This is a genomic window from Streptomyces sp. NPDC049879, from assembly GCF_044461265.1.
Lineage (GTDB): Bacteria > Actinomycetota > Actinomycetes > Streptomycetales > Streptomycetaceae > Streptomyces.
The window spans coordinates 107166-162621 of sequence record NZ_JBITKT010000010.1; the positions used below are offsets into that span (position 1 = coordinate 107166).

54 protein-coding genes (2 of these 54 only partly in view) are annotated in these 55456 nt (G+C 73.2%); 36 read left to right on the top strand and 18 right to left on the bottom strand.

Annotated features, from left to right (window positions below):
* The 5 genes from ACIBPC_RS28405 to sdhC all read right to left on the bottom strand — a co-directional run.
* Positions 1 to 411: the 5' portion of a hypothetical protein gene (locus ACIBPC_RS28405; protein ID WP_398848576.1), read on the bottom strand. The gene continues 21 nt to the left of window position 1, outside the view; only the first 411 of its 432 coding nucleotides appear in the window; it begins with the start codon at positions 409 to 411; its stop codon lies beyond the left edge, outside the window.
* Between the two features lie 353 nt (positions 412 to 764).
* Positions 765 to 1544 (bottom strand): succinate dehydrogenase iron-sulfur subunit, encoded by a 780-nt coding sequence (locus ACIBPC_RS28410; protein ID WP_362964145.1) that lies wholly within the window; start codon positions 1542 to 1544, stop codon positions 765 to 767.
* A complete protein-coding gene (gene sdhA, locus ACIBPC_RS28415; protein ID WP_362964143.1) occupies positions 1544 to 3298 on the bottom strand; it encodes a succinate dehydrogenase flavoprotein subunit in 1755 nt (584 codons plus the stop codon). The genes ACIBPC_RS28410 and sdhA overlap by 1 nt, the downstream gene beginning before the upstream one ends.
* Before the next feature lie 39 nt (positions 3299 to 3337).
* Positions 3338 to 3799 (bottom strand): succinate dehydrogenase hydrophobic membrane anchor subunit, encoded by a 462-nt coding sequence (locus ACIBPC_RS28420; RefSeq protein ID WP_362964141.1) that lies wholly within the window; start codon positions 3797 to 3799, stop codon positions 3338 to 3340.
* Positions 3800 to 3805: 6 nt separating this feature from the next.
* A complete protein-coding gene (gene sdhC, locus ACIBPC_RS28425) occupies positions 3806 to 4186 on the bottom strand; it encodes a succinate dehydrogenase, cytochrome b556 subunit (protein ID WP_362964139.1) in 381 nt (126 codons plus the stop codon).
* 210 nt (positions 4187 to 4396) lie between these two features.
* Here sdhC and ACIBPC_RS28430 point away from each other — a divergent pair, with 210 nt between their 5' ends.
* Both ACIBPC_RS28430 and ACIBPC_RS28435 read left to right on the top strand, forming a co-directional pair.
* Positions 4397 to 6010 (top strand): glycoside hydrolase family 20 protein, encoded by a 1614-nt coding sequence (locus tag ACIBPC_RS28430; protein ID WP_398848579.1) that lies wholly within the window; start codon positions 4397 to 4399, stop codon positions 6008 to 6010.
* Positions 6011 to 6181: 171 nt separating this feature from the next.
* The gene (locus tag ACIBPC_RS28435) at positions 6182 to 6652 is read left to right on the top strand and encodes a hypothetical protein (protein WP_398848580.1); all 471 of its coding nucleotides are present in this window, start codon (positions 6182 to 6184) and stop codon (positions 6650 to 6652) included.
* Between the two features lie 52 nt (positions 6653 to 6704).
* On the opposite strand, the gene ACIBPC_RS28440 is transcribed toward ACIBPC_RS28435, so the two are convergent.
* Positions 6705 to 7307 carry a TetR/AcrR family transcriptional regulator gene (locus tag ACIBPC_RS28440; protein ID WP_362964133.1) on the bottom strand — a complete coding sequence of 201 codons (603 nt, stop codon included), beginning with the start codon at positions 7305 to 7307 and terminating at the stop codon, positions 6705 to 6707.
* A gap of 50 nt (positions 7308 to 7357) precedes the next feature.
* On the opposite strand from ACIBPC_RS28440, the gene ACIBPC_RS28445 reads away from it, so the two are divergent.
* The 4 genes from ACIBPC_RS28445 (at position 7358) to ACIBPC_RS28460 (ending at position 10800) form a co-directional block, all read left to right on the top strand.
* Entirely contained in the window at positions 7358 to 8314 is a 957-nt protein-coding gene (locus ACIBPC_RS28445; RefSeq protein WP_398848582.1) for a quinone oxidoreductase family protein, read from the top strand.
* 78 nt (positions 8315 to 8392) lie between these two features.
* On the top strand, positions 8393 to 9100 hold the full coding sequence (locus ACIBPC_RS28450; RefSeq protein WP_398848584.1) for a TetR/AcrR family transcriptional regulator: 708 nt from the start codon (positions 8393 to 8395) through the stop codon (positions 9098 to 9100).
* A 1-nt stretch (position 9101) separates the two neighbouring features.
* Entirely contained in the window at positions 9102 to 9842 is a 741-nt protein-coding gene (locus ACIBPC_RS28455) for an SDR family oxidoreductase (protein ID WP_398848586.1), read from the top strand.
* A 73-nt stretch (positions 9843 to 9915) separates the two neighbouring features.
* Entirely contained in the window at positions 9916 to 10800 is an 885-nt protein-coding gene (locus ACIBPC_RS28460; RefSeq protein ID WP_398848588.1) for an SDR family oxidoreductase, read from the top strand.
* 39 nt (positions 10801 to 10839) lie between these two features.
* Here the strand turns inward: ACIBPC_RS28460 and ACIBPC_RS28465 are convergent, their stop codons facing one another.
* A complete protein-coding gene (locus ACIBPC_RS28465) occupies positions 10840 to 11100 on the bottom strand; it encodes a type II toxin-antitoxin system Phd/YefM family antitoxin (RefSeq protein WP_398848590.1) in 261 nt (86 codons plus the stop codon).
* Positions 11101 to 11199: 99 nt separating this feature from the next.
* Here ACIBPC_RS28465 and ACIBPC_RS28470 point away from each other — a divergent pair, with 99 nt between their 5' ends.
* The 7 genes from ACIBPC_RS28470 to ACIBPC_RS28500 all read left to right on the top strand — a co-directional run bounded on the left by ACIBPC_RS28470 (position 11200) and on the right by ACIBPC_RS28500 (position 18887).
* Entirely contained in the window at positions 11200 to 11781 is a 582-nt protein-coding gene (locus ACIBPC_RS28470) for a TetR/AcrR family transcriptional regulator (RefSeq protein ID WP_398848592.1), read from the top strand.
* Positions 11782 to 11861: 80 nt separating this feature from the next.
* Positions 11862 to 12830 carry an SDR family NAD(P)-dependent oxidoreductase gene (locus ACIBPC_RS28475; RefSeq protein WP_398848594.1) on the top strand — a complete coding sequence of 323 codons (969 nt, stop codon included), beginning with the start codon at positions 11862 to 11864 and terminating at the stop codon, positions 12828 to 12830.
* A 281-nt stretch (positions 12831 to 13111) separates the two neighbouring features.
* Entirely contained in the window at positions 13112 to 13696 is a 585-nt protein-coding gene (locus tag ACIBPC_RS28480; protein WP_362968350.1) for an RNA polymerase sigma factor, read from the top strand.
* Between the two features lie 514 nt (positions 13697 to 14210).
* On the top strand, positions 14211 to 15566 hold the full coding sequence (locus ACIBPC_RS28485; RefSeq protein ID WP_398848596.1) for a DUF6716 putative glycosyltransferase: 1356 nt from the start codon (positions 14211 to 14213) through the stop codon (positions 15564 to 15566).
* A 64-nt stretch (positions 15567 to 15630) separates the two neighbouring features.
* Positions 15631 to 16845: a cytidylyltransferase domain-containing protein gene (locus ACIBPC_RS28490; RefSeq protein WP_398848598.1), complete on the top strand. Its 1215-nt coding sequence runs from the start codon at positions 15631 to 15633 to the stop codon at positions 16843 to 16845.
* A complete protein-coding gene (locus tag ACIBPC_RS28495) occupies positions 16842 to 17771 on the top strand; it encodes an N-acetylneuraminate synthase family protein (protein ID WP_362968353.1) in 930 nt (309 codons plus the stop codon). Before ACIBPC_RS28490 ends, ACIBPC_RS28495 begins: the two co-directional genes overlap by 4 nt.
* 63 nt (positions 17772 to 17834) lie before the next feature.
* Complete coding sequence (locus tag ACIBPC_RS28500) at positions 17835 to 18887, top strand: hypothetical protein (protein ID WP_398848600.1); 1053 nt, start codon at positions 17835 to 17837, stop codon at positions 18885 to 18887.
* Positions 18888 to 18900: 13 nt separating this feature from the next.
* Here the strand turns inward: ACIBPC_RS28500 and ACIBPC_RS28505 are convergent, their stop codons facing one another.
* Both ACIBPC_RS28505 and ACIBPC_RS28510 read right to left on the bottom strand, forming a co-directional pair.
* On the bottom strand, positions 18901 to 19857 hold the full coding sequence (locus ACIBPC_RS28505; RefSeq protein ID WP_398848602.1) for a zinc-binding alcohol dehydrogenase family protein: 957 nt from the start codon (positions 19855 to 19857) through the stop codon (positions 18901 to 18903).
* The gene (locus ACIBPC_RS28510; RefSeq protein ID WP_398848603.1) at positions 19854 to 20687 is read right to left on the bottom strand and encodes an SDR family NAD(P)-dependent oxidoreductase; all 834 of its coding nucleotides are present in this window, start codon (positions 20685 to 20687) and stop codon (positions 19854 to 19856) included. Before ACIBPC_RS28510 ends, ACIBPC_RS28505 begins: the two co-directional genes overlap by 4 nt.
* 117 nt (positions 20688 to 20804) lie before the next feature.
* Here ACIBPC_RS28510 and ACIBPC_RS28515 point away from each other — a divergent pair, with 117 nt between their 5' ends.
* From ACIBPC_RS28515 to ACIBPC_RS28565, 11 genes are all read left to right on the top strand, one after another.
* Positions 20805 to 21491: a TetR/AcrR family transcriptional regulator gene (locus ACIBPC_RS28515; RefSeq protein ID WP_398848605.1), complete on the top strand. Its 687-nt coding sequence runs from the start codon at positions 20805 to 20807 to the stop codon at positions 21489 to 21491.
* Between the two features lie 118 nt (positions 21492 to 21609).
* Positions 21610 to 22386 carry an SDR family NAD(P)-dependent oxidoreductase gene (locus ACIBPC_RS28520; protein WP_398848607.1) on the top strand — a complete coding sequence of 259 codons (777 nt, stop codon included), beginning with the start codon at positions 21610 to 21612 and terminating at the stop codon, positions 22384 to 22386.
* Positions 22387 to 22541: 155 nt separating this feature from the next.
* Positions 22542 to 23753, top strand: coding sequence for an amidohydrolase (locus ACIBPC_RS28525; RefSeq protein ID WP_398848609.1), 1212 nt, complete (start codon positions 22542 to 22544; stop codon positions 23751 to 23753).
* Positions 23754 to 23901: 148 nt separating this feature from the next.
* Complete coding sequence (locus ACIBPC_RS28530) at positions 23902 to 24954, top strand: BMP family ABC transporter substrate-binding protein (protein ID WP_362968360.1); 1053 nt, start codon at positions 23902 to 23904, stop codon at positions 24952 to 24954.
* Between the two features lie 191 nt (positions 24955 to 25145).
* A complete protein-coding gene (locus tag ACIBPC_RS28535; RefSeq protein WP_398848737.1) occupies positions 25146 to 26783 on the top strand; it encodes an ABC transporter ATP-binding protein in 1638 nt (545 codons plus the stop codon).
* Complete coding sequence (locus ACIBPC_RS28540) at positions 26780 to 27925, top strand: ABC transporter permease (RefSeq protein WP_362968361.1); 1146 nt, start codon at positions 26780 to 26782, stop codon at positions 27923 to 27925. The genes ACIBPC_RS28535 and ACIBPC_RS28540 overlap by 4 nt, the downstream gene beginning before the upstream one ends.
* Positions 27922 to 29211, top strand: a complete 1290-nt coding sequence (locus tag ACIBPC_RS28545; protein WP_362968362.1) for an ABC transporter permease — start codon at positions 27922 to 27924, stop codon at positions 29209 to 29211. Before ACIBPC_RS28540 ends, ACIBPC_RS28545 begins: the two co-directional genes overlap by 4 nt.
* Positions 29208 to 29615, top strand: coding sequence for a cytidine deaminase (locus tag ACIBPC_RS28550; protein ID WP_398848610.1), 408 nt, complete (start codon positions 29208 to 29210; stop codon positions 29613 to 29615). The genes ACIBPC_RS28545 and ACIBPC_RS28550 overlap by 4 nt, the downstream gene beginning before the upstream one ends.
* Before the next feature lie 58 nt (positions 29616 to 29673).
* Positions 29674 to 30957: a thymidine phosphorylase gene (locus tag ACIBPC_RS28555; RefSeq protein WP_362968364.1), complete on the top strand. Its 1284-nt coding sequence runs from the start codon at positions 29674 to 29676 to the stop codon at positions 30955 to 30957.
* 329 nt (positions 30958 to 31286) lie between these two features.
* Positions 31287 to 32612, top strand: a complete 1326-nt coding sequence (gene mgtE, locus ACIBPC_RS28560) for a magnesium transporter (protein ID WP_362968365.1) — start codon at positions 31287 to 31289, stop codon at positions 32610 to 32612.
* A 49-nt stretch (positions 32613 to 32661) separates the two neighbouring features.
* A complete protein-coding gene (locus tag ACIBPC_RS28565) occupies positions 32662 to 33831 on the top strand; it encodes a UDP-N-acetylglucosamine--N-acetylmuramyl-(pentapeptide) pyrophosphoryl-undecaprenol N-acetylglucosamine transferase (RefSeq protein ID WP_398848612.1) in 1170 nt (389 codons plus the stop codon).
* A gap of 27 nt (positions 33832 to 33858) precedes the next feature.
* Here the strand turns inward: ACIBPC_RS28565 and alaS are convergent, their stop codons facing one another.
* From alaS to ACIBPC_RS28585, 4 genes are all read right to left on the bottom strand, one after another.
* A complete protein-coding gene (gene alaS, locus ACIBPC_RS28570) occupies positions 33859 to 36513 on the bottom strand; it encodes an alanine--tRNA ligase (protein ID WP_398848613.1) in 2655 nt (884 codons plus the stop codon).
* 237 nt (positions 36514 to 36750) lie between these two features.
* The gene (locus ACIBPC_RS28575; RefSeq protein WP_398848614.1) at positions 36751 to 37401 is read right to left on the bottom strand and encodes an HAD family hydrolase; all 651 of its coding nucleotides are present in this window, start codon (positions 37399 to 37401) and stop codon (positions 36751 to 36753) included.
* Positions 37398 to 37940 carry an orotate phosphoribosyltransferase gene (locus ACIBPC_RS28580; protein ID WP_398848616.1) on the bottom strand — a complete coding sequence of 181 codons (543 nt, stop codon included), beginning with the start codon at positions 37938 to 37940 and terminating at the stop codon, positions 37398 to 37400. The genes ACIBPC_RS28575 and ACIBPC_RS28580 overlap by 4 nt, the downstream gene beginning before the upstream one ends.
* Positions 37937 to 38365, bottom strand: coding sequence for an LOG family protein (locus ACIBPC_RS28585; protein ID WP_398848618.1), 429 nt, complete (start codon positions 38363 to 38365; stop codon positions 37937 to 37939). Before ACIBPC_RS28585 ends, ACIBPC_RS28580 begins: the two co-directional genes overlap by 4 nt.
* 93 nt (positions 38366 to 38458) lie before the next feature.
* On the opposite strand from ACIBPC_RS28585, the gene ACIBPC_RS28590 reads away from it, so the two are divergent.
* On the top strand, positions 38459 to 39526 hold the full coding sequence (locus ACIBPC_RS28590) for an NAD-dependent epimerase/dehydratase family protein (RefSeq protein ID WP_398848620.1): 1068 nt from the start codon (positions 38459 to 38461) through the stop codon (positions 39524 to 39526).
* Here the strand turns inward: ACIBPC_RS28590 and ACIBPC_RS28595 are convergent.
* Positions 39482 to 40801, bottom strand: coding sequence for a hypothetical protein (locus ACIBPC_RS28595; protein ID WP_398848622.1), 1320 nt, complete (start codon positions 40799 to 40801; stop codon positions 39482 to 39484). The genes ACIBPC_RS28590 and ACIBPC_RS28595 overlap by 45 nt on opposite strands.
* Before the next feature lie 227 nt (positions 40802 to 41028).
* Between ACIBPC_RS28595 and ACIBPC_RS28600 the strand changes: the two genes are divergently transcribed.
* Entirely contained in the window at positions 41029 to 41232 is a 204-nt protein-coding gene (locus ACIBPC_RS28600) for a hypothetical protein (RefSeq protein WP_362967789.1), read from the top strand.
* A 134-nt stretch (positions 41233 to 41366) separates the two neighbouring features.
* Positions 41367 to 41624, top strand: a complete 258-nt coding sequence (locus tag ACIBPC_RS28605; protein ID WP_398848625.1) for a hypothetical protein — start codon at positions 41367 to 41369, stop codon at positions 41622 to 41624.
* Positions 41625 to 42082: 458 nt separating this feature from the next.
* Here the strand turns inward: ACIBPC_RS28605 and ACIBPC_RS28610 are convergent, their stop codons facing one another.
* Positions 42083 to 43774, bottom strand: coding sequence for a hypothetical protein (locus ACIBPC_RS28610; protein ID WP_398848627.1), 1692 nt, complete (start codon positions 43772 to 43774; stop codon positions 42083 to 42085).
* A gap of 203 nt (positions 43775 to 43977) precedes the next feature.
* Here ACIBPC_RS28610 and ACIBPC_RS28615 point away from each other — a divergent pair, with 203 nt between their 5' ends.
* From ACIBPC_RS28615 to ACIBPC_RS28625, 3 genes are all read left to right on the top strand, one after another.
* Positions 43978 to 44394 (top strand): nitroreductase family deazaflavin-dependent oxidoreductase, encoded by a 417-nt coding sequence (locus ACIBPC_RS28615; protein ID WP_362967792.1) that lies wholly within the window; start codon positions 43978 to 43980, stop codon positions 44392 to 44394.
* A 43-nt stretch (positions 44395 to 44437) separates the two neighbouring features.
* Positions 44438 to 45607: an amidohydrolase family protein gene (locus tag ACIBPC_RS28620; protein WP_398848629.1), complete on the top strand. Its 1170-nt coding sequence runs from the start codon at positions 44438 to 44440 to the stop codon at positions 45605 to 45607.
* Between the two features lie 78 nt (positions 45608 to 45685).
* Positions 45686 to 46390, top strand: coding sequence for a hypothetical protein (locus ACIBPC_RS28625; RefSeq protein ID WP_398848631.1), 705 nt, complete (start codon positions 45686 to 45688; stop codon positions 46388 to 46390).
* Between the two features lie 12 nt (positions 46391 to 46402).
* On the opposite strand, the gene ACIBPC_RS28630 is transcribed toward ACIBPC_RS28625, so the two are convergent.
* Together ACIBPC_RS28630 and ACIBPC_RS28635 are read right to left on the bottom strand one after the other, a co-directional pair.
* Positions 46403 to 46894: a hypothetical protein gene (locus ACIBPC_RS28630; protein WP_362967795.1), complete on the bottom strand. Its 492-nt coding sequence runs from the start codon at positions 46892 to 46894 to the stop codon at positions 46403 to 46405.
* Between the two features lie 139 nt (positions 46895 to 47033).
* A complete protein-coding gene (locus ACIBPC_RS28635) occupies positions 47034 to 48293 on the bottom strand; it encodes an MFS transporter (protein ID WP_362967796.1) in 1260 nt (419 codons plus the stop codon).
* Between the two features lie 92 nt (positions 48294 to 48385).
* On the opposite strand from ACIBPC_RS28635, the gene ACIBPC_RS28640 reads away from it, so the two are divergent.
* The 6 genes from ACIBPC_RS28640 to ACIBPC_RS28665 all read left to right on the top strand — a co-directional run bounded on the left by ACIBPC_RS28640 (position 48386) and on the right by ACIBPC_RS28665 (position 55136).
* Entirely contained in the window at positions 48386 to 49390 is a 1005-nt protein-coding gene (locus ACIBPC_RS28640) for a LysR family transcriptional regulator (protein ID WP_362967797.1), read from the top strand.
* A gap of 7 nt (positions 49391 to 49397) precedes the next feature.
* On the top strand, positions 49398 to 50027 hold the full coding sequence (locus ACIBPC_RS28645) for a helix-turn-helix domain-containing protein (RefSeq protein WP_398848632.1): 630 nt from the start codon (positions 49398 to 49400) through the stop codon (positions 50025 to 50027).
* On the top strand, positions 50020 to 51432 hold the full coding sequence (locus ACIBPC_RS28650; protein WP_398848634.1) for a pyridoxal phosphate-dependent decarboxylase family protein: 1413 nt from the start codon (positions 50020 to 50022) through the stop codon (positions 51430 to 51432). Before ACIBPC_RS28645 ends, ACIBPC_RS28650 begins: the two co-directional genes overlap by 8 nt.
* A complete protein-coding gene (locus ACIBPC_RS28655; RefSeq protein ID WP_398848636.1) occupies positions 51429 to 52031 on the top strand; it encodes an HAD-IA family hydrolase in 603 nt (200 codons plus the stop codon). Before ACIBPC_RS28650 ends, ACIBPC_RS28655 begins: the two co-directional genes overlap by 4 nt.
* 71 nt (positions 52032 to 52102) lie before the next feature.
* A complete protein-coding gene (locus tag ACIBPC_RS28660) occupies positions 52103 to 53320 on the top strand; it encodes an erythromycin esterase family protein (protein WP_398848638.1) in 1218 nt (405 codons plus the stop codon).
* A 160-nt stretch (positions 53321 to 53480) separates the two neighbouring features.
* Positions 53481 to 55136 carry a xylosidase gene (locus ACIBPC_RS28665; protein WP_398848639.1) on the top strand — a complete coding sequence of 552 codons (1656 nt, stop codon included), beginning with the start codon at positions 53481 to 53483 and terminating at the stop codon, positions 55134 to 55136.
* 58 nt (positions 55137 to 55194) lie between these two features.
* Here ACIBPC_RS28665 and ACIBPC_RS28670 read toward each other — a convergent pair whose 3' ends face one another.
* Positions 55195 to 55456: the 3' portion of a winged helix-turn-helix transcriptional regulator gene (locus ACIBPC_RS28670; protein ID WP_398848641.1), read on the bottom strand. Its footprint extends 194 nt past the window's final position; 262 of the gene's 456 nt are visible here — the last part of the coding sequence; the start codon falls outside the window, past its right edge; the stop codon is at positions 55195 to 55197.

Consider the following 55456-nt stretch of genomic DNA (forward strand, 5'->3'; position numbering starts at 1 on the left):
GTAATTGCTGCATGTCCAGCTCAGAATGACCCCGTTGCTGTGTTGGCCGAGGCAGACCTCGTAATTGATCCAGCCGTTTTCGGGGATATCCATGTTGTGGTCGATGCGGGTGCCCGCGCCGTGGTAATTCCACGCGAGGCCGGCCAGGCCGGAGACGTCCGAGCGGTAGTAGCGCGCGACGGCCGACCATCCGTCGGCGACGTTGTCCCAGACGTACAGGTGGTCGCCGTTCTTCACGAAGGAGGCCGAGCCGTGGCAGGGGTCGAGGCTCACGCCGGTTGTGCAAAGGTCTCCCACGTGGAAACCGCTGTTCTGCCATTTGTCGGCGGCCTGGGCCGGATTGCCCATCGTGAGTGTCACAAGGGTCGCAGACGCGACGGCGGCGGCCCGGAGAATCGTTCTCGACTTCATCTCTTGTTCTCTTTCCACGAAGGCGAAGTGGTTCGTCGGAGGGAACAGTGGCGAGCGGAAGATGTGCCTCGGGAGAGCAGTCGAACGTGAACAGCAAAGCGGAAGGCCCTCGATCAGTTGGGCCTGGCGTGTGAAAGATTCCCACAGGTGTGACGGTCCGGCAATGAACTTGACCGGGATTTGGTAAAGCAAAGTCCGGTGCATATTCGATAACCGAAGTTATCTGTTTTGCTCGTTGTTTAAGCTGAGAAATATTGATTGATCCCTTGAAGTCCCGGGCGAGACCGGCGGAATACGCACCGAAGGCCCCCGTGCGTCACGGGGGCCTTCGGAAAGGAACACAGCGGATCGGCTCAGAAGCGGCGCGTGATCAGCGCGCGCTTGACCTCCTGGATCGCCTTCGTCACCTCGATGCCGCGCGGGCAGGCGTCCGTGCAGTTGAACGTCGTGCGGCAACGCCACACGCCGTCACGGTCGTTGAGGATCTCCAGGCGCTGCTCGCCGCCCTCGTCGCGCGAGTCGAAGATGAAGCGGTGCGCGTTGACGATCGCGGCCGGGCCGAAGTACTGCCCGTCGTTCCAGAACACCGGGCACGACGACGTGCACGCCGCGCACAGGATGCACTTGGTCGTGTCGTCGAACCGCTCGCGGTCCGCCGCCGACTGGAGCCGCTCGCGCGTCGGCTCGTTCCCCTTGGTGATGAGGAACGGCATCACGTCGCGGTACGCCTGGAAGAACGGGTCCATGTCCACGACCAGGTCCTTCAGGACGGTCAGGCCCTTTATGGCCTCGACCACGACCGGCTTGGCCGCGACGCCGTCCTTCAGGGTGGTGATGTCCTTGATCAGCGTCTTGCAGGCCAGCCGGTTCTTGCCGTTGATCCGCATCGCGTCCGACCCGCAGATCCCGTGCGCGCAGGAACGGCGGAACGTGAGGCTGCCGTCCTGCTCCCACTTGATCTGGTGCAGCGCGTCGAGCACACGCTCCTTCGGATCGATGCGCAGCTCGAAGTCCTCCCAGTACGCGTCCGCCGCCAGCTCCGGGTTGAACCGGCGGATGCGGAAGGTCACCGTGACGAGGTGGCCCGCGTCCGCCGGGGCGGACTCCGTCTTCTCCAGGGTCGGGGTAGCCATCAGTACGTACGCTCCATCGGCTGGTAGCGGGTCTGGACGACGGGCTTGTAGTCCAGCCGGATCGTCTGGTTGCCGTCGGCGTCCACCTCGCGGTAGGCCATGGTGTGGCGCATGAAGTTGACGTCGTCGCGGTTCGGGTAGTCCTCGCGGTAGTGGCCGCCGCGCGACTCCTTGCGGGCGAGCGCGGAGACGACCAGCACCTCGGCCAGCTCCAGCAGGTTGCCCAGCTCCAGGGCCTCCAGCAGGTCCGTGTTGAACCGCCTGCCCTTGTCCTGCACCGACACGTTGCGGTAGCGGCGGCGCAGTTCGGCGATCTCCTCCTGCGCCTCCTTCAGCGTCTGCTCGGTGCGGAACACCATGGCGTTCTTGTCCATCGTGTCCTGCAGCTCCCGGCGGATCACCGGCACGCGCTCGCTGCCCTCGGCGTCGCGCATGCGCTCCACCTCGTCGGCGACGAACTTCTCCGGCGCGTCCGGCAGCGGCACGAAGTCGGCGGTCGCGGCGTACTCGGCGGCGGCGATGCCCGCGCGGCGGCCGAACACGTTGATGTCCAGCAGGGAGTTGGTGCCCAGGCGGTTCGCGCCGTGCACGGACACGCAGGCGACCTCGCCGGCCGCGTACAGGCCGGGGATGACGTCGGTGTTGTTGGCCAGCACCTCGCCCATCACGTTGGTCGGGATGCCGCCCATCGCGTAGTGCGCCGTCGGCTGGATCGGGATCGGGTCGGTGTACGGCTCGATGCCCAGGTACGTGCGCGCGAACTCGGTGATGTCCGGCAGCTTCGCGTCCAGCTGCTCCGGCGGCAGGTGCGTCAGGTCCAGGTAGACGTGGTCGCCCTCGGGGCCGCAGCCGCGGCCCTCGCGGATCTCGGTGTAGATCGAGCGGGAGACGACGTCGCGCGAGGCGAGGTCCTTCATGACGGGCGCGTACTTCTCCATGAAGCGCTCGCCGTCCTTGTTGCGGAGGATGCCGCCCTCACCGCGGGCGCCCTCCGTCAGCAGGATGCCCATCTTCCAGATGCCGGTCGGGTGGAACTGGAAGAACTCCATGTCCTCCAGCGGCAGTCCGCGCCGCCACGCCGCCGCCTGGCCGTCGCCGGTCAGGGTATGCGCGTTGGAGGTGACGCGGTAGAACTTGCCGTTGCCGCCCGAGGCGAAGACGACGGCCTTCGCCTGGAAGACGTGCAGCTCGCCGGTGGCCAGCTCGTACGCGACGACGCCCGCCGTCTTCTTGACGCCGTCCACCTCGGTGAGGAGGAGGTCGAGGACGTAGAACTCGTTGAAGAACTCCACGCCCTCCTTGACGCAGTTCTGGTACAGCGTCTGGAGGATCATGTGGCCGGTGCGGTCGGCCGCGTAGCAGGAGCGGCGCACGGGCGCCTCGCCGTGGTTGCGGCTGTGGCCGCCGAAGCGGCGCTGGTCGATGCGGCCCTCGGGCGTCCGGTTGAACGGCAGGCCCATCTTCTCCAGGTCGAGGACCGAGTCGATGGCCTCCTTCGCCAGGATCTCGGCGGCGTCCTGGTCGACCAGGTAGTCACCGCCCTTGATCGTGTCGAAGGTGTGCCACTCCCAGTTGTCCTCCTCGACGTTCGCGAGGGCCGCGGCCATGCCGCCCTGCGCCGCGCCGGTGTGGGAACGCGTCGGGTACAGCTTGGTCAGCACGGCGGTGCGGCTGCGCTTCGTGGCCTCGATGGCCGCGCGCATCCCGGCCCCGCCCGCACCGACGATGACGGTGTCGTACTTGTGGATCTGCATGCTTGGTCTGCCTGCCTCGTGCCTGCTCGGCGCCGTGCGTCAGCGGATGTTCGGGTCGAAGGTGAAGATCACCAGCGTGCCCAGCAGCACGGTGAACACCGTGGCCGTGTACAGCAGCATCTTCAGCCAGAAGCGCGTGGTGTCCCGCTCGGCGTAGTCGTTGATGATCGTGCGCAGTCCGTTCGCGCCGTGGAGCATCGCGAGCCAGAGCATGATCAGGTCCCACGCCTGCCAGAACGGGGACGCCCAGCGGCCGGCGACGAACGCGAAGCTGACCTTCGAGACGCCGCCTTCGAGGACGAGCTGGATCAGCAGGTGCCCCAGCACCAGGACGACCAGCACGATGCCGGACAGCCGCATGAACAGCCAGCCGTACAGCTCGAAGTTCGTCCGCGTCGCGCGGGGCGTGCGGGCGGTCCGCGCGCGCGGGGGCTCGATGACCGGCGCGGGGTTGACCGCGTAGTCGGTGCCGTCCGTGACCTGGGAGATTTCGGTGGACATCGGTCATCAGCTCCCGAACAGCTCGTGGAAGGCGTGCGACAGGACCGGGTAGGCGGCCCCCGCCATGAGGACCACCCAGACGCCGACGACGGTCCACAGCATCTGGCGCTGGTAGCGGGCGCCCTTGTTCCAGAAGTCCACGGCGACGACGCGCAGACCGTTCAGCGCGTGGAACAGGACGGCGGCCACGAGGCCGTACTCCATCAGTCCCACGATCGGGGTCTTGTAGACGGCGATGGTGTCGTCGTACGCCTCGGGGGAGACGCGGACGAGAGCGGTGTCCAGCACATGGACGAACAGGAAGAAGAAGATGAGGACACCGGTGACACGGTGTGCCACCCATGACCACATGCCTTCCCGGCCGCGGTACAACGTTCCTGCCGGCACGGAAAAACCCTCCGGGAGCGGTCGCAAGAGCCTCGCCGGCAGCTCTGGGGACGTCGGTCGGGCCCGGCCGGGTACGGTCCACCGGCCGCCGCCATGGTATCGGCGGGGCGGGGCGTCCTCCGCCCCGGGGGTCATCGGCCGTGCCGCGCGCCCCCGCCGGGGCCCGTCCGCTGGGATTGCCGACCTCTGGCCAACGCTTACCGTCGAAGTATGCGAGAAGCGCCCTGGCGAATAATCGCCCTGGTCGCGGCGGCCCTCGTCATCGCGGCCGCCTCGACCATGGTGATCGCGGAACAGGCCGGTGACGGCACGGCGACGCAGCGCGCGACGCCCGCCGCCGGCACTCCCGCCCAGTCACCCCCACAGTCCCCCACCGATCTCCCGGACGGACCGGACGGCGCCCCCCGTACCGTCCCGGCCGTCCGGAACTTCGACGCCGCCGACGGCCCAGGATGGGCCCCGGCCGAGGGCGTCACCCGTGTGGTCGCCGCCGAGGACGGCCCGCTCGACGACGAGGCCGACCGGCTCGCCGAGGAGCTGGACGCCGACCGCGCCGGGAACGGCGCCCGCGACGGCGATGTCCTCCTGCGGCTCGACAAGGGCGCCGGCACCGGCGCCGAGGGCTACCGGATCGAGACCGAGGACCACCGCGTCACGGTCACGGCCCGCACGCAGGCCGGCGTGTTCTACGGCACGCGCACCGTCGTCCAGTCCGTGCGCGGCGCGGGCGGCCTGCCGCAGGGCACGATCGAGGACCGCCCCGACCGCCCCCAGCGCGGCCTGTCCCTGGACACGGCGCGCAAGCCGTTCACGGTCGACTGGATCAAGGACCGGCTGCGCGAGATGGCCGACCTCAAGCTCAACCAGTTCCAGTGGCACTTCAGCGACGACCAGGGCTTCCGCATCGAGAGCGAGAGCCACCCCGAGGTCGCCTCGCCCGACGCCCTGACGAAGGACGAGGTCGAGGAGATCATCGACCTGGCCCGTGAGCTGCACATCGAGGTCATCCCGGAGATCGACTCGCCCGGCCACCTCGGGGCCGTGCTGGCGGCCTACCCGCAGTTCCAGCTGCGGAGCGCGAGCGGCGAGGAGCCGCGGGGCGCGGTGGACATCGCCGACAAGGACGCGGGCAAGCTGATCGACGACCTGCTGCGCGAGTACGCCGACCTCTTCCCCGGCGACTACGTGCACGTCGGCGGCGACGAGTACGTGGCCGTGACCGTGGACGACCCGGAGGGCACCTACCCGGACCTGGCGCGGGCCGCCCGCGACCGCTTCGGCGACGGCGCGTCCGTCCGCGACCTGGCCACCGCCTGGATCAACGACCGCGCCGAGACCGTCCGCGACGCCGACAAGACCCCGCAGGTCTGGAACGACGGCATGCACGCGGGCGGCGAGGTCCGTCCCGACCACGACCGGGAGGTCACGTACTGGACCGGCCGCGAGATCGGCGCCCGCCCGCCGGTGGAGTACCTGGAGGACGACTGGAAGCTGCTGAACCTCAGCTCCGAGTACCTCTACTACGTCCTCGGCGAGCCGAACGACTTCACGTATCCGACGGGTGAGCGGATCTACGAGGAGTGGACGCCCGCCGTCCTGCGCGGCACGGAGCCGGTGCCCGAGGAGTTCAGGGGCGCGGACCACATCCCGGGCGCGCGGTTCGCCGTGTGGTGCGACCTGGCGGACGCGCAGACGCAGGAGCAGGTCGCGGAGGGCATCAGGCTGCCGCTGGCGGCGCTGGCCCAGAAGGTCTGGGACCCGGGGCAGCCGGAGCTGAGCTGGTCGCAGTTCACCGAGCTGACCGGCCGGGTCGCCGCCCGGTAGTCACCCGTCCGGAGCAGCCGGGGGAACGGACACCCGCCGCCGTCGCGCAGGGAGCGCGGCGGCGGCGCTCGCGTTCCCGCCACGCCGCGGCTTCACCCGAAAGGGGCAACGGCCGGGGCCGCCGGGCGCCCGTCCATACTGATCACCCCGCCGGACGGGATGAGGGGGGCCATGGGGGTTTCAGCGCTGGGGGTCGTGCTGGTCTGGATACCGACCACGGTCGTGTGCGTGGCCGTCGTGCTGCTGGTGCGCGGCCGGCAGCGGAAGAAGGGCCTCTGGCAGCCCTCCTCACTGGCCGTCGTGGGCTTCGTCACACTCCTCAACACCGCGACCCTGTGGTTTGTCGCGGTCGCGGCCGGCGGCCTGGACCTTGCGGAGGCCTGCGAGTACGGGCACGGCGTCCGGTTCGACGACGAGTGGAACAGCGCGCACTACCGCGAGTCCGGACGGCTGTTCCCGGTGCACGCGAGGTGCAGCGCTGACGTGGACCTCGTGCCGTCCTGGGTGAACCCCGCACTCGTCGCCCTCGCGCTCCTCTCCCTGGCCTGCCTCGGCGCGGCCGTCGCCCTCGGCGTGCGCAACGCCGCCCGGCGGCTGAGGAGGACGCGGCCCGACGGCGCGGCGGCTACGCGTTCCGTGTGATCCAGGCGGCGACGTCCACGTCACGCGGCGGCACGGGAGGGGCGGAGCGGGCTCACCCGCGGGCGGCGGCCGGTGGCACGAGCAGGTGGTCCAGGCACAGGTTCAGCGCGGCCTCCAGGTGTTCCGCCGAGCCGGTGGAGAGCAGGACGGTGACGCCGCCCTGCACGGCCGCGACCACCGCCGCCGCCGTACGGTCGGGGTCGAGCGCCGGGTCCGCCTCGCCGGCCGCCTGCGTGGCCTCGACACCGGCGCGCACGCACTCCTGCCACCGCCGCACCAGCTGCGCCGACACCGCCTGGGCGGCCGGGCTGTAGCGGCCCACGTCGGAGATCAGCACGCCGAGCGGGCAGTGCTGCCCCTGGTCGCGGTAGAGGCCGACCACCAGGTCGCGCCACGCCTCCCAGGCCGCGCGCGACGTGAGTTCGCCCAGGTACGGCTGCTGGTCCTCGAAGACGCGCCTGGCCTCCGACTCGGCCACGGCGAGCAGCAGTTGCTCACGGCCTTCCGGGAAGTAGTGGAACAGCTGCCCCTTGCCGGTGCCGCTGCGGCGGCAGATGTCGTCCAACGTCGTGGCGGTCGTGCCGCGTTCACGGATCTCGGCCGCGGCGGCCTCGACGATGCGCAGGCGGGTCTCGGCGCCTTTCCTGGTGGCCATGCGACGGATTGTACTTGCGGGTCCATTTTCCGCTGCCTAGCTTCGGCGCCATGAGAGCGATCGAGATCGAACGACCGGGCGGACCCGAGGTGTTGCGGCTGCGTGAGCGGCCGGTGCCGCGTCCTGGCCCGGGGGAGGTGCTGGTGGACGTCCGCGCGGCGGGGGTGAACTTCTTCGACACCGCCGTACGGGCCGGGGCGCTGGCCGGGGTCCCGGGCGCGGAAGGCGCCGGAGTGGTGGCGGAGACGGGCGAGGGGGTGCGCGGCCTCGCGCCGGGGGACCGCGTCGCGTGGCTGACGATCGACACCCATGGCGGCTACGCCGAGCGGATCGTGCTCCCCGTGGGCAAGGTCGTCCCCGTGCCCGACGCCGTGGACGACGAGACGGCCGCGGCCGTGCTGCTCCAGGGCCTGACCGCGCGGCACTTCGCCACCGTGTCCCACCCGGTGCGGCCGGGGGAGACGGCACTCGTGCACGCCGCCGCCGGGGGAGTGGGCATGCTGCTCACGCAGCTCGCCAAAGCGCGCGGGGCTACGGTCATCGGCCTGGTGTCGCGGCCGGAGAAGGCCGCGTCCGCCGCGGAGGCCGGTGCCGACCACGTCCTGGTGTCCACGGGCGGTGCGTTCGCCGGGCGGGTGCGCGAACTGACGGGCGGCGAGGGCGTGCACGTGGTGTTCGACGGGGCGGGCGCGTCGACGTTCGCCGCGTCGCTCGACGTGCTGCGCACGCACGGCACGCTGGTGTTCTACGGGCCGCTGATCGGCGAGGTGCCGACCCTCGCGATGAACGAGATCCCGCGCAGCACCCGCCTCACGTACGGCGTCACCGAGGACTACATCCGCACCCCCGGGGAGTTCGCGGCGCGCGCGGCAGAGTTGTTCGCGCTCGTCGCGGGCGGCGGGCTGACCGTCCGCGTCGGCGGCCGGTACCCGCTGGCGGAGGCGGCGAGGGCGCACGCGGACATCGCGTCGCGCGCCACCACCGGGAAGCTCCTGCTGATCCCCTGACCTGCGGGTACGTCATCCGTATCACTGATTCACTGTAGCTGTTTGCATCGATACGGTCTCGCTGTTACCGTTGCTTACGTGGATACGAGAGCAGTGATTCTGGACCGGGCGGCCGAGCTGCTCGCCGCCTCGCCGTCAGGGGACGTGTCGACGCGGGCGGTGTGCGAGGCCGCGGGCGTGGGACAGCCGGTGCTGTACCGGCTGTTCGGCGACAAGGACGGGCTGCTGGCCGCCGTGGTCGACAAGGTCTGGGCGGAGTACCTGGACATGAAGCGCGCCGCGACGCCGTCGCCCGACCCGCTGGACGACCTGCGGCGGGGCTGGGACAGCCACACCGCGTTCGCGCTGTCCCATCCCCACGCCTACCGGCTGCTGTTCGGCAGCTCCCTGACCGCGACCCCCGCGGCCGCCGCGGAGGCGATGGGACTGCTGACCGGGATCATGGACCGCCTCGCCGCCCAGGGGCGGCTGCGCGTCCCCCCGGCGGACGCGGCCCGTTTCGTGATGGCCGCCAACAGCGGTCTCGCGCTCGGCCTGATCCTGCGCCCGCAGTCGTACCCGGACCCGTCCGCCTCCACGGCCGCCCGTGACGCGGCCCTGCGCGCGGTGCTCGTGGATGCCGAGGGCCCCGCCCCGGAGGAGGCGGCGGGCGTGGCGGCGACCACGCTGCGGGCCCACCTGGGCACGTCGGACGCGTTCACGCCCGGCGAGGCCGCGCTGCTGGACGAATGGCTCGAACGGGTCCAGCGGCGCCGACCGACCACCCGACCAAGCGAAGGAGCATGAGATGACCACGCAGAACAACACCCGCGTCGCCCTCGTCACCGGCGGCTCCGGCGGCATAGGCAAGGCCGCCGTGCGGCGCCTCGCGGCCGACGGGTACGCCGTCGCGGTCCACTATTCCGGCAACAAGGCCGCGGCCGACGCCCTCGTCGCCGAGATCGCCGAACGGGGCGGCCGGGCGATCGCCGTCGGCGCCGACGTGGCCGACGAGACCGCCGTCGAAGCCCTCTTCGACGAGACCGAGCGGGCCTTCGGCGGCCTCGACGTGGTCGTGAACACCGCCGGGATCATGGCACTCGGGCCGATCGCGGAGTACGGCCTCGACCAGTTCGACCGCATCGTGCGGACCAACCTGCGCGGCACGTTCGTCGTGTCCCGGGCGGCCGCCCGCCGGGTCCGCGAGGGCGGGGCGGTCATCAACTTCTCCACCTCCGTCACCCGCACCCAACTCCCCGGCTACGGCCCGTACGTGGCGACCAAGGCCGCCGTCGAGGCGCTCACCCTCGTCCTCGCCCGCGAACTGCGCGGCCGGGACATCACCGTCAACACCGTCGCCCCGGGCCCCACCGCGACGCCGCTCTTCCTCGACGGCAAGGACGAGCGGACCGTCGAGACCCTCGCCAAGGCCGCGCCCCTCGAACGCCTCGGCCGCCCCGAGGACATCGCCGAGACCGTCGCGTTCCTCGCCGGACCCGCCCGCTGGGTCAACGGCCAGACGCTCTTCACCAACGGCGGCCTCGCCTGACGGCCACCGCGCCCCGCACGACACTTCCGCTGCCCAGGGAACACCGGCACGACCCAGGAGAGGAAGAAGGACCATGTCCACCGTGCTCATCACCGGTGCCGCGACCGGCATCGGACGCCTGACCGCCCTCGCGCTCGCCCGCGCGGGCCACACCGTCCACGCGACGATGCGCGACCCGGACGGCCGCAACGCCGCCCGCGCCGAGGACCTGCGCGCCCAGACCGCCGGACACGACCTGCACGTCCTCGAACTCGACGTCCAGTCCCAGGAGTCCGCCGACGCGGCGGTGCGGACCGTGCTCGACCGGTCCGGCGCGCTCGACGCCGTCGTGCACAACGCGGCGCATCTGCTGGTCGGTTACACCGAGGCGTTCACCCCCGAGGACATCGCGCACCTCTTCGACGTCAACGTGCTCGGCGCCCAGCGCGTCAACCGCGCCGTCCTGCCGCACATGCGCGCCCGCCGCACCGGCACCCTCCTCTACATCGGCAGCACCACCACCGTCGTCGTCCCGCCCTTCCTCGGGCCCTACGTGGCCTCCAAGTCCGCCTTCGACGCGCTGGCGCAGGTCACGGCGTACGAGGCCCACCACTTCGGCATCGAGACCGTGATCGTGATGCCGGGCCCCTTCACCCAGGGCACCGAGCACTTCCCGAACGCGGGACGCGCCGGGGACGACGCCGTGACCGGGCAGTACGCCGGGCTGGACGGCCTGGTCGCGCGCAACGAGGCCGCCACCGAGGGCCTGTTCGACCCGGGGGACGACGCGGACCCGGCGGCCGTCGCCGAGGAGGTCGCCCGCGTCCTGGCACTCCCCGCCGGACGCAAGCCGGCGCGCAGCGTCGTGGACTTCTCGCGGGCGGGCGTCGAGCACGTCAACGACGTGATGCGGGAGGCACAGCGCGAGTTCGTCACCCGCCTGGGCTTCGGCGACCTGCTCACCGTCCACCAGGAGTAGCCCCCACCGGCCAGAACGCGAACGCGGTCCCGCGGGGTCTCACGCGGCGCCGGGGTCGATCGGCTCCCGCCCGGTGGGGTCCCGGCGGGACAGCGCGTGCGCGTACGCCGCGAGCAGGCGGCGCGCGTTCGCCGGGGAACGGAACAGGTACGCGCCCTCGCGCAGGGCGGCGTGGTCGTCCGCCGACATCAGGACGGCGTTCCCGTGCCGCGAGACGATCTCCACCGTCTCGCGGTCCTCGTTGACCCTCCTGATCAGGGAGAGCAGATCCTTGCGCGCCTCGCGGGAGGTGACGGGCATCCCTGCCCCTTTCCATGCGTGGGAGACCAGCCAACGTACCGCGCGGCCGGGGGGAGGCTTTCTGGATTGAACGGTCTGGTTCCTTGTTACGCTCGGGGCGTGGCCAGGACCAAGGAATTCGACCCCGACGTGGTGCTCCAGCGCGCGATGGACCTGTTCTGGGAGCGGGGGTACGAGGCGACGTCGATGGCCGATCTGGTCGAGCACCTCGGGATCGCCCGCGCCAGCCTCTACGCCACGTTCGGCAGCAAGCACGACCTCTACCTGGCCGCGATGCGCCGGTACCTGCGGGGCAGCGAGGCGGGCTTCGTCACCGCGCTCGCGCAGCCGGGGCCCGCCCTGCCCGCCGTGCGCGCCTTCGTGGAGAGCTGGGTCACCGAGGCCATGACCGACCCGGCCCGCCGCGGCTGCCTCGTGGTGAACGCGGCGGTCGAGCTGTCCCCGCGCGACCCCGAGGTGGCCCGCCAGGTCGAGGTGGGCTGGAGCGTCGTGGAGACGGCGCTCGTCTCCTCCCTGCTGCGCGCCCAGGCGCAGGGCGAGCTGCCCGCCGGCAAGGACCCGCACGAGATCGCACGGTTCCTGCTCGTGGTGATGCAGGGCGTACGCGTCATCGCGCGCGCCGCCCCGGACGCCGGGCGCCTGCGGGCCGCCGCGAAGCTCGCCCTCGCCGCACTGGACTGACCGGTCCGGTATCCGTACGTCTCCCGGGGCCGCGAGTCCGGCTTGCTCTAGACCGCGGTCGAAGTTCTAGCGTCTCCGCCATGACAACACCCCAGCACGCGATCGGTTCCGGCTTCGGTGCCCGGAGCACCGCGGACGACGTCCTGAGCGGCATCGACCTGTCCGGCCGCACCGCGCTCGTCACCGGCGGCTACTCGGGCCTCGGCCTGGAGACGACCCGCGCCCTGGCCGCCGCCGGGGCCCGCGTCGTCGTCCCCGCCCGGCGCCCCGCGGCCGCCCGGGACGCGCTCGACGGCATCCCGGGCGTCGAGACCGACGCGCTCGACCTGGCCGACCTCGCGAGCGTCCGCTCCTTCGCCGAACGGTTCCTGCGCGCTCACCCCACGGTCGACATCGTGATCAACAACGCCGGGATCATGGCCTGCCCCGAGACCCGCGTCGGCCCGGGCTGGGAGGCGCAGTTCGCCACCAACCACCTCGGCCACCACGCGCTGGTCAACCACCTGTGGCCCGCCATCGCCCGCGGCGGCGCGCGCGTGGTCTCCGTCTCCTCCGGCGCCCACGGCATCACCGGCATGCGCTGGGACGACGTGCACTTCGAGCGCGGCTACGACAGGTGGCAGGCGTACGGGCAGGCGAAGACGGCGAACGTGCTGTTCGCCGTGCACCTCGACGCGCTCGGCCGCGACGCCGGGGTCAGGGCGTTCGCGCTGCACCCGGGCGCCATCCTCACCCCGCTCCAGCGCCACCTCGCGAAGGCCGACATGGTCGCGGCGGGCTGGATCGACGAGGCGGGCGACCTGGCGGACCCCAGCTTCAAGACGCCGGAGCAGGGCGCGGCGACGCAGGTGTGGGCGGCGACGTCCCCGCGGCTGGCGGGCATGGGCGGCGTGTACTGCGAGGACTGCGACATCGCCGGGCCGGCCGGCGAGGGCGCGGAAGGCGGCGTGCACGCGCACGCGACCGACCCCGCCGAGGCCGCGCGCCTGTGGGCGCTGTCGGCACGCCTCACGGGCGTGGACGCCTTCGCGGCGGCGGCGGCGTCCTAGCAGAAGGGACCCCCGGCCACCCCGTCGCGCCACGCGGAGGCGCGGAACAGCCGGGGCCGCCACCCCCCACAGGAGAGACCCCGGCTGTCACCGGGCGCGAACGGTCGAGGTCCGGGCCCGTACCTCTCTCAGCGCCGCGCGGCCCGTAACTGTTACCGAGCGGATACGGCCGGATGCGCCATGGACTCAGGGCGCCGCGCCGCGTAGCGTTCAGGCACGGGAGACACACTGTCACCAGACCGAGGCGGTATGCGGTGTGAGGGCCGCGGAGGGGGCCGGGAGTGCGCGGCGAGAACAGCGAGTTGACCGCGGCGGTGCACGCTGCCAAGGCGGGGGACGAGGAGGCGTTCCGCGCCGTCTACCGGGCCGTGCATCCGCGTCTGCTCGGCTATGTGCGGACGATCGTGGCCGAGCCGGACGCCGAGGACGTCACGGCCGAGGCCTGGCTCCAGATATCGCGCGACCTCGGGCGGTTCAGCGGCGACGCCGACCGCTTCCGCGGCTGGACGGCCCGCATCGCCCGCAACCGGGCGCTCGACCACTTACGGGCGCGCGGCAGGCGGCCGCAGGAGACGCGGGCGGACGAGGACGACCTCGCCCACCTGCCGTCGTCCGCCGACACCGCCGAGGAGGCCATCGCCGCCCTGGGCACCAGCCGGGTCCTCCGGCTCGTCGCCGAACTGCCGCAGGAGCAGGCGGGCGCGGTGATGCTGCGCACGATGATCGGGATGGACGCCAACCGGGCCGCCGCGCTGCTCGGTTCGCGGCCCGGCGCCGTGCGCACCGCCAACCACCGGGGGCTGCGCAGGCTCGCGCAGCACCTGGAGCGCTTCGGCCCCGACAGCGGCGTCACGGCCGCCGTGTAGGCGGCGCGGGCGCGCGACCGGCACGGTGTAACGATTTCGGAAGCTACGGCGCAGTAAGGAACGAGCCGACTGGTCATCGGCTCGGCGGGCGCACTCCGAGGTCCCCCCCGTACCTCAGAGGGCCCCACGCGCGGGCGGGGCGGGAAACCGCGCCGCCCGCGCACCCTTTTCCCTTCCTTCCCCCGCCTTCTCCGCCACGCCCGCGCGCGGCGTCCGATGAACGGCGGGGTGAACGGCCCGGCGAAAGTGAACGCGGAATTGCCGCCGGGTGATCCACCCCACTTCCGGGCGGCCGGGAAACCTTCTCCCGCTTTCCCGTTCACTTTTTCCGCAGCCTTTTCCCCCGATAGGTGAACGCCCCGTTTCCGGTGGGCTTCCCCGCGGTGAACCAGGGGTGGTGAGCAGGGGAAATCCAATTCCGGGCGGTCGAGTTGGCCACCAGGTGTCGCGCTGTTAACTCGTTGTTGTGACTGAGTTGGCCCGACACTAGGACACGGCGCCTACGGTTCCATCCGTGCCCGATTCATCCCCCACGCCACTCCGCGTGGCCGTGCTGGCGGATTCCGACACCAGGTGGAAATGGGGCGCGCTCACGGCGCGCCGGATAGCCCCCGAGTCATCCGTCACCGGCTACGTGCTGCGCGGCCGGGCGACGCCCACGGAACGGCAGCTGGCGGAGACCGGTACCGATCTGGACGCGCCGGCCGAGATCACCGCCGCCGCGTTCCTCTCCGAGCTGGCCCGCCGCCGCACGCCCGAGGACCCGCCGTACGACGCCCTCGTCCTCGCCTGCGTCGGCAACACGGTGCAGGCCATGCTGCACGGCCTCGCCCGCACGTGGCACGGGAGCGTGCGCCGCACCGCCGTCGTCACCGGCTACGTGGGCGTGGTCTACGAGAACCTGGCCAGCGGACTGCTCGCGCGCCACGGCGCCGATCTGATCCTCGCCAACAGCCCGTACGACGCGCGCCGCTTCCGCGACCTCTTCCGGGGCGTGGGCGCCGACGGGTCGGCCGTCACCGAGTGCGCGCTGCCGTTCCTCGACGGCGCCCCGTACGACCCGGAGGCGGTGGCGCGCGGCGACCGCCCCCACCGCGTCGTCTTCGCCGTCCAGCCGTCCGTGCCGTCGAGCCGCGCGGACCGCGCCTACCTGCTGGAACGCGCGATGGAGCACGCCCGCCGCCACCCGGCGCGCGAGGTCGTCCTCAAGCTGCGCAGCAGGCCGGGCGAGCACACGACGCACCTGGAGGAGCTGCCCTACCAGCGGCTCGCGGAGCGGACCAGGGGCGAGCAGCCCCCCAACTTCTCGCTCGCCTACGGCAACATGGGCGAGGTCCTGGACGGCACCGACCTGCTGGTGACGGTCAGTTCGACCGCCGCGCTCGAATCGCTGCACCGCGGGATCCCGACCGCCGTCCTCACCGACCTCGGCATCCGCGAGCAGCTCGGCAACCACTACTTCATCGGCTCCGGCTGCTTCGCGTCCTGGGACGAGCTGGACGGCGGCGCCGTCCCCGTGCCCGACCGCGACTGGCTGGCCGGCCAGGGCCTGGGCGTCCCGACCGGGAACGCCTTCGCCGGCGCCCGCGCACGCCTCACCGGGCTGCTGGGCCAGGCCGCCGAGGAGACCGGACTCGCGCCGCTCGACCCGTACTACACGGTCCGCACGGCCCCCGGCTACCTCCCCGGCGCCCTCGCCCGGCACGGCCTCGACATCAAGGGCGAGCCGCAGGGCGGCCACCAGGCGGCGGCGCAGACCACCGGCGTACGCGCCGCGTCCCGGCGCCTCCTGCGCCGCACCGCGCGCGGCGCCTACCGCGCGGGCGCCCAGCGCGTGGCCCCGATGATCCGGCGCTGGGGGCAGCTGTGACCGCGCCCCGCCGCCACCCCGTCACCAGCCCCCGCACCACACACCGACCGCAAAGGCATCGCGTATGAGCACCGTGCTGGCAGTGATCCCCGCACGCGGGGGTTCCAAGGGCGTGCCGGGCAAGAACCTGGCACCGGTCGGCGACGCCCCCCTCGTCGTCCGCGCGGTACGGGCCTGCCGCGCCGCGCGCCTGGTGACGTCCGTCGTCGTCTCCACCGACGACCCGGACATAGCCGCGGCGGCGCAGGCCGCCGGAGCCGAGCTGATCGAACGCCCGCCCGCCATCGCCGGTGACACCGCCACGAGCGAGGCCGCCGTCCTGCACGCCATGGACGTGTACGAGGAACGGCACGGCGCCGCCCTGGACGCGGTCCTCCTCGTCCAGTGCACCAGCCCCTTCGTCACCCACGGCGAACTGGACGGCGTGGCCGCCGCCGTGCTCGGCGGCGCCGACAGCGCGCTGACGGCCGCCCCGTTCCACGGCTTCGTCTGGCGCGACGGCGAGCGCGGCGAGAACGGCGGCGCCCACGGCGTCAACCACGACAAGGCCGTACGCCCCCGCCGCCAGGACCGCCCGCAGGACCTGCTGGAGACCGGCGCCGCCTACGCGATGCGCGCCGACGGCTTCCGCGCCGCGCGCCACCGCTTCTTCGGCCGCACCGAACTCGTGCGCACCGACCCGGCCCGCGTGCTGGAGATCGACGACCCGCACGACCTCGCCCGCGCCCGCGCGCTCGTCCCCCTCCTCGACGGCGGCGCCCCCGAGCTGCCCGCCGGGCCGTTCCCCGGCTACCTGCCGACCCGCGCCGACATCGACGCGGTCGTCCTCGACTTCGACGGCACCCAGACCGACGACCGGGTGCTGGTCGACTCCGAAGGACGCGAACTCGTCTCCGTGCACCGCGGCGACGGCCTCGGCATCGCGGCCCTGCGCCGCGCCGGCCTGCCGCTGCTGATCCTGTCCACGGAGCAGAACCCGGTCGTGGCCGCGCGGGCGCGCAAGCTGCGCATCCCCGTCCTGCACGGCATCGACCGCAAGGACCTCGCCCTCAAGCAGTGGTGCGAGGAGCAGGGCATCGCCCCGGAACGCGTGCTCTACGCCGGCAACGACGTGAACGACCTGCCGTGCTTCGGCCTCGTCGGCTGGCCGGTCGCCGTCGCCAGCGCCCACGACGTGGTACGCGGAGCCGCCCGCGCGGTGACCTCCGCGGCCGGTGGCGCCGGCGCGATCCGCGAGATCGCCTCGTGGATTCTCGGAAAGGAACTGACCTCATCATGACCTCAGGCAACGACCGCCTGCGCAGCTTCGGCGACCGCGTCGTGGGTCCCGGCCGCCCCGTCTACGTCACGGGCGAGATCGGCATCAACCACAACGGGGACCTGGAGAACGCCTTCGCGCTCATCGACGCCGCCGTCGAGGCGGGCTGCGACGCCGTGAAGTTCCAGAAGCGCACGCCGGAGATCTGCACCCCGCGCGACCAGTGGGACATCGAACGCGACACCCCCTGGGGCCGGATGACGTACATCGACTACCGGCACCGCGTCGAGTTCGGCGAGGACGACTACCGCGCGATCGACGCGTACTGCGCCAAGCGCGGCATCCACTGGTTCGCGTCGCCGTGGGACACCGAGGCCGTCGCGTTCCTTGAGCAGTTCGACGTGCCCGCCCACAAGGTGGCCTCCGCCTCCCTGACCGACGACGAGCTGCTGCGCGCCCTGCGCGCCACCGGCCGCGCCGTCATCCTCTCCACGGGCATGTCCACGCCGAAGCAGATCCGGCACGCCGTCGAGGTCCTCGGCAGCGAGAACATCCTGCTCTGCCACGCGACCAGCACCTACCCGGCCAAGGCCGAGGAGCTGAACCTCCGCGTCATCCACACGCTCCAGGCCGAGTACCCGAACGTCCCGATCGGCTACTCCGGCCACGAGACGGGCCTCCAGACGACGCTGGCCGCCGTCGCGCTCGGCGCCGTCTTCGTCGAGCGGCACATCACCCTCGACCGCGCCATGTGGGGCTCCGACCAGGCCGCGTCCGTCGAGCCGCAGGGCCTCCAGCGGCTGGTGCGCGACATCCGGATCATCCAGGAGTCGCTGGGCGACGGCGTCAAGAAGGTCTACGACAGCGAGCTGGGCCCGATGAAGAAGCTGCGCCGCGTCCAGGGCGTCGTCGCCGACCAGGCGGAGCGCGAACCGGCGAACGCCTGAGCCGCACCGGACAAGCCGGGGAGACCCGGGGAGACCTGGGGAGAAGGGGACGGGAGAGACCGCATGAGTGACCAGCCCGAGCAGACCCTGGCGTTCGCCGAGAGCCCGGTGCAACTGCTCAACACGGTGGAGTGGGCACACGCCTCGCTGCCCCCCGGCAGCGGCGTCACGATCGCGATCCTCCCGCCCCACGACCCCACGACCCGGGGCCAGCTGCGCCGCATGGCGCAGCTGGCAGGGGACGCGGGGCACCGCGTGCTGTGGCGGGAGGCGCGGGGCGGGGCCGTCGCGCCGTCGAAGACGCTCGCCACCCTGGCGGGCCCGCTGCGCAGGGCGCGGCGGCTCGTCGTCGGCGACCCGTTCTCCCGTTACCTGCAGCTGCTGCTGTCGATGGCGGGGGACAGCGACATCGTCGTCGTGGACGACGGCACGGCCACCATGGAGTTCACCGCCCAGCTGGCCAGGGGCGAACGGCTGGTGCGCTGGCACCGGCCGCGCGCGCAGGGGGCGGCGGCGCTGCTGTTCTCGCCGGTGGCGCGGCGCGCCGTGCGGCGGCTGCGGCCGGTGCCGGGGCGGCGGGTCGAGGTGTTCACCGCCATGACGGTGCCGCCGCTGGAGGGCGCCACCGTCACGGACAACACGTTCGCCTGGACGCGGTCGGCCTTCGGACCGCCCCGGCTGACCGGCGGCGCGGACCTGGTCGGCACCTCGCTGGTCGAGACGGGCGTCCTGGACGAGGACCGCTATGTCGCGGCCGTCGCCGGGCTCGCCGCCGGGCAGGGCGTGACCCGTTACTTCGCGCACCGCAAGGAGAGCCGCGACAAGCTGGCGCGGCTCACCGCCGAGGCGGGCGTCGAGATCGTCCGCCCCGACCTGCCGCTCGAACTGGTCGCCAGGCGCGGCCCGATCGGCAGCCGCGTCCTCAGCTTCCCCTCCACCGTCGTGCACACCCTGCCGCGCGTGCTGGCGGGGACGGGCAGCGAGGTCGTCGTCTGCGGCATAGACCCCCGCTGGTACACGGACGGCGTGACGGACCGCGCCTCCGGCTTCCTGGCCGACGTGACGAACACCGCCCTGGGCACCCACGGCCTGACATCCCTCCCCGCCTGCCCCTGACCCCCGCGGCCCGTCACCCGAGGTCCACGACGAACCGCCCCCTGACCCCGCCGGCCTCCACGGCGGCGTGGGCACGGGCCAGGTCGGCGGGGCCGATCACCTCGGCGACGCGCGGGGTGAGGCGCCCGGCCTCGACGGCGTCGGCCAGCGCGCGGAGGCCGCCGGGCACGTCCGGGGTCTCGTGGAAGGCGACGTGCCGGTACGCGATGCCGCGCGGCGCGGGCCGGGGCATCGGCGCCGTGCCGCGCTCGCCGGGGGCGCGCAGGGCGGCGTAGGCGCCGTCGTCGGCGATCGCGTCCAGCGCCGCCGGGCCGAGCAGGGCGCCGTCGGCCAGCGCCCCGACACCGCCGGGCACCAGGTCGCGCACGCCGGCCGCCCACCCCGGGCCGCGCCGGGCGACCAGCTCGGCTCCCAGACCGCGCACCAGCGCCTCGTCCGCCTCGCCCGCGTCCGCGACGACGCGGGCCCCGGCCGCCAGGCCGAGCTGGAGGAAGAAGCCGCCGAACGCGCCCGCCGAGCCGGTGACCGCGACGGCCGATCCCGCGCCCACCTCCAGCACGCGCAGGGCCCGCAGGGCGGTGAGGCCGTTCATCGGCACGGTCGCCGCCTCGAACGGGCCCACGTTCCGCGGGGCCCTGGTCACCTGACCGGCCGGGACGACGACGTACTGCGCGTACCCGCCGTTGTGGGGCCGGTCGGGGACGACGACGGCCATCACGGCGTCGCCCACCGCGAAGCCGCTTCCGCCGCCCGCCTGATCGACGACTCCGGCGACGTCCATGCCGGGGACGTACGGCCCGGGCATGGCGCTGAGGTCCACGTCGCCCGCGCGGACGAGCGTGTCGGCAGGATTGACGGCCGCGGCGTCGACCCGGACGCGTACCTCGCCCGGTCCTGCCTGCGGCGTGGGGAGGTCCAGCACGGTGAGGACGCCGGGTCCTCCGGGGGTGTGGAATCCGATCGCCTTCACGCGGCCCGCCCCGCCTTCTCCGCCTGCCCCGCCTGCCCCGCCGTCCGTGTCTTCCGTGCGCCCAGGCGCGGCTTCGGCACGCGCAGGAGGCGGGCGATCAGCAGCAGGGTCAGCCCCCAGCCCGAGCGGCCTGGCATGACGAGGGCCTCCGGGGCCTTGCGCCGCCGCGTGAGGCGCAGACCGGCGTCCGCGACCTGCTCCGGGTCGAGCAGGTAGGCGGGGTCGGCCCCGCCCGCCGAGGCCATCGCCGCGTGGATGTCGCTGCCCTCGATCAGGCCGCCGACGAGCAGCACCCCGGCGTAGATCCCGTCCGGGGCGAGCGCGGCGTTGAGCGTCACGGCGTAGGTGCGCGCGGCGGCCGCGGGGACCGTCATCGCGCCGAGCGCCGGGACGGGCACGACGGCGCTGACGGCGCTCGTGAACAGGAACGCGCCCCGTCCGCGCTCCCGCATCCCGGGCAGCACCTTCGCCACCACATCGGCGGCCGGGCCGACCAGCGTGAGCGCGGCCTCCACATCGGACCCGGTGACCTGGTCGAGCGGCGCCTGCGCCTCGCCCACACCGTGCGGCGACGGGCCGTAGTAGACGAAGTCGACGGCGCCGAGTTCCCGCACCACCTCGTCCAGCGCCCGGTCCAGGGCGGCCGGGTCCCGCACGTCGGCCGCGAACGCGGCGGCATCGACATCCGGTCCCTCCGCCGCGCGCAGGGCGTCGAGGTGGCGCCCCGGCTGCCGGGAGAGCAGGGCGACCCGGTACCCCGCCCGTACGAGGCGGCGGGCCATCGCGAGGCCGAGGCCCGGCCCGGCTCCGATGACGACTGCGGTGGGCATGGCTGTTCTCCTTCTTTCCTGGGAGTGGTGCGCGGACACGGCCTTCCGTTATCACCCGGAATGTGCCGATGGAGTGGATATGGCTATCGTAGGCGGCAAACGGAAAGGGCTGTCCGGATGGACGAGAAGTGGGAAGAAGAGGCGGCGGAGGGCTCCCGGATCTCCCCGCCGCTGCGCGCCGACGCCCGGGAGAACCGGCGGCGGATTCTCGGCGCGGCCCGGCGGCTGCTGGCGGCGCGCGGCATCGACGTGCCCATGGCGGCGATCGCGCGCGAGGCCGGGGTCGGCATGGCCACGCTCTACCGGCGCTTCCCCACCCGGCAGGAGCTGATCGCCGAGGTGTTCGCCGAGCAGTTCGCCCAGTGCGCGGCCCTCGTCGAGAGCGCCCTGGAGGACCCCGACCCCTGGCATGGGCTGTGCACCGCGGTGGAGGGACTCGCCGCCATGCAGGCGGCGGACCACGGTTTCAGCGCCGCCTTCGTCGGACAGCTCCCCGAGGGACCCGCCGTCGGGGACAAGCTGCGGCAGGGCATGGAGGGCTTCGCGCGGCTCGTCCACCGCGCGAAGGCGTCGGGGCGGCTGCGCGCCGACTTCGCGTTCGACGACCTGGCCCTCGTCCTGATGGCCAACGGCGGTGTGGTCGCCCACGTGCCGGGCGGAACGGGCGCGGCGGGCGCCGCGTCGAAGCGGCTCGTCGGCTACCTGCTCGACGCGTTCCGGGCGGACGCCGTCCCGCGCCGCGCGCTGCCGCCGCCCGTCCCCGCCGACATCGCCCGCGTCGCCTTCCCGCCCGCCTCCGGGTGACCGCCCGCCGGCCGTCCGCTGGCCGACGGCCGGGGAAGTGCACATGCTGGACGGGTGAAGGACCGGACGCGCGTCCCCCGCCCGCCCGCCGGAACGGTGCTCCCGGAAGGACCCCCGCATGAGCAAGCTCGCCCTCGTCACCGGCGCCACCTCGGGGATCGGCAGGGCGTTCGCGGAACGCCTCGCCCGCGACGGCTACGACCTGATCGTCGTGGGCCGCCGCCAGGAGCGCCTCGCCGCGTTCGCCGCCGAGCACCCCGGGACCGACGTCCGCCCCGTCACCGCCGACCTGTCCACCGGCGACGGCATCGACACCCTCGCGGGGATCTGCGCCCGCGAACCGCTGGACATGCTGGTCAACAACGCCGGTGTCGCCCACTACATGCCGCTGGCCGACCTGCCCGCCGACAAGGCCCGTGAACTCGTCGACGTGAAGGTCCTCGCGCCCACACAGCTCATGCGCGCCGCCATCGGCCCCATGCTGCGGCGCGGCCGCGGCACCATCCTCAATGTCGCCGGGATGATCGCCTTCTCCGGCCCCGCCGACAAGAGCGTGATGCCCCGCCGCGCCGTCTACGCGGGCACGCTCGCCTACCTCGTCGCCATGACCCAGGCCCTGGCCGCCGAGGTCGAGGGCTCCGGCGTCAGGGTCGGCGTCGTCTGCCCCGGCGTGGTGGCGACCGAGTTCCACTCCGTGCAGGGCATGGACCTGAGCGCGGTCCCGCGCATGAGCGCCGACGACCTCGTCACCGGCGCCCTGCGCGGGCTCGAACTCGGCGAGACCGTGAGCGCCCCCGGCGTCGAGGACTACGGGCTCCTCCTGGACGTGTTCGCCGCCGACCTCGCCGCCTTCGGCGGCCAGAGCCCCCGGCTCGCCACCCGCTACACCGGGTGAATCTGCCCGCCCGGCGCGGCGCGAGCGCGAAGTACACAAAAAAAGCAGTCATACCCAGTCGTTCTCGGCCTTATGCGGCCGGGCACTAAGTCCGTCGTATGAACTTTCCATGATCACCGGGTACTTGCGGGCCGATCGGCGTTAATCTCGATCACGTGAGTGATCTGCTGTCCCCGGAGTCCGCACCGATCCCGCCCCTGGACGACCGCCTGCGTGCCGAGCTGATCGCGTTCCGCCGCGACCTGCACATGCACCCGGAGCTGGGCAACCAGGAGGTCCGCACCACCGCCGCCGTCGCGGCGCGCCTCACACGCGCGGGCCTCGCCCCGCGCGTGCTCGACGGCGGGACCGGGCTGATCTGCGACGTACGGGCCCCCGGGCAGGACGGACCGCTCCTCGCGCTGCGCGCCGACCTCGACGCGCTGCCCATCCCCGACACCAAGACCGTCCCGTGGCGCTCCACCGTGCCCGACCGCGCCCACGCCTGCGGCCACGACGTGCACACCACCGTCGTCCTCGGCGCCGGTCTCGTGCTGGCCGAGGCAGCGGCGGCGGGGCGCCTGACGCGTCCGGTGCGGCTGCTCTTCCAGCCCGCCGAGGAGGTCCTGCCGGGCGGCGCGCAGGACGCCATCGAGGCCGGCGTGCTCGACGGCGTCGAGCGCATCCTCGCGCTGCACTGCGACCCCAAGGTGGACGCGGGGCGCCTCGGCGTGCGCGTCGGCGCGATCACGTCCGCCTGCGACCGCATCGAGGTCACCCTCGCCGGGCCCGGCGGCCACACCGCCCGCCCCCACCTGACGACCGACCTCGTCACCGCCGCCGCCAAGGTCGCCACCGAGGTCCCCGCGCTGCTCGCCCGCCGCGTGGACACCCGCGCCGGGATGGCCGTCACCTGGGGACGGCTGACCACCGGCCACGCGCCCAACGTCATCCCGCAGACCGCCCACCTGTCCGGCACCATGCGCTGCCTCGACCTGGCCGCCTGGCGCGCGGCGCCCGACCTGGTGCACGCCGCCGTGGACGAGGTGGCGGCGCTGTACCGCGCCAAGTCGGAGATCCAGTACATCCGCGGCGTCCCGCCGGTCGTCAACGACGCCGCGTCCACCGCCCTGCTCGCCGAGGCGATGACGGTCCGCTTCGGCGCGGAGACCGTCGAGGAGACCGAACAGAGCCTCGGCGGCGAGGACTTCTCCTGGTACCTCGAACACGTCCCGGGCGCCATGGCGCGCCTCGGCGTCCGCCCCCCGGCGGTCCCCGGGCTCCCGCGTCCGGCCGCCAAGGACATTCACCAAGGCGATTTCGACGTGGACGAGGACGCCATCGCGGTCGGCGTGGACCTCCTCGCGACGGCGGCGCTCCTGGGCTGATGTACGCCGGAGCGCCATGTTGCGGACGTATTTCGTCAGCACCGATCTGATAACGGGAGGAGCTCTCCTCTTCCCCCTGGATCTACGCGCGTTACGATCTGGCGCAACGGCGCCGTAGGAGGCGCTTTCGACCGAAGGGAACGTCCTCTTGCGCCGCGTATCAAGGCTTTCGGCCACGATCGCCGTCACCGCCGTCCTCGCCCTCGCCGCCACCGCCTGCGGTGAGAGCTCCACCGACTCCAACAGCAACGATGGCGAGAGCAACGGCACCGAACAGGGCACCGTCGGCATCGCCTTCGACGTCGGCGGCCGTGACGACCACTCGTTCAACGAGGCGGCGGCCCGCGCGGGCGACCAGGCCGAGGAAGAGCTGGGCCTCCAGGTCGAGTACCAGACGGCCGGGAACGACGACACCCACGACGACCGCGTGCAGCGCCTGACCGCCATGGCGCAGGCCGGCTACAACCCGGTCATCGGCGTCGGCTACCTCTACGCCCCGGCCCTCGAAGAGGTCGCCGCGGAGTTCCCCGACACCACCTTCGGCATCGTGGACGCCGCCCCCGAGGCCGAGAACGCGTACGGCATGACGTTCGCCGAGCACGAGGGCTCGTACCTCGCCGGTGTCGCCGCCGCCCTCAAGTCCGAGAGCGGCCAGATCGGCTTCATCGGCGCCATGCCGAACCCGTTGATCCAGAAGTTCGAGGCCGGGTTCGTCCAGGGCGCCGAGGCGACCAACCCCGACATCGACGTGGACGTCCGCTACCTCTACGACGACGACGACCGTGGCTACAACGACCCGGCGCGCGCCGCCGAGAACGCCAGCGCGATGCTCGCCGACGGCGTGGACGTCATCTACACCGCCGCCGGCGGCTCCGGTGTCGGCTCGATCGAGACCGTGGCCGGCGTGGACGGCGCCTGGGCGATCGGCGTGGACTCGGACGCCTACGTGCAGCCGGGCCTGGCGGACTACCAGGACCACATCCTCACCTCGATGGTGAAGAGCGTGGACGTCGCGGTCTACGACCTCATCGAGTCGGTGAACGAGGGCGAGGCCCCCTCGGGCACGCACGCGTACACCCTCGCCGAGGGCGGCGTCTCGCTGTCCACCTCGGGCGGCTTCATCGACGACATCGCCGAGGAGATCCAGGCCGCGACCGACGGCATCGTCAACGGCGACATCGTGGTGAGCGAGACCCCGTAACCGACGCCCGCGGCCCCGCCGCCGGATTCCCCGCCCCTGCGCCCCGCGCACGGGAGGCGGGGGACCGGCGGCACCGCTACGCGGGTAGAGCGTGAACGGGCCCCCGACCCGGTACCACCGGACCCCCGACGCGGTACGGTCCCACACGAGCAGGACCGGCCGACGACGTCCCCGTCCGAGGAGAGTGCGACATCCCAGCCCCCAGCAGCAGCGCGGTCGAACTGCGCGGCATCACGAAACGCTTCCCCGGCGTCGTCGCGAACCATGACATCGACATCACCGTCACGCGCGGCACCGTGCACGCCCTGGTCGGCGAGAACGGCGCCGGCAAGTCCACGCTGATGAAGATCCTCTACGGGCTGCAGCGGCCGGACGAGGGGACCATCACCATCGACGGCGAGCAGGTCTCCTTCCGCTCCCCGGCGGACGCGATAGCCCGGGGCATCGGCATGGTGCACCAGCACTTCATGCTCGCCGACAACCTCACGGTGCTGGAGAACGTCGTCCTCGGCGCGGAGAAGGCGTACGGCATCGGCGCGCGCGCCCGCGCGCGCATCAACGAGCTGTCCGACACGTACGGCCTCCAGGTCCGCCCGGACGTGCTGGTCGAGGACATCGGCGTCGCCGACCGCCAGCGCGTCGAGATCCTCAAGGTCCTCTACCGCGGCGCCCGCACGCTGATCCTCGACGAGCCGACCGCCGTCCTCGTGCCGCAGGAGGTGGACGCGCTCTTCGGCAACCTGCGCGAGCTGACCGCCGAGGGCCTCACCGTCCTGTTCATCTCGCACAAGCTCGGCGAGGTCCTCTCCGTCGCCGACGACATCACCGTCATCCGGCGCGGCACGACGGTCGCGACCGTCAAGCCCGCGGACACCGACCCCCGGGCGCTCGCCGAACTCATGGTCGGCAGCCAGCTCCCGACCCCCGAGACGCGCGAGTCGACCGTCACGGACGAGCCGGTGCTGACCGTCGAGGGCCTGCGCCTGACCGGCACCGACGCGGACGGCACCGCGCGCGACCTGCTGACGGACGTCGCGTTCACCATCCACCGCGGCGAGGTCCTGGGCATCGCCGGTGTGGAGGGCAACGGGCAGGCGGAGCTGGTCGAGGCGGTCATGGGCATCCGCGACCCCGACGCGGGCCGGATCGCGCTCGACGGCGACGACATCTCGCACGCCCCCACCCGCCGCCGCCGCGTCGCCGGGATCGGCTACATCCCCGAGGACCGCCACCGCCACGGCCTGCTGCTCGACGCGCCGCTGTGGGAGAACCGCATGCTGGGGCACGTCACCGAGCGGCCGAACAGCAAGGGCGCCTGGCTGACGGCCTCGGACGCCCGCGCCGACACGCGCCGGATCGTCGAGGAGTACGACGTCCGCACGCCCGGCATTGAGGTGACGGCCGGTTCGCTGTCCGGCGGCAACCAGCAGAAGCTGATCGTCGGCCGCGAGATGAGCCACCACCCCAAGGTCCTGATCGCCGCGCACCCGACGCGCGGCGTGGACGTCGGCGCGCAGGCGCAGATCTGGGACGAGATCCGCCGCGCGCGCCGCGAGGGCCTGGCCGTCCTGCTGATCTCCGCCGACCTGGACGAGCTGATCGGCCTGTCCGACACCCTCCGCGTGATGTACCGGGGACGGCTCGTCGCCGACGCCGACCCGGCCACGATCACCCCCGAGGAACTGGGCACGGCCATGACCGGCGCCGCGTCCGGCCACCTGGAGCACGGCGTCCCCGCGCAGCCGGGCGCGCCCGCGCCGGAGCGTACGGACCCGGAGCGTACGGACGGGCGCACGGCCCCCGAGACCCCGAAGGAGGGCGACCGGTGAACACCCTTCTGCGGCGCGGCGGCACGGAACGCCGGGAGAAGCTGGTCCTCGGCCTCGCCGCCCCGGTGCTGGCGCTGGTGACCGCCCTGGTCATCACGACGCTGGTGCTGCTGGCGACGGGCGACGACCCGTTCCGCGCCTACCAGGTGATGGCGGACTTCGGCAGCAAGAGCGACAGCCAGGTCTGGATCATCAACAAGGCGATCCCGTACTACCTGGCGGCCGTCGCCGTCGCGGTCGGCTTCCGGATGAACCTGTTCAACATCGGTGTGGACGGCCAGTACCGCGTCGCCGCGTTCTTCGCGGCCGTGGTCGGCGGCGCGCTGACGCTGCCCGGCATCGTGCAGATCCCGCTGATCATCCTCGTCGCGATGGTGTGCGGCGGGGTGTGGGCGGGCATCGCGGGCTGGCTGAAGGCGACGCGCGGTGTCAGCGAGGTCATCACGACCATCATGCTGAACTTCATCGGCGGCTCGCTGATCAGCTACTTCTTCAAGGAGGGCCGGCTCGCCGAGCGCAACGGCAACCTCCTGAACACCCCGGAGATCCCGGAGTCCAGCTACTTCTTCGAGATCAGCACGAGCGTCCAGCCCATCAACGGCACCTTCGTGCTGGCGATCGCGGCGGGCGTCGCGTACTGGCTGGTGCTCGGCAGGACCCGCTTCGGCTTCGACCTGCGGGCCGTCGGCCGCTCCGAGTCCGCCGCCGAGGCGAGCGGCGTGAGCGTACGGCGCACGGTCGTCACGGCCATGCTGCTGTCCGGCGCCATCGCGGGCCTGGTCGGCATGCCGACGCTGCTCGGCCAGTCCGGCAGCTACGGCAGCGACTTCCCCGAGGGCCTGGGCTTCACCGGCATCGCGATCGCCCTGCTCGGGCGGAACAACGCGGTCGGCATGGGCCTGGCCGCCCTCCTGTGGTGCTTCCTCGAACGCACCGGCACCCAGCTGGAGTTCGAGGGCTACGCGCAGGAGATCGTCGGCGTGATGCAGGGCGTCATCGTCCTGTCCGTGGTGATCGCCTACGAGCTGGTGCGCCGCTGGGGCGTCAGAAGGCAGCAGCGCATGGTCGGCGAGGAGCTGGCCGCCCGCGCGCGCGGTACCCGTAAGGACAAGGACCAGGACCCGGCGGAGGTGTCCGCGTGACCACCGAACTCGACACCGGCCCGGCGCCCGCCGCCGCACGGGACGCCGCCGCGCCGCCGAAAGCGCGCCGCGGCCTGCGCTATCCGCAGGTGCTGCTGCTGCTCGCGGGCGCGCTCGTGCTGCTGTCCCTGGTCCGCGTCGTGACGGACGAGAACAGCCTGACGGCCACCGCGCAGTGGACGGCCGCCATGACGTTCGCCGTGCCCATCGGCCTCGCCGGTCTCGCCGGGCTGTGGGCCGAGCGCGCCGGTGTGATCAACATCGGGCTCGAAGGCATGATGATGCTCGGCCTGCTGATGGCGGGCTGGGCGGGCTGGCACTGGGGCCCGTGGGTCGCGGTCCTCGCCGGGATCGTCGGCGGCGCGCTCGGCGGCCTGGTGCACGCGGTCGCGACCGTGACGTTCGGCGTGGACCACATCGTCTCCGGTGTGGCGATGAACATCCTGGCGCTCGGCGTCGTGCAGTTCCTCGCGAAGGAGATGTTCAACACCGCCGAGGCGGCGGCGGACGGCGGCAACGACAAGCAGTCCCCGCAGATGGAGCGCCTCGAACCGTTCTCCGTGCCCGGCGTCTCCGACTGGCTCGGCGACCTGGCGGACAAGCACTGGTTCCTGGTGTCGGACGCGGCGGGCATCCTCGGCGCGGCGGTGCACAACGTGCCGTGGCTGACGCTGCTGGCGGTCGCGCTGTTCGTGGCCACGTGGTTCGTGCTGTGGCGCTCCTCGTTCGGCCTGCGGCTGCGGTCCTGCGGCGAGAACCCCGAGGCCACCGAGTCGCTGGGCGTCAACGTCTACGCGTACAAGTACGCCGCCGTGATCATCTCCGGCGGTCTCGCGGGCCTCGGCGGCGCGTACCTCGCCGTCCTCATCCGCATGTACCAGGAGGGGCAGACCGGCGGCCGCGGCTACCTGGGCCTCGCCACCATGATCTTCGGCAACTGGCGCCCCGGCGGCATCGCGACGGGCGCGGGCCTGTTCGGCTTCATGGACGCGCTCCAGACGCGCGGCGGCGGCGCGGTGGTGCACGCGACGCTGCTGCTGTTCGCGCTGGCCCTGGTCGCGCTCGCGGTCTGGTGGTGGACGCGCGGCAAGCGCCTCCAGGCGGCGGTCGGCGCGGGCGTGGCCGTGCTGCTGGTGCTCTGGTACGCGGTGACCGACGAGATGCCGCTCGAACTGGTCAGCGCCAGCCCGTACCTCACGACGCTGCTGGTCCTGACGCTCTTCGCGCAACGCTTGCGGACACCCCGCGCGGTCGGCCGCTCGTACCGGCGGGGGCAGGGCGGATGACGGAGAATCGGCCCGTGAAAGACACCGGCACCGACTGGGAAGCCCTGCGCGCCGCCGCCCGGGACGCGATGTCCCGCGCGTACGCCCCGTACTCCTCCTACCCGGTGGGCGCCGCCGCCCTGGTGGACGACGGCAGGACCGTCACCGGCTGCAACGTCGAGAACGCCTCCTACGGCCTCGGCCTGTGCGCCGAGTGCGGCCTCGTCTCCGCCCTGCACGCCACGGGCGGCGGACGCCTGACGCACTTCACCTGCTGCAACGGCGCGGGCGACCGCATCACGCCCTGCGGTCGCTGCCGCCAGCTCCTCATGGAGCACGGCGGCCCCGGCCTCCTGGTGGACACGGCGGACGGTGTCCGCCCCCTGTCCGCGCTGCTGCCCGACGCGTGGCACCTCGCGCAGTAGGCCCGCCCGTCTCCTCCCGCCCCGGTCAAGGCCCCTCCTTATTAAGGAACTACTGCGCATGCACACGCACGACGCCATCTCCGTCATCCGCGCCAAGCGCGACGGCCACGCCCTGACCCCCGGGCAGATCGACTGGGTGATCGACGCGTACGTCCGCGGCGAGGTCGCCGACGAGCAGATGTCCGCGCTCGCCATGGCGATCCTGCTCAACGGCATGGACCGCGCCGAGATCGCCCGCTGGACCGCCGCGATGATCGCCTCGGGCGAGCGGATGGACTTCGGCGCCCTGCCGCTGCCGACGACCGACAAGCACTCCACGGGCGGCGTCGGCGACAAGATCACGCTGCCGCTCGCCCCGCTCGTCGCCGCCTGCGGCGCGGCCGTCCCCCAGCTGTCCGGGCGCGGCCTCGGCCACACCGGCGGCACGCTGGACAAGCTGGAGGCCATCCCCGGCTGGCGGGCGCGGCTGTCGGGCGACGAGATGATGACCGTGCTGCGCGACACCGGCGCCGTCATCTGCGCGGCGGGCGAGGGCCTGGCCCCGGCGGACCGCAAGCTGTACGCGCTGCGCGACGTCACCGGCACCGTCGAGTCGATCCCGCTGATCGCGTCCTCGATCATGTCGAAGAAGATCGCCGAGGGCACCGGCGCGCTCGTCCTCGACGTCAAGGTCGGCTCGGGCGCGTTCATGAAGACGTTCGAGGACGCGCGCGAACTCGCCGCGACCATGGTCGAGCTGGGCACCGACAGCGGCGTCCGCACGGTCGCGCTGCTCACCGACATGTCCACCCCGCTGGGCCTGACGGCGGGCAACGGCCTGGAGGTCCGCGAGTCCGTCGAGGTCCTCGCGGGCGGCGGCCCCGCCGACGTCGTGGAGCTGACCCTCGCGCTCGCCCGCGAGATGCTCGACGCGGCCGGGCTCACCGACGCCGACCCGGAGCGCGCCCTCAAGGACGGCTCGGCCATGGACCGCTGGCGCCGCATGATCGCCGCGCAGGGCGGCGACCCGGACGCGCCGCTGCCGGTGGCCAGGGAGACCCACACCGTCACCGCGCCCGCGAGCGGCGTGCTGACGCGGCTGGACGCGTACGCCGTCGGGCTCGCCGCCTGGCGGCTCGGCGCGGGCCGGGCGCGCAAGGAGGACCCGGTGCAGGCGGCGGCCGGTGTCGAGATGCACGCCAAGCCGGGGGACCGGGTGACGGCGGGCGCCCCGCTGCTGACGCTGCACACCGACACCCCGGAGCGCTTCGACGCGGCGCTGGCCGCCCTCGAAGGGGACGTCATCGCGGTCGGGCAGGAGTCGCCTGGGCCGCGCAGGACGGTGCTCGACCGGCTGGCCTGACGCCCCGGCGCGGGCGCCGGGCGCGCGCTACCGGGCGTTCACTCCCGCCTACGGGACGTTCATGGTGACGAGCGGCACCTCGTGGCCCGTGATGTCCGGTATGTGGCATCCGGCCTGCCATGATCGTGCCCGATGCCTAGTACCCTGAAGAACGGTTTCGGCGGAACGACACGGCGGGAGGTGATGCTGCGATGCGCAGTGAACCTCCCAGTCATCCCCCGCGCCACGCCTCCTCGCCCGGGTGAGATCCGTACCACCCGGGCCGGCAGGCGTGTGCGCGTACCTCGGATGTCCGTGCCCGTCTTCCGATCCCCGGGGGTTCCCTCGTCATGACGCACCTGCCCGCGCTGCTGGAGGAGCACGACCTCGCCGGCGCGCTCGAATGGCTGGAGACCCAGCCGCCGTACGCCATCGCCGACGAGATCGCGCGCATGGACGCCGTCGAGTCCGTCATCACCTTCCGGCTGCTCGACAAGGACCGCGCCCTCGAAGTCTTCGAGGAACTCGACCCGGTCGACCAGCAGCAGATCCTCGAAGGGCTGCGCGACCAGGCGTTCCGCGACCTCGTCGAGGGCATGGACCCGGACGACCGCGCCCGGATGCTCAAGGAGGCCCCGGCCAAGGTCGCCCAGCGCGTCCTGGCCGGACTGAGCGCGCACGAACGGCAGATGACCGCCGCGCTCCTCGGCTACCCCGAGGGCTCGGTCGGCCGCTACATGACGCCCGAGACGGTCGCGCTCCAGCAGGACCTGACGGTCGGCCAGGCCCTGGAGGTCGTACGGCTGCGGGGCGCGCGCGCCGAGACGATCTACACCCTCCCCGTCGTGGACCGGGGCCGCCGCCTCACCGGCATCGTGGAGCTGCGCGAACTCGTCCTCAGCGAGCCGGACGCCATGGTCTCCGCCCTCGTCGTCACCGAGCCGCCCATGGCCCAGGCCACCGAACCGGCCGAGACGGCGGCCCGCCTGATGCGCGAGACGAACGTGCTCGACCTGCCCGTCGTGGACAGCGAACAGCGCCTCGTCGGCCTGCTCACCAGCGACGACGCGTTCGAGGTCATCGAGGCGGCGGACAGCGAGGACGTCGCGCGCCAGGCGGGCTCCGAGCCGCTGGAGCGGCACTACATGTCGGCCAGCGTCTTCCAGCTGTCGCGCACGCGCATGCTGTGGCTGATGCTGCTGCTGGTCGCGGCGACGATGACCGTCTCCGTCAACCAGCTGTACGAGGGCGAACTGGAGGCCGTCACCCAGCTCGCCCTCTTCGTCCCGCTGCTGATCGGCACCGGCGGCAACACCGGCGCCCAGGCCGCCACCGCCGCCGTCCGCGCCCTGGCGGTCGGCGAGGTGCGGACCTCCGACCTGCTGAAGGTCATCTGGCGCGAATGCCGCACGGGCCTGCTCCTGGGCGCGATGCTGGCGGCACTCGGCTTCGTCGTCGGCTCACTCTTCGTGGACGTGGACGTGGCCGCCGTGGTGGCGATCACTCTCGTCGTCATCTGCGCATGGGCCTCGACAGTGGGCGGGACGATGCCCCTGCTGGCCAAGAAACTCCGCATCGACCCCGCAGTGGTGTCGGCCCCCATGGTCACCACCCTGGTGGACGCGACGGGCCTGGTCATCTACTTCACGACAGCCAAACTGATCCTCGGCATCTGACCCGGGCCTGAACACCCGTCAGCCTGTGGGAGGCTCGGCGTCTCGGTCGATGGAGGAGTGTGCGGTGGCTGTGTTCCGGTTGATGGTGACGGGTGGCGGGACGGGTGGTCACACGTATCCGGCGCTGACGGCGGTGCGCTGCCTGCGGGAGCGTCTCGCGGCGGAGGGCCGGGCGCTGGAAGTGCTGTGGGTGGGGACCGCCGGTGGGCTGGAGTCCCGGGTGGCGTCCGCGGAGGGGATCGCGTTCGCGTCGGTGGCGACGGGGAAGATCCGCCGGGCGAGGAATCCGCTGAAGATGCTGTCCCCCGCCAATGTGCGGGACATGGCGCGGGTTCCGCTGGGGATCGCGCAGGCGCGGTCGTTGATCTCCCGGTTCCGGCCGGACGTGGTGCTGGCCACCGGCGGGTACGTCGCCGTTCCGGTGGGGGTGGCCGCGACGCGGCTGTGCGGCAGGCCGCTGGTCGTGCACGAGCAGACGGTGCGTCTCGGCCTGGCGAACCGCACGCTGGCCGGGCGGGCGACCCGGATCGCGGTCTCGTCGCCCTCGACCGTGCCCCTGCTGCCGGAAGCCGCCCGCGCCAGGGCGGTGGTGACGGGCAACCCCGTCCGCCCCGAAGTCCTGACCGGACGGCCGGAGAAGGCCGTCGAGGCACTGGGCCTGCGCGGTTTCGACGGGCGGCTGCCGACCGTCTACGTGACCGGCGGGGCGCAGGGATCGCAGCAGATCAACGGCCTGGTGGCGGACGTACTGCCCTGGCTCCTCGGCCACGCGAACGTGATCCACCAGTGCGGACCCGACAACGCCGAGGCCCTGCGCGCCCGGACGGCCGCCCTGCCGCCGCACCTGGCCGGGCGCTACCACCTGACCGGCTTCGTCGGCCCGGAACTGCCCGACGTCCTGGCCCTCGCGGACCTCGTGATCGCCCGCAGCGGCGCCGGGACGATCGCCGAACTCACCGCCCTGGGACGGCCCGCCGTCTTCATCCCCCTGGCGACCTCGGCAGGCGACGAACAGGCACACAACGCGCGCTGGCTCGAAGAACAGGGCGCCGCACTGGCCCTGACAGGCGACATCACAGCCACGACACTCCAGGAAGCGCTGAACCCCCTCCTCACCGACCCCACCCGCCGCACACAGATGGCCGGAACCGCCCGCACACTGGGCCGCCCCGACGCAGCCGACCGCCTCGTGAACCTCGTTCTCTCCGCCGCGTCCTGAGCCGGAGTCGGCGAACGTCTCTGCCGCTCAGCTTCCTCCGAGGAACCGGTGGGCCGCCTGGGTGGCGGTCGTGAGGGCTGCGCTCTGGCCTTCGAGGCGGCGGCCTCCCGCGCCGGCGACCGGGCCGTGGCCGCCCGTTCCGCCGCCGACGAGGCGGGCGGCGTCGGTCAGCAACTGGCTGGCCTGGACACCGTCGTGGTGCAGGCCGGGGGTGACGGCGGCGGCGAGGAGTGCCTTGCCGTCCCGTTCGGTGCTGAGGACGACGGCGGCGGGCTCGTCGAGACGGGCGGCCGTCTCCTGGGCGAGCGTGCGCAGTTCGTCCGGCGTGGTGCCGGTGACCGTCCGGGCGACGACTCGTCCGGCCCCGGACGGCCGGGCGGTGGCCGCGAGGCGTGTGGCCTGCTCGCGCAGTTCGGCGGTCCTCGCCCGGGTGAGTGCGTCCTGGGCGGTGGCGAGGGCTTCCAGGCGTTCGCGCAGGACGGTGGGGGCGTCGGCGGGCCGGGTGCCGAGCAGGGCGGTGAGTTCGGCGATCAGGCGCCGTTCGGTGTCCATGTGGGTCAGGGCGCCGTGGCCGGTGAGGGCTTCGACGCGACGCAGGCCTGCCCCGATGGAGGATTCACCGAGCAGGCGGAAGGTGCCGATCTGGGAGCCGTGGGCGACGTGGGTGCCGCCGCAGAGTTCCCGCGAGAAGTCGCCGATGTCGACGATGCGGACGGTGTCGCCGTACTTCTCGCCGAACAGGGCGACGGCTCCGGCGGCCTCGGCTTCGGCGCGGTCGGCGTGCCAGGCCCGCACGTCCGGGTCGTCGAGCACGTGGCCGTTGACGGCGTTCTCGATCCGGTCGAGCTGGTCGGGGGTGAGCGCCGCGAAGTGCGCGAAGTCGAAACGCAGCCGGTCGGGCTCGACGAGGGAGCCCCGCTGGCGGGCGTGGTCGCCGAGGGTCGCCATGACGACGGCGTGCAGGATGTGGGTGGCCGAGTGTGAACGCATCAGGCCCGCCCGCCGGTCGGCGTCCACGACCGCCTCGCCGACCGAGCCGGTGCGGAGTCCGCCTTCGACGACGCGGGCTGTGTGGACGCGGAAGCCGTCCAGACCGTAGCGGGTGTCGGTGATGTGCAGGCGGGAGCCGTCGCGCAGGGTCAGCGTGCCGGTGTCGCCGATCTGACCACCGGCTTCGGCGTAGAACGGTGAACGGTCCAGCACCACTTCGGCGTCGCCGCCCTCGCCGACGCTGTCGGTGACCGCACCGCCGGAGACGATGCCGGTGACGGTGGCCTCGGCGCTCAGCGTCCGGTAGCCGACGAACTCGGTGCGCGGCAGGCGTGCGGCGAGTTCGCGGTAGGTGTCCATCGCCCGAAGTGCCTCGGCGGTCCTGGCCTTGCCGCCTGACCTCGCGCGCCTCTTCTGCTCGTCCAGCAGCGCGGCGAAGCGGTCCTCGTCGACGGTCAGCCCGGCGTCGCGGGCCGCCTCGACGGTCAGTTCGAGGGGGAAGCCGTAGGTGTCGGCGAGTTCGAAGGCGGTCTCGCCCGGGAGGACGGCCGAGCGTGTCGTCCGGGTGTGGCGGATCGCCGAGTCCAGCAGTCGCGTGCCCTGGGTCAGAGTACGGGTGAAGGACTCCTCCTCGGCGGTGACGACCTGCTCGATCAGGGTTGCCTGGCCGACGAGTTCGGGCCAGACGTCACCGAGGTTGCCGACGACGCTGGCAGTCGTGTCCCGCAGGACGGGCCCGTCGATGCCGAGCAGGCGGGCGTGGCGGATCGCCCGGCGCATCAGGCGTCGCAGGACGTATCCCCGGCCGTCCTTCGCGGGCAGCACCCCGTCGGCGATCAGGAAGGCGATGGACCGGGCGTGTTCGGTGACGACCTGGAAGGACACCTTCTCCTCGCCGTCGGGCGGGCACGCCCGTCCGGCGAGGTGCTGGACCGTGTCGAAGGTGGGGGAGAGCAGGTCGGTGGTGCAGACGTTGGGGACGTCCTGGAGGATCGCGGCGAGCCTGTCGAGACCGAGGCCGGTGTCGACGCCTCTCCGGGCGAGTTCACCGAGGATGGGGAAGTCGCCCTTTCTGTCGCCCTCGCCCCGCTGGAACTGCATGAAGACCAAGTTCCAGATCTCGACGTACCGTTCACCGTCGACGGCCGGGCCGCCCTCCTCGCCGAAGGCGGGGCCGCGGTCGTAGTTGACCTCGGAGCAGGGCCCGCACGGGCCGGGGACGCCCATGGACCAGTAGTTGTCCTCCATCCCGAGCCGCTGGATACGGGCGGCGGGGACACCGACGCGGCGCCAGATGCGCTCCGCTTCGTCGTCGTCCTCGAAGACGGTGATCCAGAGCCTGTCCTTCTCCAGCCCGTAGCCCGAGGTCAGGAGTTCCCAGGCGTAGGCGATGGCGTCTTCCTTGAAGTAGTCGCCGAAGGAGAAGTTGCCCATCATCTCGAAGAACGTCGCGTGCCGGTTGGTGCGGCCGACGTTCTCGATGTCGGAGGTGCGGGCGCACTTCTGGACGGAGGTGGCCCTGGGGTACGGGGGCGTGGTCTCGCCCAGGAAGTAGGGCTTGAACTGGTTCATCCCGGCGTTCGCCAGCAGCAGCGTCGGGTCGTCCGGGACCAGTGGGCTGGAGGGGACCAGGCGGTGGCCGCGGGAGGTGAAGAAATCGGTGAACGTCTGACGGATCTGCGTCGAGCGCATGACGGCATGGCCTCACGGAGGAGTCGTGACAGGTGATGGGGGAAGATCGCACGCCGAGCCGGGCCGAGGACCAGGACTGAGAGGCTTCTCAGTTCTCCGGCTCGACGCAGATAGCTCGCGCCCCCATGGGCCGCACCGTGACTCCAGATCCGTCGATCACACTGGTGACGCGGCGGACCATCCGTCCACGGGCATCCGCCGCACCACCGACTGTAGCGCGTGTCCAACCATGATCGCCTACCGCGCCGGAGCCGTGACGCGATGCCCGAGCAGGCCGGGCCCGATCCAGCCCGGATCGTGCAGCACGACGGCGGCTCCCGCGTCACGGAGGGCCTGGGCCCCGGCGTACCCCCATCCGGCCCCGACGGGGGTGACCCCGGCGGCGAGCGCGGCCCGTACGTCCCCAGGGGTGTCGCCGAGGAAGACCGCCTCGGCGGGACCGACGCCGAGCCTGGCCAGGGCGAGCCGGACGCCGTCCGGGGCGGGTTTGGGCGCGGCGTCCTCACGGCACACGGTCACGTCCAGCAGCGCGAGGACGCCCGGCGGCAGCAGCCAGGGCAACCGGCCGCGCTTCTGGAGGGTGACCAAGCCGGTCGCGATCCCGGCATCCTTGATCGCCGCCAGTCCGTCCAGCACCCCTGGGAACAAGGCGGTGGCGGCGGTGGCCAAGGCCGGGTCCCACCAGGTCGCGCACAACGCGTCGGGATTGCGGACACCGAGCCCGGCCAGCACCTCGGTCCGGGGAGTCGTCGCGGCGGCCCGGGGCAGGTCGGTGATGGCGACCCGGCGCCCCAGAGCGGCGGTGGCGATCCCGGCGAGAGTGGCCAGCACCGCTTCCCTGCTGTCCAGCAGTACCCCGTCCATGTCGAACAGCACCGCGCCTGTCACGGTGCCGCTCCGCCGGAGGGAAGGTCGGCCTCCGTCAACAGCGGCCGCAGCGTCACGCCGTGTCCATGCAGCAGCAGCCGTCCGCCGCACGGCCTCTCCAGTACGCAGAGCCCGTCCGAGACCGGGGCACCGGCGATCCGCAGTATCCGCGTCATGGCCAGCAACTGCCCGCCGGAGCGGACCACGTCATCGACCAGGACGACCCGGCGTCCTTCGACGTCGGCGCCTTCGACCTGTCGCGCGGAGCCGTAACGCTTGGGCAGCCGCCGGACGAACGCGGTCGGCAGTCCCGTCGCGGCCGAGAGGGCGACGACCAGCGGGACGCCGCCCAGCTCGATTCCCGCCAGCACCTCCGCGTCCTCGGGGACGAGGGCGGCCATCGCGTCGGCGACATCGCGCAGCAGCCGAGGGTCGGCCGCCAGGCGGTACTCGTCGAAGTAGGAGTCCAGTACACGGCCGTCCGGCAGGATGAACCGATCGCTGACGCAGGCCGTCTCGGCGACTCGTGCCGCCAGGGAACGCGCGGTGGTGAGGGTCATGCGCCGTCCTCCGCTCGACCGGTCAGGAGGCGAAGCCTGGCGGTGAACTCCGCCGCCGAACCGATCGGACTGAGGAAGTCCAGACGCCGGGTGGGCGTCTCGAACAGCCACTTCTCATGCTTGAGGAAGGCCAGGAGTCGCAGTGCGGTGGTGCCCGTGATCCAGACAGGGACGGGGCGGATGACACTCGCGTAGTACAGCGCGGCGGTCAGTTCGTGCAGGGTTCCGACCCCGCCTCCCATCGCCACGACCAGGTCCGCGCTGTCGAGGTAGTGGCAGAGGCGAGCACCGATGTCGTGCAGGCGCACCTCGTCGCCGACGTACTCGTTGAACTCGCCCCACTCGGCTTGCTTGTCGGACAACGTCACGGCGGTGACCGCACGCGGCCTGCGCGATGGTGACAACTGGCCGAGATGCTTTCCCACGGCCGACTCCAATCGTGGGGAGCATGCCGAATCGGCTGTTGTCGGCTCGTTGCACGGTGGAGGTGGGGCTGTCGGGCGGGGCAGTATCCGGGCATGCGGATTCTTGTGCTGGGCGGCAGTTGGTTTCTGGGGCGTGCTCTCGCGGTGCAGGCTCTCGGGCGTGGCTGGGAGGTGACGACGTTCAACCGGGGGCGCAGTGGCGGTGATGTGCCGGGGGTGCGGGCGGTGCGTGGGGACCGGACGGTTGAGGAGGATCTCAAACGGCTGGCGGACGCGGGGTCCTGGGATGCCGTGGTGGACACCAGCTCGGCCGACTTCGCGCCCCGGCGTGTGCTGGCGGGTGCCCGGGCGCTGGAGGGCGTGGCCCGGCGGTATGTCTACGTGTCGACGGTGAACGCGTACGCGGGCTGGCCAGAGGAGCCGTTGACGGAAGGCTCTCCGCTGCTGGACGCGCCGCCGGACGCGGACGACGACTTCGGGCGCGAGAGGTCGCCGGCCGCCTACTACGGTGTGCAGAAGGCGGGCTCGGAGCGGGCCGTGCTGGCCACGTTCGGCGGGGCCCGCTCGGTGATCCTGCGGCCCGGTGTCATCCTCGGCCCGGAGGAGTACGTGGGCCGCCTCCCGTGGTGGCTGCGCCGCGCCGAGCGCGGCGGCGCCATCCTCGCCCCCGGGACCCCGGAGCAGACGATCCAGCCCGTCGACGTGCGGGACGTGGCGCGCTTCGCGCTCGACCAGGCCGCCACCGCGACCGGCGGCGCGTTCAACCTGGCCGCGCCGACCGGCCGGGAGACGATGGGCGGCCTCCTCGACGCCTGCCTGCACACGACCGGCAGCACCGGCGAACTGCGGTGGGTCACCGCCGACTTCCTGGCCGGGCACGGCGTGCGGCAGTGGACGGAACTGCCGCTGTGGCGCACCGCGCCCGGCGCCTGGGCCGTGGACGCGACCGCCGCCCACACAGCCGGACTCCACTGCCGCCCCCTGTCCACCACAGTGGCCGACACGTGGAACTGGCTGCGCGCCGGAGGCCGAGCGGTGGAACACCCCCGCTGGCAGGACCACGGCATTTCGCCGGAGAAGGAGACGGCGATCCTCGCGGCATACGGTCTCGGCCGGTCAGACACCGGGCAGGAGCGCTTTCGCCGATCCGAGGGCGCGTGACGGGACACCGGAGGTGAACGCTTCGAGCTGATCGCCGAGTTGTCGTGCCGCCACGGCGTCGTGCAGTTCGCTGTGCGCCAGGTCCGCGCGCAGGCCGGAGACCCGCTCGGTGAGGCCGAGCGTCCGCCACTCGCAGCCGAGAGCCAGTACGGGTTCCACCGCGTGCACGGCACCGTCCAGGTCCCGGCGGAGCAGACGGGCCCTGGCAAGGTCGGCGGCGGCCTTGCCCCGTACCCCGGGCTGGTCGGCGGCCTGCGCGTCCATGAGGTCCAGCGCACGGCGCGCTGCCTCCTCTGCCCCCGGCCCGTCGTGTGTCAGCAGCAGCGTCGTGGCGTTCGACATGGCGGCTCGCTCCGGCGGCATCCCGAATTCGCCTCCGATGCCGTCGTGGAGTTCGTCGCGGCGGCCGGAGTCGGTGTCGACGCTCTGTCGCACCGCCTGCTGAGCGGTCCTGGTGTCGCCCAGGTGGGCGTGTGCGCGTCCGGAGATGGTCGCGAGCCGCACCGCCGCCGTATCACCGAGGCCGCCGAACCGCTGTGCGGTGGCGACCAGTCGGACGGCATCTCCCGGTCGGCCACTCCAGTAGGCGAGATATGCGAGGGTGCCGTGCGCGTAGGCCTGAAGCGGGCCGTGGTCGATCACCTCGCCGTACAGGGCGGCGGTACGGGCGAGTTGGACGGCGGACGACAGTGAACCGAGGTCGAATCCCGCACTGGTCATCAAGGCCGCCATGGCACCTGCGTGGAGGTACAGGCGCTCCCGTTGGCGGGGTCGCTGGGTGCGGTCGAGCATCGCCTGTGCGATGTGCAGCAGTTCGGCACCTCGGCGGTACGACTCGGCGGGTGAGGTGTGGATGTAGTCGCGTGCCAGGGCGCGGACGTCGTCCTCCAACTGGTCGAGTGTCAGCTCCGGGAGCGCCTGGGAAGCGGCGCTGCTGGCGTGGTCGGCGGCGTCGCGTGCGGTCATCCTGATCTCGCTCTCGTCGATCGCGGGTTCCATGGGCTGGGGTGCCGTCTCCTCCGGCGGGCCGAGCAGGTCGGCGGCCGGTCGTCCGAGGAGGTGCTCCAGGATCGCCGGAGCAGGCGGGTTCGGCAGCGTACGCACCGAACCGGCGGTCCAGCGGCGGAAGGTCTGTTCGGCCACACTGGCGGTCGCGATCGCCGGGTCCTTCTCCAGCACCGCCACCTCGCGCGCTGCCTGTTCATAGGCGCGCTGGAAGCCGCTGAAGGTCCAACCGCGCCTGCGGACCAGCTGTTGGAGCAGCGACCTTTCCATTCCGCCTCCTCTTGCACATGTGGACAGGGGCACCGCCAGCGAGTCTGCCCTCTCCCTCCACGGAGCGTGGGAGATGAGGGACAGACGGTACCCATGTGAGGCTCCGGCGGGACGACATGTCACCCCAAAGTGGCCGAGGTGATACGGCGCGCGACATGGCCGTGGAATCCCGACAGCGGGGACGCTCTCTTCCCACAGGTCGTCTGTGCTGCAAGGAGGAGGCGACGATGGCCGAGCCGTCGAAGACGCTGAACGACACCGGCACCGTGGGATGGCCCGCGTGGCGGGGGCCCGGTGAGCAGCCTGCCCTCGCCCCTGCTCCGGTGCGCGACCCCGCCCCCGAGATCACCGTCATCACGGGGCTGGAAGGACCGGTGCCCGGATACACGCCGCGTCCGCTGCGTTCGGACGCCGGGGAGGAGGGGGCGTGAGTCTGGTGGGGCCGTTCTGTATGTACTGCGAGGCGACGGATGGCGGGTTGGTCGCGGTGGCGGCTGTGGCCACGGGGTCCGGGCCGGGGTGGGCGTATCACGCGTGTGGTGACTGCCGTGTCTCGGAGCGGCTCGTGCCGCTGGTCGCGCACCCGTCCGACTCGTGGGGCGGGATGCACTACTGGCCGGACGTCGTGCCGCGCGACCTCGTCGTGCTGCTGGCCGGGCTGGGTGAGGCGCCGCAGTTGAAGGCCGTGTCCGACCGGCTGTTCCCCGCCGTCGCGGTGGCGGCGTCCAGGACCGTGGACGAGCGGGAGCGGGGCGCCGCCGCGTCCGAGGCCGAGTCGGCCGTCGCCGCCCTGTGGGCCGCCGTCCCGGACCACCAGCCGTGAACCACCGCCCGTACGCCGACCGGCTCTTCCCCGGCGGCGGAGGGGCGGATGACGTCGGGGCCGCCCGGGAATGGGTGCGGGAGACACTCACAGCCTGGGGACGGGCGGAAGCCGTACCCGTCGTGGACGCCCTGATCGACGCCGCCCGCACCCGGCGGCCGTGGTGGCTCAGCCTCCGCGACCACGGTGGCACCGTCCACGCCCAAGTCCTCCGGGGACGCGCAGCCAGCACACCCCAGCTGAACGGCCCCCCGTCCGGCACCTACGGCATCGCCCACACCCCCGACGGACTCTGCCTCTGGGCCCCCACATGAACAACAACACACAAGCCCCGCCCGCCCATCACGGCGAGGCGGGGCTTCGGTCGTGGCGGCTCTGTCGGAGGCCAAGCGGCCCGAAGCGAAGACCGTGGTTCCTCGGAGGCGTCCGCCTTGACCGCCTCGGTGGTGTGGGTGGGGTCAGAAGCCGAAGAAGCTGATGTAGAAGCAGTTCTGGTAGCCGGTGCCGGATGTCATGGGCCAGTCGCCTGCGAAGGGGTTGATGGACGGGTCGGAGGGTGTGCGGGCCACCACTGTGTAGTCGCCTGGGGGGAGGGAGAGTGTGGTGGACGGCAGGGCGTCTGAGTAGCAGGCGGAGGTGTCGTCGCTGCCTGCGGGGAGGTCGATGCTGCCGGTTTCGGGGCCCGTCCAGAGGATCGACAGGTCTTCGCCCGACGCGTTCCAGATCGTCACCTCGCTGGTGCCGCCCGGTGCGCCGCCCGAGGCCGAGGGAGGGGGGAGTTCGCCTGTCGCGCCGTCGCGTGCGATGCGGCTGATCTCGATGGCGATCAGCAGGTCCGCCGCGTCCTCCGCCTGTGCGCCGTCGTCGTCGGCGACCTGGCGGGCCAGTTCCTCCGCGCGGTCCAGGTCCTCCGCCCCGTACGCCTCCTCGGCGCAGTCGTAGCGGGCGTCCCGTGCGCGGGAGGCGGCCCGGTCGGCCAGTTCGCCCGCCACGTCGGCGTACGTGTCGAGCGCCGCGCAGTGCTCGCCGTCGTCCGCGCGGGCCGCCGCGCAGTCGAAGCGGGCGCGGTTCGCCGCCTCTTCGGCGCGTGTCCCGCCGATCCCGGCGAACGTGTCCATGGCCGCGCAGTGGTCGCCGTCGTCGCGCTGCCGCTCGCCGCAGCCGTAGCGCGCGGACGGCAGTTCCTCCCCGGCGCGGTCCGCGAGGTACGCCGCCTCGGGCAGCTGCGAGTCCTCGCCCAGGGCGGCGAACGGCGCCAGCTCGTCCACGGCGGCGCACAGGTCACCGGCGGCCAGCGCGGGCGTGCCCTCCGCGAAGAGGCGGTCGAGCCGCCCGGGGACGAGCGCGGCCTCGTCGGTGTCCGGCTGGTGCGCGGTGAGCGCGCCGTACGCCTCCACGGCCTGGAGGTGACGGGCGTCCGCCGCGAGGGCGTCCGCGTGCGCCAGCCGCAGGCCGGCGACGTGCGCGGGCGCGTCGCGCCAGGTCGGGGAGCCCGGGTAGCCGTCGAGGTAGGCCTGGTACGCGTCGATCGCCTCCGTCGCCCCGTCCGTCGCCTCGCGCTCGGCGGCCGTCAACAGCGCCTCGCAGTGGGCGCGTTCCGCCCGCGCGTCGCCGATGGCGCCCGCGAGCGTGAACTCGTACCGCACGCGCGTCGCGCGGTCGTAGTGCGGTAGGGCCGCCTCGCAGTCCCCGGCCGCGTGCGCCTCCTGCCCCTCGGCGAACGCGCTGCCCGGCGCCGCCCGGAACAGCACGAGCCCGGTCGCGACCACGGCGAGCAGCGCCGCGCCCGCCGCCACCGGGACCCACGGGCGGCGCGGCGCCGCGACGCGCGCCGGTTTCGGCACCCGCCGGTCCCGCGTCCACTTCCAGCCGCCGCGCGCCATGAGGCCGAGCCACAGGGCATACACCGGGACCCAGAACGCGGGCGTGTCCGAGGCGTTGACCGCGTTCGCCACCAGGACGAGCGGCACGGTCACGCACCACGACAGGAAGGCGAACGCGCCGAGGCCCGCCCAGAGGTATCCGGCGCCGAACCCCGCCGCGTTCATCAGCGCGGCCGCCGGTCCGCTGAGCCGGTGGCCCGGCGGATGGTCCTCGGCGGGTCGCGGTTCCGTCCCCTGCGGCGGTCGCGTGCCGTCGGTCGTCGCCATGTCCCCAGCTCCCCCGTGATGCGTGCGGTGCTTACGCTCCGTGTATAGCAGCTCACACTGACACGGCACGCGGCATTCACCCCAACCGTGAGAAGCGGGAAGGAAGTTGACGCGGGCCGTGCGAGCGACGCGGGGCCCCGCCCCGGCGGGAGTACTGTCGGGAGGGTCGAGAGGAGTGCGTCGTGGCGCACGAGAATGCCCCTGTGCATGACAGTCCCACCGCCTGGGTCGCCGACCACATCCGCCGGTACGTCGAGACCGACGGGCGTGACGGGCACGACTGGAACGGTGTTCCGACCCTGCTGCTCACCACGAAGGGCCGCACCTCGGGTGAGTGGCGCAGGACCGCCCTGATCTACGGCACGGACGGGGACGCGTACGTCGTCGTCGGCTCCCAGGGCGGCAGGCCGGAACACCCCTCCTGGTACCTCAACCTGGCGGCCGACCCCGAGGTGCGCGTCCAGGTGTGGGGCGACCGCTTCACCGCCCGCGCCCGCACGGCGACGCCCGAGGAGCGTGCGCGGCTCTGGCCTAGGATGGCGGAAATCTTCCCGCAGTACGACGAGTACCAGAGCAAGACGACCCGCGAGATTCCCGTGGTGATCCTCGAACGGGTCTGAACCTCCGGGGACCTCGTGGTGAGAGGTCCCCGAGAGGCAGCACATGACTGAGACATCCGCCGCTCCCCGCCGCGTCTTGTTGAGGGGCGGTTCCGTGCTCGACGCCGGGTCGGGCGCCGTCTCCCGGGCGGACGTCGTGCTGGAGGGGGAGAGGATAGCCGGGGTCGGGCCCGGGCTCGACGGTGACCAGGCGGTGGACTGCGCGGGGCAGTTGATCGTGCCGGGGTTCATCGACTGCCACACGCACGTGGCGCTTGCGGCGTCGCGCGAGGAGACGTTCAGCCTGCCGCGTTCGGCGCGTGCGCTGTCGGTCGTTCCCGTGCTGCGGACGCTGCTGCGGCGCGGCGTGACGACGGTGCGCGACGCGTGGGGCGCGGACGCCGGGACGCGGATGGCCGTGCGGCGAGGCTGGATCGAGGGCCCCGACCTGCTGGTGTCGCTGCGGCAGATCTGCACGACGGGCGGCATCGGCGACCACTGGAACCACCGTGTCGGGCCGGTGGACTTCTTCGGCGATCCCTCCCTGCCCGACCCGGTGTTCGACGGCGCGGACGGCGCACGCGCGGTGGTGCGCCGCATGGTGCGCGCCGGCGCGGACTGGCTCAAGGTGACCGCCACCGGCTCGATGGCCGCCGGGCGCGGCGTCACCGACCGGCAGATCACGCCGGAGGAGATGGCCGCGCTGGTGGACGAGGCCGAACGGCAGGGCGGGCGCGGCGTGATGGTGCACGCGCACGGCGCGCGCGCCGCCGAGGAGGCCGCGCGCGCCGGGGCGCGCAGCATCGAGCACGGCGTGTTCCTGGACGAGGCGGCCGTCGCGGCGATGGCGGACGCGGGCACCTGGTACGTGCCGACCCTGTCCGTCACCCAGTCCGCGCCCGGCGAGAACGCCGAGGCGCACCGCGCGTCCGTACGCCTCGCCGCCGAGGCGGGCGTGCGCATCGCGATGGGCACCGACAACCCCGTCACGCCGCACGACCGCGTGCTGGACGAGATCGCGCACCTCGCCGGTCCCGGCGGCCTCGGCGCGGCGGGCGCGTTCCGCGCGGCCACGCTGGAGGCGGCCCGGCTGCTCGGACTCGCCGACGACCGGGGCGAGATCGCCCCCGGCAAACGCGCCGACCTGGTCCTCCTCGACGGCGAACGGCTCGACCCGGCCGGGCTCGGGGACCGCGTGCGCGCCGTGTGGCGCGACGGGCGGCGCGCCGCGTGAGCGCGGCGGCACATGCCGGGCGCACGGGCGGCGGGTCCCGTGGGCTTCAGGACGTGGTGTGAAGGGTAAGCAGGCAGCGTGAACAACGAGGGGCGCAGTGGTGTGTGGCTGCTCGTCGTCGCCCTTGTCGCGTTCGCCGCCCTGATCCTGCCGAACGCCGTGGGCGGGGGCGGTTCCGCCGCACTGCCGTCGTCCGTGCCCTCGGCGCCGCCCGCCGGGCCGCCCGCGCCCGCCCCCGCGCCGAGCCACAGCCCGGAGCCGCCGCCCGACCCGACCGGGGAGGCGTTCGAGGCGGTGCGCACGGGCGACTGCCTGTCCGTCCACGACACCGGCACCGGCGCGTGGAGCAGCGAACTGCCGTCCCGCGTCCCGTGCGACGAGGCCACGGCGTACGTCCTCGTCACCGACGTCCTCGCCCAGGCGGCCGACTGCCCGGAGGGTCCCGGCCGGAGCTTCTGGTCGTACACCTGGGGCGTGCAGACCGTCGCGCTGTGCCTGGAGCGGCAGTTCGAGACGGGCTACTGCATGCTCGGGCAGACCACCGACCAGGAGGACGGCATGCGCGCCGGGCTGCTCAGCGTCGTCGAGTGCGACGCGCGGACGCTGCCCGACGGGTACGACACCGTGCTGCACATCAGCGGCGTGGAGGAGGCGCCCGCCGACATGACGGGGCCGCTGTGCGCCCGCGCGGAGGGGGACCCCACCGAGTACTGGTACTGGATCGTCGACGGGGGCCGCACGCTCGTGTGCACGATGGAGTACACGGGGGAGTGGGCGGGCTGACGGGCGGCCGGTTCAGCGCGTCACGGCCCACACCAGCGCGCCGCACAGCCCCGGCAGGAACACGGCCCCCGCGCCCAGCGGCACCAGCAGCGGCAGCGACGCCAGGAAGCCGAGCAGGCAGTACGCGCCGGCCAGCATCGACAGCGTGTGCTGCGCCCGCGCCGGGCCCTTGCGGTTGAGGCGCACGAGCAGCGCCACGTAGACGGCCGTCCACAGCCCGGCGCGCCCCTCGCCCAGGGAGGCCGCCTCGAACAGGTCGGTGGCCCACCCGTAGGCGCCGTACTCGCGCAAGTCCCCGGTGGCGGTGGCGACATCGCGCACGTACGGGTCGATCGCGAGGGAGCCCGGGTCGGTCGTCCGCAGGTGGTGGTGCAGCCACTCGGTCACCACGAGCGCCGCGAGCCCGAGGGAGTGCAGCAGCCCGGACCAGGGCCCCACGGCCCGCTGCCGCAGGGACGGGCGGGTCTCGGCGGGGGGCGTATCGAGGGCCTGCTGCATCTCCACCCCATGACCATCCCGCATCCGCCGCACGCCCACAACCGGCACGTGATCGTTGACCGGTGACCGGACGCGGGAGGGGGCCCGCCGGTGGCGGGCCCCCTGGTGACTGCCGTGTTCCGTGCGGTGAACGGGGCGGGGGCGGTCAGGCCGCCGTCGCCAGCGCCCGGCGTTCGCGGTGCGCGCGGTGGGTGGCGTACAGCGTGATGGCCGCCGTCGCCGCCAGCGCCGCGAGGGCGAAGACGACCAGGCCCGTCCAGCCGCCCGCGTGGTAGATGACCGCGCCCGCCGTGCCGCCCGCGCTCGCGCCCAGGTAGTACGCGACCTGGTACAGCGCCGACGCCTGCGCCCTGCCGTGCGTCACCGTCCTGCTGACCGAGCCGGAGGCGACCGCGTGGCCGAAGAAGAAGCCGCCGGTGATCAGCACGAGACCGGCCAGCACCAGCGCCAGGCTGTCCGACAGGCTCAGCACCAGGCCCGTGGAGACGGTGCCGATCGCCGCGTACAGCGCCCCGCGCCGCCCGAGGCGGTCGAGCATCGGCCCGGTCGAGCCGGACGAGACCGTGCCGACCAGGTAGATCACGAAGACCGAACCGGCGAGGCCCGCCGAGAGGTTGAACGGCGCCTCGGTCAGCCGGAAGCCGATCACCGTGTACACCGCGCTGAACGCCGCCATCAGCAGCGCGCCGATGGTGTAGAGGCGGACCAGCAGCGGGCGCGCCAGGTGCCCGCCGACCGTGCGCAGCGCCAGCCGGGGCCGCAGCGGGGCCGGGGAGAAGTTGCGCGCCGGGGGCAGCAGCAGGCGGAAGACGACCGCCGAGACGAGGCCGAGCGCGGCGACCGCGCCCAGCGCCGCGCGCCAGCCGAAGCCCTCGGCGACCCAGCCGGTCATCACGCGCCCGGTCATGCCGCCCACGCTGTTGCCCGCGATGAACAGGCCGATCGCGCCCACGGTCTCCCGGGCGTGCAGCTCCTCCGCCAGGTACGCGGTGGCCGACGCCGGTATGCCCGCGATCGCCGCGCCCTGGAGGGCGCGCAGCGCGATCAGCGTCGTCAGGTCGGGCGCGAACGGGATCACGGCCGACAGCGCGACGGCCACCGCGACCGAGGCCGTCATCGTCTGGCGCCGCCCGAAGCGCTCGGACAGGGTGCTCAGCGGCAGCACGGCCACCGCGAGGCCGATCGTCGTCGCGGAGACGGTCCAGCTCGCCTGGTCGGCGCGGACGCCGAAGCCGTCCGCGATGCCGGGGAGCAGGGCCTGGGTGGAGAAGAGCATCGCGAAGGTCGCGACGCCGATCGCGAAGAGGGCGAGGCTGATGCGTGTACGCACGTGTGAAGGGGTGGTGGGCAACGGCGTGGCGGCGGCGGTCGCGGTGGCGGCCACCCCCTTTGCTGCGGTGGGCATGCGGCAAACGTAGATCGCCCGTATCGATGCGTCCAATGCATGGATCTGCCATGATTCATGCGCTGGTGCATAAGCGGAGCTGAGGGGCGGGCATGTCATCACCGGGCAACGAGAACGACATCGGCGTAACAACGGTCACATCGGGCAGAGCGGATCTGGCGCCCGACTCCTGGGCGACGCTGCTGAGCCCCCGGCTGGCGCAGTTCGCCGCCGTCGCGCGGCACGAGCACGTCACCCAGGCCGCCCGTGACCTGGGCGTTCCCCAGTCCACGGTCAGCCGGGCCATGACCCGCCTCGAGGCCGACCTCGGCCTCGCCCTGCTCGCCCGCCACGGCCGCACCGTCTCCCTCACCCGCGCGGGCCGCGACTTCGCGCAGGCCGTGGAACGGGCGCTCGCCGAGCTGGAACGGGCCGCCGAGGCCGTCCGCACCGACGCCGACCCGGCGGCGGGCAAGGTCGCGTTCGGCTTCCTGCACACCATGGGCCCGGAGACGGTCCCGGGCCTGCTGCGCGAGTTCCGCAAGGAGCACCCGCGCGTGCGCTTCGTCCTGGTGCAGAGCTACGGCGAGGACATGATCGAGCGGATGCGCGCGGGCGAGCTGGACCTGTGCCTCACCTCGCCCGTGCCGGACGCGCCCGACCTCGTCACGCGCCGCCTGGACGAGCAGCGGCTGCACCTCGTCGTGCCCGCCGACCACCGGCTCGCCGGGCGCCGCCGGGTGCGGCTCGCGGAGGCGGCGGACGAGCCGTTCGTCACGCTGGAGCCGGGGTACGGGCTGCGGCGGCTGACCGAGGCGCTGTGCGAGCAGGCGGGCTTCCGGCCGCGCGTCGCGTTCGAGGGCGAGGAGCCGGAGACGCTGCGCGGCCTCGTCGCGGCCGGGCTCGGCGTCGCGCTGCTGCCGCCGCCGACCGTGCCGCGCCCCGAGGTGCGGGAGCTGGCGGTGACCGCGCCGCGCGCCGCCCGGCAGATCGGCGTGGCCTGGCCCGCGGGGCGCCCCGACACGGCGCCGGTGGCGGCGTTCAAGCGCTTCCTGCTCGGCCGCCGCGGCCGCCTGGCGGGCATCCCGTCCGCTACAGAAGACGAAGCGTCGCTATAGTGGAGAAATGAGTGGTGACACCAACGCCCTGTCCAGCGGCCTGTCCATGGCCGAACTCGGCGCGCGGGTCCGCGCCGAGCGGCGCGCCAGGGGCTGGCCGCTGGAGCGGCTCGCCGAGCTGAGCGGCGTCAGCCGCAGCATGGTCTCCGAGGTCGAACGCGGCACGAAGACGCCGAGCGTCCTCGTCCTCGACCGGCTGGCGACCGCGTTCGGCACCTCCATCGCCCGGCTGCTGGACGACCCGGCGGCGCGCCCCGGCGTCGTCGTCCTGCCCGGCGCGCGGCAGCGCGTCGTACGGGACCCCGCCGGGTGGGAGCGGCGCATCCTGTCGCCCGCGCTGCCCGGCGTGGAGTTCGAGTTCATGCGCACCACGCTCGGACCGGGCGTGGACGCGGGGGAGTTCGCGCCGCACGCGCCCGGGTCCCACGAGTACGTGGCCGTGGAGAGCGGGCGCCTGCGCCTGACCGTGGACGGGGTGCCGCACGACCTGGGCCCCGGCGACTCCGCCTACTTCCCCGGCGACCGGCGGCACGCCTTCGCCAACTCCGCCGACGCGCCGGGCGATCCGTGCGTCTACTACCTGGCGATGACGCTCGGCGCCTCGCCCCGCACCCCGCACGGAGGACACGGTGAGTGACCTGCGCCGCGCCGCCCTGGCGGCCGCCGAAACGACCGCCGACCACCTGGCCGCCGTACCCGCCGGGCCCGTGTGGCGCCCCGTCGGTGACGACGACCGCGCCTGGCTCACCGGGCAGCAACTACCCGCCGCCGGACGCCCGTTGGACGACCTGCTGACGGACGTGCGCGAGCGCGTGCTCCCGTACCCCATGGGCAACGGGCACCCCCGCTTCTTCGGCTGGGTCAACTCCCCGCCCTCGCCCGCCGGAGTCCTCGTCGCCCCGCTGGCCGCCGCCCTGAACCCGAGCTGCGCGGGCGGCGACCACGCCGGCGCCCTGCTCGAACGCACCGCCGTCCGCTGGCTCGCCGAACTCGTCGGCTTCCCCCACCCGCCCGGCGCCGGACTGCTCACCAGCGGCGCGTCCCTCGCCACCGTCGTCGCGATGGCCACCGCCAGGCAGCACGCCCTGCGCCGCGCGGGCCACGACGTACGCGAGACGGGCCTGTACGGGCACGAGCCGCTGGCCGTCTACGTCTCGGCGGAGGGGCACAGCTGCCTGCGCAAGGCGGCGGAACTCCTCGGCCTCGGCAACCGGCACGTCCGCACCGTCCCGGTCGGCCCGGACCACCGCATGGACACCGCCGCCCTGCGCCGCCTGGTCCTGGCCGACGCGGCGAGCGGCGTGCGGCCGTTCCTCGTCGCCGCCAGCGCTGGAACGGTGAACACCGGCGCCGTCGATCCCCTGGACGACATCGCCGACGCCGCCCGCGAGCACGGCCTGTGGTTCCACGTGGACGGGGCCTACGGCGCCCTCGGCGTGCTCGCCGACGGCGCGCGCCCCCGGTACGCCGGTATGGAACGGGCGGACTCCCTCGCCCTCGACCCGCACAAGTGGCTCGGCGTCCCGGTCGACGCCGGATGCGTCCTCTTCCGCGACGCGGCGGGGCCGCGCGACGCGTTCAGCCTGGTGCCGCCCTACCTGCGCGACGAGGGGGCGGACGCGCTGGGCTGGTTCTCCGAGTACGGACCGGAACAGACCCGTCCGTTCCGTGCCCTGCGCGTCTGGGCCACCCTTTCCCACCTCGGGCGCGACGGGGTCGTCCGCCTCGTGCGGCACACCACCGGCCTCGCCCGCACGCTCGCCGCCATGGTGGAGGACGCCGACGACTTCGAGCCGCTCGCCCCGCCCGTCACCTCCGTCGTCGCCTTCCGCTACCTACCGGCGGGCACAGCGGACGCCGACGCGCTCAACGACGCCCTCCCCGCCGCCGTCCAGCGGCGCGGGCGCGCGTTCCTCACCGGTACGCGCCTCGGGGGCAGGCCCGTGCTGCGCGCCTGCGTCCTCCACCCGGACACCACCGAGGCCGACCTCGGCGTCCTGCTGGACGAGATCCGCGCCGCCGCGAAGGAGACCGCCGCATGACCGCGCCCCGCCACCTCGTCGTCGACCTCGGCGGCGTGCTGTTCCCCTTCGACCACGCCCGCCGCCTGCGGCACCTGGCCGCCCTCCTGTCGCTGCCGGAGGAACGGGTGCACGCGCTGCTGTGGACCTCCGGCTTCAGCGCCGCGTGCGACTCCGGCGCCTACCCGGACGCGGCGGCGGTCCGCGCCCGCGTCCGCGCCCTCACCGGCTGGACCGGCGACGACGCCGCGCTCGACACGGCCTGGTGCGCCGCGTTCCGCCCCGACCCGCGCGTCCGGGCGGCGCTCGAACGGCACCGGGAGACGCGCACCCTCACGCTCTTCACCAACAACGGCCCGCTGGAGGAGGAGGCCCTGACCCGCCTGCACCCCGCGCCGTTCGAGGGCTTCGGGCAGCTGCTGTTCAGCCACCGCCTCGGCCACCGCAAGCCCGACCCGGCGGCCTACGACGCCGTCCTGGCGCGGCTCGGCGCCGCTCCGGGCGACGTCCTCCTCGTGGACGACAGCGCGGCGAACGTCGAGGCGGCGCGCCGCCAGGGCTGGGGCGCCATGCTCTTCCGCGGCCCGGAGACGATCGAGGCGATCGACACGGCGGTTTGAGACTTCACGGCCCATAGCCCGGCGACTTCCGCCCCAAGTCTCCACCGAGCCTTCAGCGATACGTTGAGGGTATGGCTACCGACCTCCAGGAAACCGTCCACGCCCTCGACGCCACCGCCGTCATGGGGCTGTTCCCCGCCGCGCCCCGGGTGCTCGCGCTGGGGGAGCCCACCCACGGCGCGGAGGGGCTGCTCGACATGCGGAACGACCTCTTCCGTCAGTTGGTCGAGCGGGAGGGCTACCTGACGATCGCCCTCGAGAGCGGCTGCCTGGCCGGGCTCGCCGTGGACGAGTACGTCACCACCGGCGCCGGCACGCTCGACGACGCCGTGGCACGCGGCATCACCCACGACTGGGCCGCCTTCCCGGGCAACCGCGCACTCGTCCGCTGGATGCGCGAGCACAACGAGGGCAGGCCCGCCGCCGAGCGGGTGCGCTTCGCCGGCTTCGACGGCCCGCTGGAGTTCAGCCACGCCGAGAGCCCCCGCCAGGCCCTCACCGCACTCCACACCCACCTCGCCGCCAGGCTCGACGCGGCGCTCCTCCCGTGCACCGCCGACACGCTCGACGCCCTGCTCGGCCCCGACACCGCCTGGACCGAGCCCGCCGCCATGCTCGACCCGGCACGCTCCCACGGGCAGTCCGCCGAGGCCGCCCGCCTGCGGCTGCTCGCCGACGACCTGGTGACGCTCCTCGAAACGCAGACGCCGCACCTGCTCGCGGTGACCACCCCGGACGAGTGGGACCGCGCCCGCCTCCACGCCCGCACCGCCACCGGCCTGCTGCGCTACCACGCCCGCATGGCCGACCCCTCGCCCGCCCGCATGGCGGGGCTGCTGAGCCTGCGGGCGCGGATGATGGCGGACAACCTCCTCGCCCTCGCCGCACGCGGGCCCGTCCTGGCCTTCGCCCACAACAGCCACTTCCAGCGCCCCCGCAGCACCATGGCCCTGTGGAACGGCCTGCCGCCCGCGCACTGGTGGAGCGCGGGCGCGCTCGTCGGCGCCCGTCTCGGGACCGCGTACGGCTTCGTCGCCACGGCCGTCGGCACCCTCGCGCGGCACGGGGTGGACGCGCCGCCGCCCGGCACCCTCGAAGGACGGCTGCACGCGCTCCCGCAGGACCGTTTCCTCGTGGACGCCCCCGCCCTGGCCGCCATCCTCGCCGACGCACCCCCCGCGCCCCGCGAATCCCCGTGGTTCGGCTACGCCCCGCAGGACCCCGCCCACCTGGCCGACACCGACGGGCTCGCCTTCATCAAGCGCCTGGAGTGGCAACAAGTCCTTTAATTCGCATGCGGATTGATTCCGTTCCTGGCCACTTCTACGGTTCAGACCAATCGCGGTGTCCCACTCGTCCGCCGAGGCACGGGCGCGTTCCGTCACGCCGCGAGCCCCGGGGGTGACGGGCGCGCCGCACGTCCCCGCGAAGGAGAGGTCACCCCCCACCATGGCAGTCTCCCGCCGCCGCTTCCTGGCCGCCTCGGCGGCCACGTCCGCGCTGACCACCCTCCCGGTGGCCGCAGCACGCGCGGACACCGCCGCCGCCCCGCTCGCGAGCCCGCCGGGCGACGTGGTCGGCAAGATCACCGTCGGGTACCAGGGCTGGTTCGCCGCCACCGGCGACGGCTCGCCCATCAACGCGTGGTGGCACTGGTCGAACAACTGGGGCCAGCCGCCGTCCCCGTCCAACAACGCCATCAAGAGCTGGCCCGACAACCGGGACTACACGCGCACCTACGCGACCGCCTACCCCAACCTGGGCAACGGCCAGCCCGCCACCCTGTTCTCCTCCCACGACGCCCAGACCGTGGACACCCACTTCCGCTGGATGCGGGAGAACGGCATCGACACCGCCGCCCTCCAGCGCTTCAACCCGACCGGCGGCGAGGGCCCGGTGCGCGACGCCGTCACCGCCCGCGTCCGCACGGCCGCCGAGGCGCAGGGCCGCAAGTTCTACATCATGTACGACGTCACCAACTGGACGAACATGCAGTCGGAGATCAAGGCCGACTGGACGTCCAAGATGGCGGCGTACACCTCGTCACCCGCCTACGCCCGGCAGAACGGCCGCCCCGTGGTGGGCATCTGGGGCTTCGGCTTCAACGACGCGGGCCGCCCGTGGCCGCCGGGACCGTGCCTCGACGTCATCAACTGGTTCAAGGCGCAGGGCACATACGTCATGGGCGGCGTCCCCACCCACTGGCGCTCCGGGAACCAGGACTCCCGCGCCGGATTCGGCGACGTCTACCGCGCGTTCCACATGATCTCCCCGTGGATGGTCGGCCGCATCGGCGACATCGCGGGCACCGACAACTTCTACCAGAACGTCAACCTGCCCGACCAGGCCGAGTGCAACGCCCGCGGCATCGACTACCAGCCCTGCGTCCTGCCAGGCGACCTGCAGGAACGGCAGCGCGCGCACGGTGACTTCATGTGGCGGCAGTTCTACAACATGGTCCGCGTCGGCGCCCAGGGCATCTACATCTCGATGTTCGACGAGTACAACGAGGGCAACCAGATCGCCAAGACCGCCGAGAACGCCTCCCAGGTCCCGGCGGGCTCCGGCATCCTCGCGCTCGACGAGGACGGCACGGCCTGCTCCTCGGACTACTACCTGCGCCTCACGGGCGACGGCGGCCGGATGCTGAAGGGGCAGATCCCCCTCACCGCCACCCGGCCCACGCGCCCGGTGCTGTCCACGAGCCCGACGACGGTGGTCAGCCTGCGCGCCAGGATCAACGGCCAGTACGTCGCGGCCGAGAACGGGGGCGCCGCGCCCCTGATCGCCAACCGGGCGGCGGCCGGCACCTGGGAGCGGTTCGACCTCGGCGACGTCGGCGGCGGCAATGTCACGCTGCGCGCGCACGCCAACGGCCTGTACGTCTCGGCCGCCGACGCCGGGGCGTCCCCGCTGATCGCGAGCCAGCCCGTCGCGCAGAGCTGGGAGACGTTCCAGCTGGTGCGGAACGGCAACGGCTCGGTCAGCCTGCGTGCCCAGGTCAACGGGCAGTACGTGACGGCGGAGAACGCGGGCGCCGCGCCGCTGGTCGCCAACCGGGCGGCCATCGGCCCGTGGGAGCAGTTCGACCTGGTCACCGGCTGAGCCGGGTACGCGCCCCGGCCCCGGCGACCGCGACGGTCCCGGGGCCGGGGCGCGCCGTTCAGCCCGCCTTCCGCACGCGCGTGCTGTCCGCGTCCACCACCGCGCCGTCCGCGCCGGTGGGCACCAGACCCGGCACCGGCGCCCCGTCCCGGTCCACGAGCGCCGAGCGCGCCTCGCCCGGCGCGAACGCGTGCCGCTCCCCCCACTGCCGCAGCGTCAGGACGACGGGGAACAGGTCGCGGCCCGCGTCCGTGAGCACGTACTCCTGGCGGCGCCCCGACACGGCGGTGCGCCGGGCGAGTACCCCATGGGCCGTCAGT

What these genes read in the sequence shown, in the direction of transcription:
- ACIBPC_RS28410 (WP_362964145.1), bottom strand. Translation starts at nt 1,544, where the DNA reads ATGGCTACCCCGACCCTGGAGAAGACGGAGTCCGCCCCGGCGGACGCG.
- sdhA (WP_362964143.1), bottom strand. Translation starts at nt 3,298, where the DNA reads ATGCAGATCCACAAGTACGACACCGTCATCGTCGGTGCGGGCGGGGCC.
- ACIBPC_RS28420 (WP_362964141.1), bottom strand. Translation starts at nt 3,799, where the DNA reads ATGTCCACCGAAATCTCCCAGGTCACGGACGGCACCGACTACGCGGTC.
- ACIBPC_RS28430 (WP_398848579.1), top strand. Translation starts at nt 4,397, where the DNA reads ATGCGAGAAGCGCCCTGGCGAATAATCGCCCTGGTCGCGGCGGCCCTC.
- ACIBPC_RS28435 (WP_398848580.1), top strand. Translation starts at nt 6,182, where the DNA reads ATGGGGGTTTCAGCGCTGGGGGTCGTGCTGGTCTGGATACCGACCACG.
- ACIBPC_RS28440 (WP_362964133.1), bottom strand. Translation starts at nt 7,307, where the DNA reads ATGGCCACCAGGAAAGGCGCCGAGACCCGCCTGCGCATCGTCGAGGCC.
- ACIBPC_RS28445 (WP_398848582.1), top strand. Translation starts at nt 7,358, where the DNA reads ATGAGAGCGATCGAGATCGAACGACCGGGCGGACCCGAGGTGTTGCGG.
- ACIBPC_RS28455 (WP_398848586.1), top strand. Translation starts at nt 9,102, where the DNA reads ATGACCACGCAGAACAACACCCGCGTCGCCCTCGTCACCGGCGGCTCC.
- ACIBPC_RS28460 (WP_398848588.1), top strand. Translation starts at nt 9,916, where the DNA reads ATGTCCACCGTGCTCATCACCGGTGCCGCGACCGGCATCGGACGCCTG.
- ACIBPC_RS28465 (WP_398848590.1), bottom strand. Translation starts at nt 11,100, where the DNA reads ATGCCCGTCACCTCCCGCGAGGCGCGCAAGGATCTGCTCTCCCTGATC.
- ACIBPC_RS28475 (WP_398848594.1), top strand. Translation starts at nt 11,862, where the DNA reads ATGACAACACCCCAGCACGCGATCGGTTCCGGCTTCGGTGCCCGGAGC.
- ACIBPC_RS28490 (WP_398848598.1), top strand. Translation starts at nt 15,631, where the DNA reads ATGAGCACCGTGCTGGCAGTGATCCCCGCACGCGGGGGTTCCAAGGGC.
- ACIBPC_RS28495 (WP_362968353.1), top strand. Translation starts at nt 16,842, where the DNA reads ATGACCTCAGGCAACGACCGCCTGCGCAGCTTCGGCGACCGCGTCGTG.
- ACIBPC_RS28500 (WP_398848600.1), top strand. Translation starts at nt 17,835, where the DNA reads ATGAGTGACCAGCCCGAGCAGACCCTGGCGTTCGCCGAGAGCCCGGTG.
- ACIBPC_RS28510 (WP_398848603.1), bottom strand. Translation starts at nt 20,687, where the DNA reads ATGCCCACCGCAGTCGTCATCGGAGCCGGGCCGGGCCTCGGCCTCGCG.
- ACIBPC_RS28515 (WP_398848605.1), top strand. Translation starts at nt 20,805, where the DNA reads ATGGACGAGAAGTGGGAAGAAGAGGCGGCGGAGGGCTCCCGGATCTCC.
- ACIBPC_RS28520 (WP_398848607.1), top strand. Translation starts at nt 21,610, where the DNA reads ATGAGCAAGCTCGCCCTCGTCACCGGCGCCACCTCGGGGATCGGCAGG.
- ACIBPC_RS28550 (WP_398848610.1), top strand. Translation starts at nt 29,208, where the DNA reads ATGACGGAGAATCGGCCCGTGAAAGACACCGGCACCGACTGGGAAGCC.
- ACIBPC_RS28555 (WP_362968364.1), top strand. Translation starts at nt 29,674, where the DNA reads ATGCACACGCACGACGCCATCTCCGTCATCCGCGCCAAGCGCGACGGC.
- mgtE (WP_362968365.1), top strand. Translation starts at nt 31,287, where the DNA reads ATGACGCACCTGCCCGCGCTGCTGGAGGAGCACGACCTCGCCGGCGCG.
- ACIBPC_RS28565 (WP_398848612.1), top strand. Translation starts at nt 32,662, where the DNA reads ATGGAGGAGTGTGCGGTGGCTGTGTTCCGGTTGATGGTGACGGGTGGC.
- alaS (WP_398848613.1), bottom strand. Translation starts at nt 36,513, where the DNA reads ATGCGCTCGACGCAGATCCGTCAGACGTTCACCGATTTCTTCACCTCC.
- ACIBPC_RS28580 (WP_398848616.1), bottom strand. Translation starts at nt 37,940, where the DNA reads ATGACCCTCACCACCGCGCGTTCCCTGGCGGCACGAGTCGCCGAGACG.
- ACIBPC_RS28590 (WP_398848620.1), top strand. Translation starts at nt 38,459, where the DNA reads ATGCGGATTCTTGTGCTGGGCGGCAGTTGGTTTCTGGGGCGTGCTCTC.
- ACIBPC_RS28595 (WP_398848622.1), bottom strand. Translation starts at nt 40,801, where the DNA reads ATGGAAAGGTCGCTGCTCCAACAGCTGGTCCGCAGGCGCGGTTGGACC.
- ACIBPC_RS28600 (WP_362967789.1), top strand. Translation starts at nt 41,029, where the DNA reads ATGGCCGAGCCGTCGAAGACGCTGAACGACACCGGCACCGTGGGATGG.
- ACIBPC_RS28610 (WP_398848627.1), bottom strand. Translation starts at nt 43,774, where the DNA reads ATGGCGACGACCGACGGCACGCGACCGCCGCAGGGGACGGAACCGCGA.
- ACIBPC_RS28620 (WP_398848629.1), top strand. Translation starts at nt 44,438, where the DNA reads ATGACTGAGACATCCGCCGCTCCCCGCCGCGTCTTGTTGAGGGGCGGT.
- ACIBPC_RS28635 (WP_362967796.1), bottom strand. Translation starts at nt 48,293, where the DNA reads ATGCCCACCGCAGCAAAGGGGGTGGCCGCCACCGCGACCGCCGCCGCC.
- ACIBPC_RS28640 (WP_362967797.1), top strand. Translation starts at nt 48,386, where the DNA reads ATGTCATCACCGGGCAACGAGAACGACATCGGCGTAACAACGGTCACA.
- ACIBPC_RS28645 (WP_398848632.1), top strand. Translation starts at nt 49,398, where the DNA reads ATGAGTGGTGACACCAACGCCCTGTCCAGCGGCCTGTCCATGGCCGAA.
- ACIBPC_RS28655 (WP_398848636.1), top strand. Translation starts at nt 51,429, where the DNA reads ATGACCGCGCCCCGCCACCTCGTCGTCGACCTCGGCGGCGTGCTGTTC.
- ACIBPC_RS28660 (WP_398848638.1), top strand. Translation starts at nt 52,103, where the DNA reads ATGGCTACCGACCTCCAGGAAACCGTCCACGCCCTCGACGCCACCGCC.
- ACIBPC_RS28665 (WP_398848639.1), top strand. Translation starts at nt 53,481, where the DNA reads ATGGCAGTCTCCCGCCGCCGCTTCCTGGCCGCCTCGGCGGCCACGTCC.